The sequence below is a fragment of the Curtobacterium sp. MCBD17_021 genome (genome assembly GCF_003234525.1).
Taxonomy (GTDB): Bacteria; Actinomycetota; Actinomycetes; order Actinomycetales; family Microbacteriaceae; genus Curtobacterium.
Map to the genome: position 1 here is coordinate 1 of NZ_QKTS01000003.1, position 57,240 is coordinate 57,240.

52 protein-coding genes and 1 tRNA gene (1 of these 53 only partly in view) are annotated in these 57,240 nt (G+C 72.0%); 17 read left to right on the plus strand and 36 right to left on the minus strand.

Annotated elements, in window-relative coordinates; translation table 11 throughout:
- Nucleotides 1–444 precede the first annotated feature (444 nt).
- From DEI83_RS03630 to otsA, 13 genes are all read right to left on the minus strand, one after another.
- Nucleotides 445–1,215, minus strand: coding sequence for a fumarylacetoacetate hydrolase family protein (locus DEI83_RS03630; RefSeq protein ID WP_111080446.1), 771 nt, complete (start codon nt 1,213–1,215; stop codon nt 445–447).
- Between the two features lie 9 nt (nt 1,216–1,224).
- Nucleotides 1,225–2,382 carry a branched-chain amino acid aminotransferase gene (locus DEI83_RS03635; protein ID WP_111080447.1) on the minus strand — a complete coding sequence of 386 codons (1,158 nt, stop codon included), beginning with the start codon at nt 2,380–2,382 and terminating at the stop codon, nt 1,225–1,227.
- Nucleotides 2,383–2,396: 14 nt separating this feature from the next.
- A complete protein-coding gene (locus DEI83_RS03640; protein ID WP_111080448.1) occupies nt 2,397–3,464 on the minus strand; it encodes a 3-isopropylmalate dehydrogenase in 1,068 nt (355 codons plus the stop codon).
- Between the two features lie 7 nt (nt 3,465–3,471).
- Nucleotides 3,472–5,061: a phosphoglycerate dehydrogenase gene (gene serA / locus DEI83_RS03645; RefSeq protein WP_111080449.1), complete on the minus strand. Its 1,590-nt coding sequence runs from the start codon at nt 5,059–5,061 to the stop codon at nt 3,472–3,474.
- A 105-nt stretch (nt 5,062–5,166) separates the two neighbouring features.
- A complete protein-coding gene (locus DEI83_RS03650) occupies nt 5,167–5,556 on the minus strand; it encodes a hypothetical protein (RefSeq protein WP_111080450.1) in 390 nt (129 codons plus the stop codon).
- Nucleotides 5,553–5,975 (minus strand): hypothetical protein, encoded by a 423-nt coding sequence (locus tag DEI83_RS03655; protein ID WP_111080451.1) that lies wholly within the window; start codon nt 5,973–5,975, stop codon nt 5,553–5,555. Before DEI83_RS03655 ends, DEI83_RS03650 begins: the two co-directional genes overlap by 4 nt.
- Nucleotides 5,976–6,001: 26 nt before the next feature.
- Entirely contained in the window at nt 6,002–7,192 is a 1,191-nt protein-coding gene (locus DEI83_RS03660; protein WP_111080452.1) for a mannitol-1-phosphate 5-dehydrogenase, read from the minus strand.
- A gap of 204 nt (nt 7,193–7,396) precedes the next feature.
- The gene (gene ilvC / locus DEI83_RS03665; RefSeq protein ID WP_111080453.1) at nt 7,397–8,422 is read right to left on the minus strand and encodes a ketol-acid reductoisomerase; all 1,026 of its coding nucleotides are present in this window, start codon (nt 8,420–8,422) and stop codon (nt 7,397–7,399) included.
- A 44-nt stretch (nt 8,423–8,466) separates the two neighbouring features.
- Entirely contained in the window at nt 8,467–8,967 is a 501-nt protein-coding gene (gene ilvN / locus DEI83_RS03670) for an acetolactate synthase small subunit (protein WP_110824465.1), read from the minus strand.
- Nucleotides 8,964–10,784 carry an acetolactate synthase large subunit gene (locus DEI83_RS03675; RefSeq protein ID WP_111080454.1) on the minus strand — a complete coding sequence of 607 codons (1,821 nt, stop codon included), beginning with the start codon at nt 10,782–10,784 and terminating at the stop codon, nt 8,964–8,966. Before DEI83_RS03675 ends, ilvN begins: the two co-directional genes overlap by 4 nt.
- A gap of 46 nt (nt 10,785–10,830) precedes the next feature.
- Nucleotides 10,831–12,525, minus strand: coding sequence for a dihydroxy-acid dehydratase (ilvD, locus tag DEI83_RS03680; RefSeq protein ID WP_111080455.1), 1,695 nt, complete (start codon nt 12,523–12,525; stop codon nt 10,831–10,833).
- Nucleotides 12,526–12,651: 126 nt separating this feature from the next.
- Nucleotides 12,652–13,449 (minus strand): trehalose-phosphatase, encoded by a 798-nt coding sequence (gene otsB, locus DEI83_RS03685; RefSeq protein ID WP_111080456.1) that lies wholly within the window; start codon nt 13,447–13,449, stop codon nt 12,652–12,654.
- Complete coding sequence (gene otsA, locus DEI83_RS03690) at nt 13,442–15,034, minus strand: alpha,alpha-trehalose-phosphate synthase (UDP-forming) (RefSeq protein WP_111080457.1); 1,593 nt, start codon at nt 15,032–15,034, stop codon at nt 13,442–13,444. The genes otsB and otsA overlap by 8 nt, the downstream gene beginning before the upstream one ends.
- A 159-nt stretch (nt 15,035–15,193) precedes the next feature.
- Between otsA and DEI83_RS03695 the strand changes: the two genes are divergently transcribed.
- A complete protein-coding gene (locus tag DEI83_RS03695; protein ID WP_111080458.1) occupies nt 15,194–16,165 on the plus strand; it encodes a magnesium transporter CorA family protein in 972 nt (323 codons plus the stop codon).
- Nucleotides 16,166–16,177: 12 nt separating this feature from the next.
- Here DEI83_RS03695 and DEI83_RS03700 read toward each other — a convergent pair whose 3' ends face one another.
- The gene (locus tag DEI83_RS03700; RefSeq protein WP_111080459.1) at nt 16,178–17,329 is read right to left on the minus strand and encodes an SLC13 family permease; all 1,152 of its coding nucleotides are present in this window, start codon (nt 17,327–17,329) and stop codon (nt 16,178–16,180) included.
- Nucleotides 17,330–17,431: 102 nt separating this feature from the next.
- Between DEI83_RS03700 and DEI83_RS03705 the strand changes: the two genes are divergently transcribed.
- Entirely contained in the window at nt 17,432–17,632 is a 201-nt protein-coding gene (locus DEI83_RS03705) for a hypothetical protein (RefSeq protein WP_111080460.1), read from the plus strand.
- Between the two features lie 94 nt (nt 17,633–17,726).
- On the opposite strand, the gene DEI83_RS03710 is transcribed toward DEI83_RS03705, so the two are convergent.
- Entirely contained in the window at nt 17,727–18,908 is a 1,182-nt protein-coding gene (locus DEI83_RS03710) for a mechanosensitive ion channel family protein (protein ID WP_111080461.1), read from the minus strand.
- 144 nt (nt 18,909–19,052) lie between these two features.
- On the opposite strand from DEI83_RS03710, the gene DEI83_RS03715 reads away from it, so the two are divergent.
- On the plus strand, nt 19,053–20,606 hold the full coding sequence (locus DEI83_RS03715; RefSeq protein WP_111080462.1) for an amino acid permease: 1,554 nt from the start codon (nt 19,053–19,055) through the stop codon (nt 20,604–20,606).
- A 70-nt stretch (nt 20,607–20,676) separates the two neighbouring features.
- Complete coding sequence (locus tag DEI83_RS03720) at nt 20,677–20,994, plus strand: hypothetical protein (RefSeq protein ID WP_146243228.1); 318 nt, start codon at nt 20,677–20,679, stop codon at nt 20,992–20,994.
- 176 nt (nt 20,995–21,170) lie between these two features.
- Here DEI83_RS03720 and DEI83_RS03725 read toward each other — a convergent pair whose 3' ends face one another.
- The 4 genes from DEI83_RS03725 to DEI83_RS03740 form a co-directional block, all read right to left on the minus strand.
- Entirely contained in the window at nt 21,171–21,383 is a 213-nt protein-coding gene (locus tag DEI83_RS03725) for an SCO4848 family membrane protein (RefSeq protein ID WP_111080464.1), read from the minus strand.
- Nucleotides 21,384–21,496: 113 nt separating this feature from the next.
- On the minus strand, nt 21,497–22,423 hold the full coding sequence (locus DEI83_RS03730) for a hypothetical protein (protein WP_111080465.1): 927 nt from the start codon (nt 22,421–22,423) through the stop codon (nt 21,497–21,499).
- On the minus strand, nt 22,420–22,884 hold the full coding sequence (locus DEI83_RS03735; RefSeq protein ID WP_111080466.1) for an ImmA/IrrE family metallo-endopeptidase: 465 nt from the start codon (nt 22,882–22,884) through the stop codon (nt 22,420–22,422). The genes DEI83_RS03730 and DEI83_RS03735 overlap by 4 nt, the downstream gene beginning before the upstream one ends.
- The gene (locus DEI83_RS03740; RefSeq protein ID WP_111080467.1) at nt 22,881–23,321 is read right to left on the minus strand and encodes a hypothetical protein; all 441 of its coding nucleotides are present in this window, start codon (nt 23,319–23,321) and stop codon (nt 22,881–22,883) included. The genes DEI83_RS03735 and DEI83_RS03740 overlap by 4 nt, the downstream gene beginning before the upstream one ends.
- A gap of 57 nt (nt 23,322–23,378) precedes the next feature.
- Here DEI83_RS03740 and DEI83_RS03745 point away from each other — a divergent pair, with 57 nt between their 5' ends.
- Nucleotides 23,379–24,029: a YigZ family protein gene (locus tag DEI83_RS03745; protein WP_111080468.1), complete on the plus strand. Its 651-nt coding sequence runs from the start codon at nt 23,379–23,381 to the stop codon at nt 24,027–24,029.
- Between the two features lie 276 nt (nt 24,030–24,305).
- Here the strand turns inward: DEI83_RS03745 and DEI83_RS03750 are convergent.
- Nucleotides 24,306–24,381 (minus strand) — tRNA-Lys (locus tag DEI83_RS03750).
- Between the two features lie 112 nt (nt 24,382–24,493).
- Between DEI83_RS03750 and bcp the strand changes: the two genes are divergently transcribed.
- On the plus strand, nt 24,494–24,964 hold the full coding sequence (bcp, locus tag DEI83_RS03755; RefSeq protein ID WP_111080469.1) for a thioredoxin-dependent thiol peroxidase: 471 nt from the start codon (nt 24,494–24,496) through the stop codon (nt 24,962–24,964).
- A 34-nt stretch (nt 24,965–24,998) separates the two neighbouring features.
- Here bcp and DEI83_RS03760 read toward each other — a convergent pair whose 3' ends face one another.
- Complete coding sequence (locus DEI83_RS03760) at nt 24,999–25,418, minus strand: hypothetical protein (protein ID WP_111080470.1); 420 nt, start codon at nt 25,416–25,418, stop codon at nt 24,999–25,001.
- A gap of 266 nt (nt 25,419–25,684) precedes the next feature.
- Here DEI83_RS03760 and DEI83_RS03765 point away from each other — a divergent pair, with 266 nt between their 5' ends.
- Nucleotides 25,685–25,933, plus strand: coding sequence for a WhiB family transcriptional regulator (locus DEI83_RS03765; protein ID WP_022904217.1), 249 nt, complete (start codon nt 25,685–25,687; stop codon nt 25,931–25,933).
- A gap of 153 nt (nt 25,934–26,086) precedes the next feature.
- On the opposite strand, the gene DEI83_RS03770 is transcribed toward DEI83_RS03765, so the two are convergent.
- Nucleotides 26,087–27,592: a sensor histidine kinase gene (locus DEI83_RS03770; RefSeq protein ID WP_111080471.1), complete on the minus strand. Its 1,506-nt coding sequence runs from the start codon at nt 27,590–27,592 to the stop codon at nt 26,087–26,089.
- Between the two features lie 118 nt (nt 27,593–27,710).
- Between DEI83_RS03770 and DEI83_RS03775 the strand changes: the two genes are divergently transcribed.
- Complete coding sequence (locus DEI83_RS03775; RefSeq protein ID WP_111080472.1) at nt 27,711–28,241, plus strand: Rv3235 family protein; 531 nt, start codon at nt 27,711–27,713, stop codon at nt 28,239–28,241.
- 114 nt (nt 28,242–28,355) lie between these two features.
- Here the strand turns inward: DEI83_RS03775 and secA are convergent, their stop codons facing one another.
- From secA to mtrA, 6 genes are all read right to left on the minus strand, one after another.
- Nucleotides 28,356–31,136, minus strand: a complete 2,781-nt coding sequence (gene secA / locus DEI83_RS03780; RefSeq protein WP_111080473.1) for a preprotein translocase subunit SecA — start codon at nt 31,134–31,136, stop codon at nt 28,356–28,358.
- Between the two features lie 147 nt (nt 31,137–31,283).
- Entirely contained in the window at nt 31,284–32,006 is a 723-nt protein-coding gene (gene hpf, locus DEI83_RS03785) for a ribosome hibernation-promoting factor, HPF/YfiA family (protein WP_258371050.1), read from the minus strand.
- A 158-nt stretch (nt 32,007–32,164) separates the two neighbouring features.
- The gene (locus tag DEI83_RS03790) at nt 32,165–32,950 is read right to left on the minus strand and encodes a phosphoribosyltransferase family protein (RefSeq protein ID WP_111080474.1); all 786 of its coding nucleotides are present in this window, start codon (nt 32,948–32,950) and stop codon (nt 32,165–32,167) included.
- 96 nt (nt 32,951–33,046) lie between these two features.
- A complete protein-coding gene (locus tag DEI83_RS03795) occupies nt 33,047–34,756 on the minus strand; it encodes a GerMN domain-containing protein (protein ID WP_111080475.1) in 1,710 nt (569 codons plus the stop codon).
- Nucleotides 34,753–36,417, minus strand: a complete 1,665-nt coding sequence (gene mtrB, locus DEI83_RS03800) for an MtrAB system histidine kinase MtrB (protein ID WP_258371051.1) — start codon at nt 36,415–36,417, stop codon at nt 34,753–34,755. The genes DEI83_RS03795 and mtrB overlap by 4 nt, the downstream gene beginning before the upstream one ends.
- 5 nt (nt 36,418–36,422) lie before the next feature.
- Nucleotides 36,423–37,100 (minus strand): MtrAB system response regulator MtrA, encoded by a 678-nt coding sequence (gene mtrA, locus DEI83_RS03805; RefSeq protein ID WP_111080477.1) that lies wholly within the window; start codon nt 37,098–37,100, stop codon nt 36,423–36,425.
- A 110-nt stretch (nt 37,101–37,210) separates the two neighbouring features.
- On the opposite strand from mtrA, the gene DEI83_RS03810 reads away from it, so the two are divergent.
- The 5 genes from DEI83_RS03810 to DEI83_RS03830 are packed head-to-tail and all read left to right on the plus strand — an operon-like array spanning nt 37,211 to nt 43,161.
- Nucleotides 37,211–38,722: a glycerophosphoryl diester phosphodiesterase membrane domain-containing protein gene (locus DEI83_RS03810; protein ID WP_111080478.1), complete on the plus strand. Its 1,512-nt coding sequence runs from the start codon at nt 37,211–37,213 to the stop codon at nt 38,720–38,722.
- Nucleotides 38,719–39,384: a DUF4129 domain-containing protein gene (locus DEI83_RS03815; RefSeq protein WP_111080479.1), complete on the plus strand. Its 666-nt coding sequence runs from the start codon at nt 38,719–38,721 to the stop codon at nt 39,382–39,384. Before DEI83_RS03810 ends, DEI83_RS03815 begins: the two co-directional genes overlap by 4 nt.
- The gene (locus tag DEI83_RS03820) at nt 39,381–40,760 is read left to right on the plus strand and encodes a DUF4350 domain-containing protein (protein WP_111080480.1); all 1,380 of its coding nucleotides are present in this window, start codon (nt 39,381–39,383) and stop codon (nt 40,758–40,760) included. The genes DEI83_RS03815 and DEI83_RS03820 overlap by 4 nt, the downstream gene beginning before the upstream one ends.
- On the plus strand, nt 40,757–41,752 hold the full coding sequence (locus DEI83_RS03825; protein WP_375334643.1) for an AAA family ATPase: 996 nt from the start codon (nt 40,757–40,759) through the stop codon (nt 41,750–41,752). Before DEI83_RS03820 ends, DEI83_RS03825 begins: the two co-directional genes overlap by 4 nt.
- The gene (locus tag DEI83_RS03830) at nt 41,752–43,161 is read left to right on the plus strand and encodes a DUF58 domain-containing protein (RefSeq protein ID WP_111080481.1); all 1,410 of its coding nucleotides are present in this window, start codon (nt 41,752–41,754) and stop codon (nt 43,159–43,161) included. Before DEI83_RS03825 ends, DEI83_RS03830 begins: the two co-directional genes overlap by 1 nt.
- A gap of 122 nt (nt 43,162–43,283) precedes the next feature.
- On the opposite strand, the gene DEI83_RS03835 is transcribed toward DEI83_RS03830, so the two are convergent.
- A complete protein-coding gene (locus DEI83_RS03835; RefSeq protein WP_111080482.1) occupies nt 43,284–44,279 on the minus strand; it encodes a stage II sporulation protein M in 996 nt (331 codons plus the stop codon).
- A gap of 109 nt (nt 44,280–44,388) precedes the next feature.
- Here DEI83_RS03835 and DEI83_RS03840 point away from each other — a divergent pair, with 109 nt between their 5' ends.
- A complete protein-coding gene (locus tag DEI83_RS03840; protein WP_111080483.1) occupies nt 44,389–45,258 on the plus strand; it encodes an RDD family protein in 870 nt (289 codons plus the stop codon).
- Nucleotides 45,259–45,355: 97 nt separating this feature from the next.
- On the opposite strand, the gene ahcY is transcribed toward DEI83_RS03840, so the two are convergent.
- The gene (ahcY, locus tag DEI83_RS03845; RefSeq protein WP_111080484.1) at nt 45,356–46,834 is read right to left on the minus strand and encodes an adenosylhomocysteinase; all 1,479 of its coding nucleotides are present in this window, start codon (nt 46,832–46,834) and stop codon (nt 45,356–45,358) included.
- Nucleotides 46,835–46,898: 64 nt separating this feature from the next.
- A complete protein-coding gene (locus DEI83_RS03850; RefSeq protein WP_111080485.1) occupies nt 46,899–47,126 on the minus strand; it encodes a DUF3499 family protein in 228 nt (75 codons plus the stop codon).
- A gap of 54 nt (nt 47,127–47,180) precedes the next feature.
- On the opposite strand from DEI83_RS03850, the gene DEI83_RS03855 reads away from it, so the two are divergent.
- The gene (locus DEI83_RS03855) at nt 47,181–47,621 is read left to right on the plus strand and encodes a metallopeptidase family protein (protein ID WP_111080486.1); all 441 of its coding nucleotides are present in this window, start codon (nt 47,181–47,183) and stop codon (nt 47,619–47,621) included.
- A 167-nt stretch (nt 47,622–47,788) separates the two neighbouring features.
- Here DEI83_RS03855 and DEI83_RS03865 read toward each other — a convergent pair whose 3' ends face one another.
- The 5 genes from DEI83_RS03865 to manA all read right to left on the minus strand — a co-directional run bounded on the left by DEI83_RS03865 (nt 47,789) and on the right by manA (nt 54,987).
- Nucleotides 47,789–49,186 carry a DUF5719 family protein gene (locus tag DEI83_RS03865; RefSeq protein WP_111080488.1) on the minus strand — a complete coding sequence of 466 codons (1,398 nt, stop codon included), beginning with the start codon at nt 49,184–49,186 and terminating at the stop codon, nt 47,789–47,791.
- Complete coding sequence (locus DEI83_RS03870) at nt 49,183–52,035, minus strand: glycosyltransferase family 2 protein (RefSeq protein WP_111080489.1); 2,853 nt, start codon at nt 52,033–52,035, stop codon at nt 49,183–49,185. Before DEI83_RS03870 ends, DEI83_RS03865 begins: the two co-directional genes overlap by 4 nt.
- A 138-nt stretch (nt 52,036–52,173) precedes the next feature.
- The gene (locus tag DEI83_RS03875) at nt 52,174–52,506 is read right to left on the minus strand and encodes a WhiB family transcriptional regulator (protein ID WP_375334644.1); all 333 of its coding nucleotides are present in this window, start codon (nt 52,504–52,506) and stop codon (nt 52,174–52,176) included.
- Between the two features lie 217 nt (nt 52,507–52,723).
- Nucleotides 52,724–53,686 (minus strand): UDP-glucose 4-epimerase GalE, encoded by a 963-nt coding sequence (galE, locus tag DEI83_RS03880; protein WP_111080491.1) that lies wholly within the window; start codon nt 53,684–53,686, stop codon nt 52,724–52,726.
- A 77-nt stretch (nt 53,687–53,763) separates the two neighbouring features.
- On the minus strand, nt 53,764–54,987 hold the full coding sequence (gene manA / locus DEI83_RS03885) for a mannose-6-phosphate isomerase, class I (RefSeq protein ID WP_111080689.1): 1,224 nt from the start codon (nt 54,985–54,987) through the stop codon (nt 53,764–53,766).
- A gap of 70 nt (nt 54,988–55,057) precedes the next feature.
- On the opposite strand from manA, the gene DEI83_RS03890 reads away from it, so the two are divergent.
- Together DEI83_RS03890 and DEI83_RS03895 are read left to right on the plus strand one after the other, a co-directional pair.
- Nucleotides 55,058–57,154, plus strand: a complete 2,097-nt coding sequence (locus DEI83_RS03890; RefSeq protein ID WP_181431058.1) for an acyltransferase family protein — start codon at nt 55,058–55,060, stop codon at nt 57,152–57,154.
- Nucleotides 57,155–57,174: 20 nt separating this feature from the next.
- Nucleotides 57,175–57,240: the start of an O-antigen ligase gene (locus tag DEI83_RS03895; protein WP_146243229.1), read on the plus strand. 1,314 nt of this gene lie beyond the right edge of the window; 66 of the gene's 1,380 nt are visible here — the first part of the coding sequence; the start codon lies at nt 57,175–57,177; the stop codon falls past the right edge of the window.

Genomic DNA, 57,240 nt, shown 5'->3' on the forward strand with positions numbered 1-57,240 from the left:
GAATTGCTCCACACCCGATCAGCCGAAACCGACCAGGCACGGGGTCAATAAAATTGGCATTGACAATGTGCACGCTGTTGAGTTCTCAAGGACCAGACGCACTCCCCACTCGACATCATCACGATGTCTCGCCAGAGAGGCTGTCGTTCTCGAACCCACCGCGAGGACGACACGAGGCCGTCGTTTTCGATCGGTGGGTGGTTGCTGGAGGCGGACCCCGTCCGGACTGCGTTGACCGGGTGCTTGACCCGGTGACCGTCTCGGCCGTTCCGTTCCGCCTCAGCGGCAACGAGTGATTACTCTACACACGCTCCCGGAGGCTGCCAACCGAGATCGATCCCGGGCGTGTCGGTCCGGAACCGGGAGGTGCCGGGGTCGGCACGAGACGGACGGAGGCCCGACACCTGCGACGGTGTCGGGCCTCCAGGTCGGGCGTCCGCGAGGTCAGTGACGAGCGATGACCGGGTTGCGGAGCGAGCCGATGCCGGAGATCGTGACCTCCACCACCTCGCCGTCGCGGATCGCGCCGACGCCCGCCGGGGTGCCGGTCAGGATGACGTCGCCCGGGAGCAGGGTCCAGATCGACGAGATGAACTCGATGAGCGTCGGGATGTCGTGCACCATCTCGTTCGTGGACGCGGCCTGACGGAGGTCGCCGTCCACGCGCGTCTCGATGCGGATGTCCGACGGGTCGATCTCGGTCTCGATGACCGGGCCGAGCGGGCAGAACGTGTCGAAGCCCTTGGCGCGGGCCCACTGGCCGTCGCGCGCCTGCAGGTCACGGGCGGTCACGTCGTTCGCGATCGTGTACCCGAGGATGACGCTCGCGAAGTCCTCCTTCGTGACGTTCTTGGCCAGCGAACCGATCACGATGGCGAGCTCGCCCTCGTGGTCGACGCGGCCGATGTCGGCGGGCAGGCGGATCGGGTCCTCGGGACCGATGACCGACGTGTTCGGCTTGAGGAACACCACCGGGTCGTCGGCCGTGCGCTCGTCCATCTCCGAGACGTGCTCGGCGTAGTTGAGCCCGACGCCGATGACCTTCGAGCGTGGGATGACCGGGGCGAGCAGCTTCGCGTCCGACAGGGACACCCGCTCCCCCGTCGTCTCGAAGCCCTGGTACATCGGGTCGCCGGCGAGCACCACCAGTGCGCGCTCGTCGAGGATGCCGTAACGGGGGTCCTCCCCCTCGGTGCTGAACCGTGCGATCTTCACGGGTCGACCCTACTCAGCGCTCGGGGTGGTCGGCTCCGTGAGCTGGACCATCCAGCCGTGCGGGTCGGGACGGCGGCCGTACTGGATGTCCGTCAGTTCCTCGCGCAGGGACATCGTCAGTTCTCCGGCCCCGGTCGTCGGCGAGCCGATGGTGAAGCCGTCGCCGCGCAGTTCCGCGATCGGGGTGACGACCGCGGCGGTGCCACACGCGAATGCCTCGGTGATGGTGCCGTCAGCGACACCGTCGCGCCACTCGCTCAGGGCGACGGGTCGACGTTCCACCCGCAGGCCACGGTCGACCGCCAGCTGCAGGATCGAGTCGCGCGTGATGCCTTCGAGGATGGAGTCGGAGTCGGGGGTGACCAGCGTGCCGTCGGAACGGACGAGGACCACGTTCATGCCGCCGAGCTCCTCGAGGTACTCGCCCTTCTCGGAGTCCAGGAACATCACCTGCTGGCACCCGTGCTCGTACGCCTCCTGCTGGGGCAGCAGCGAGGCCGCGTAGTTGCCGCCGGTCTTCGCCGCACCGGTTCCGCCGCGAGCGGCACGTGCGTACTGGGTCGAGAGCCAGATGGACACCGGCTTCGGCCCCGAGGTGAAGTAGGCGCCCGCCGGGCTCGCGATGCAGTGGTACTGCACGGCGTGTGCGGCGCGGACCCCCAGGAAGGCCTCGGTCGCGATCATGAACGGGCGCAGGTACAGGCTCGTCTCCGGTGCCGACGGCACCCAGGCCTCGTCCGCGCGGACCAGCTGCCGGACCGACTCGACGAAGACCGACTCGGGCAGCTCCGGGAGCGCGAGCCGTCGCGCCGAACGGGCGAACCGGCGCGCGTTCGCGTCCGGGCGGAACGACCACACCGAGCCGTCGGCGTGCCGGTAGGCCTTCATGCCCTCGAAGATCTCCTGCGCGTAGTGCAGGACGCTCGCGCTGGGGTCGAGGGAGAGCGGGCCGTACGCGTGGATCGACGCGTCGTGCCAGCCGTCGTCGATGGTCCACTCGACGGTGGCCATGTGGTCGGTGAAGTGCTTGCCGAAGCCGGGATCGGCGAGGATCTCCTCACGCTCCGCCGCCGCGCGGCGCTCGGCGGACGGGGTGGTCGCGAAGTCGAGGGCGAAGTCGGTGTCGCCGTCGTCGGGGGTGCTGTCGGGGATGCTGTCGCTGCTCATGGGGATGGCTCCTGTCAGGCCGTGGTGGTGCGCGCGGTGACCGCCGCGACGATGGCGTCGCCGATCTCGGCCGTCGACCGCCGTGTGGTGCCCCGGTCGGCGAGGTCGGCCTCGACCGCCTGCGTCACCGCTGCCGCCAGGTCCGCGCGACCGATGTGGTCGAGCAGGAGGGCGACGGACAGGACCGCTGCGGTGGGGTCGGCCAGCTGCTGACCGGCGATGTCCGGGGCTGATCCGTGGACCGGTTCGAACATGCTCGGGAAGGTGCCGTCCGGGTTGATGTTGCCCGATGCCGCCAGACCGATGCCGCCGCTGATCGCCCCGGCGAGGTCGGTGATGATGTCGCCGAAGAGGTTGTCGGTCACGATGACGTCGAACCGCGACGGCTCGCGCACCATGTGGATCATGACGGCGTCGACGTGCTGGTAGTCGACCGTGACCTCCGGGTACTCCTGCCCCACCGCGGACACGGTGCGCTGCCAGAGCGACCCGGCGTACACGAGGACGTTGCTCTTGTGCACCAGGGTCAGGTGCTTCCGCGGGCGGCGCGACGCCAGGTCGAACGCGTACCGCACCACACGCTCCACACCGTGCGCGGTGTTGAGCGAGACCTCGGTGGCGATCTCGTGCGGCGTCCCCACGCGGATCGCGCCGCCGTTGCCGACGTACGGGCCCTCGGTGCCTTCGCGGACGACGACGAAGTCCACGTCCCCGGGTGCGGCGAGCGGTGACGCGACGGCGTCGTGCACCGTCGTCGGCCGGAGGTTGACGTAGTGGTCGAACGCGAACCGCAGCTTCAGCAGCAGCCCTCGCTCGATGATCCCGCCGGCGAGCCGCGGGTCCCGCGGGTCACCGCCGACGGCTCCGAGGAGGATCGCGTCGTGCTCGGCGATCGCCGCCATGTCGTCCTCGGTGAGGATGTCCCCGGTCTCGAGGAAGCGGGTCGCGCCCAACGAGAAGGCGGTCTCCTGCACGTCGAGCTCCGCACCGGCCACGGCGTGCAGGACCTTGAGCGCCTCGTCGACCACCTCGGGACCGATGCCGTCCCCGCGGATGACCGCCAGCTTGAGCGTCTGCGACATGGGTCTCCTAGAGCGTGATGTCGATCTCGCGGAGCGACGCCGCGTCGATCGTCGACCGGACGTGTTCGAGCACCTCGTCCGGTACGGGCGAGTCGACGGTGAGCACGCTGAGTGCTTCGCCGCCGGCCGACTGGCGGGCGATCTGCATGGCGGCGATGTTGATGCCCGCGTCACCGAACTCCTTGCCGTACACCGCGACGATGCCGGGTCGGTCGGTGTAGGCCATGACCACGTGGTGCTTGTCGAGCGCGACCTCGACGTCGTAGCCGTTGATCTCGACGAGCTTCTCGACCTGCTTGGGGCCGGTCAGGGTGCCGGAGACGCTGATCGCCGGGCCGTCGGACTGCGCACCGCGGATCGTGAGGAGGTTGCGGTACTCGGGGCTGTCGCCGTCCGTGATGAGTCGGACCGTGACACCGCGCTGCTCAGCGATGAGCGGCGCGTTCACGTAGGACACCTGGTCGCTGACGACGTCGGTGAACACGCCCTTGAGCGCGGCCAGCTTCAGCACGCTGACGTCGTAGCCGGCGAGCTCGCCGTGCACCTCGACGTCGATGCTCGTGACGGGCGAGGTCGCCATCGCGGTGAACACCTGACCGAGCTTCTCGACCAGCGGGATGCCCGGGCGGACGTACGGGTCGATGACGCCGCCGGCGACGTTGACCGCGTCGGGAACGAGCTCGCCGCCGAGCGCCAGGCGTACCGACTTCGCGACGGCCACACCCGCCTTCTCCTGCGCTTCGTCGGTGGAGGCACCGAGGTGCGGTGTCACGACCACGTTCGGCAGCGACACGAGCGGCGAGTCCTTCGGCGGCTCGGAGACGAAGACGTCGAGCCCGGCACCGGCGATGGTGTCCGACGTCAGTGCGCGGTACAGCGCGTCCTCGTCGATGAGCCCACCACGGGCGACGTTGACGACGAACGCGGTCGGCTTCATGAGCGCGAACTGCTCGTCGGAGATCATGCCGACCGTCTCCGGCGTCTTCGGCATGTGGATGGTGGTGAAGTCCGCGCGGCGGAGCAGGTCCTCGAGCGAGACGAGCTCGACCCCGAGCTGCTGCGCGCGGGCCGTCGTGACGTACGGGTCGTAGGCGATGACCGAGACGCCGAAGGCCTGCAGGCGCTGCGTGATGAGCGCGCCGATGCGGCCGAGGCCGATGATGCCGACGGTCTTCTCGTACAGCTCGACGCCCGTGTAGGACGACCGCTTCCAGGCACCGGCCGCGAGCGACGCGTGCGCCGCCGGGATGTGCCGCGCGAGCGACAGGATGTGACCGACGGTCAGCTCCGCCGCCGAGATGATGTTCGACGTCGGCGCGTTGACGACCATGACGCCGGCGGTGGTCGCCGCCTTGATGTCGACGTTGTCGAGCCCGACGCCGGCACGGGCGATGACCTGCAGTTGCGGCGCCGCGGCGATCGCCTCGGCGTCGACCTTCGTCGCGGAGCGGACGAGGATCGCGTGCGCGTCGGACAGCGCGGAGAGCAGGGCGGGACGGTCGGTACCGTCCACGTTCCTGATCTCGAAGTCGGGCCCGAGGGCGTCGACGGTGGCGGGCGAGAGTTCTTCGGCGATCAGGACGACCGGCTTCGACACGACTGCTGTTCCTCACACGAGACGGGTGGTGTACCACCACCCTACCGACGCGACCGGGTCGTTACGACGCGGCCGTCGTCGCCGAGAGACCGGTGGGGTTCCGGGTCAGAAGTCGAGCAGGCGCGGCACGAAGAGCTGCAGGTCGAGCCAGAGTGCCCCGGCGGCCGCGAACGCGAGCAGCAACACCACCGCCGTCATGGCCAGCGTCGCCCGGCGGGTCACCCACCACGCGACCGCGAACGCCACCGGCGCGATCGCGATGTCGAGGACGAGCCAGACCCACGGCACGGCGCGTCGGAGCGACTCGCCGCCGGAGGAGGTCTCGATGAAGACGTTGAACTCGTGCACCGAGCGCGACACCGTCACGAGGTTGCCGACACTCTGCACGGTCATGTAGGCGAACAGCACCGCGAAGACCACCCAGACCGCGATCCGGCCGACGAGTTCGGACCGGGAGCGTGCCCCCCGGTCGGACCGGCCACCGATCGCGGTCATCCGAAGCTCCGGGTCATGAGGAACGGCCAGGGGAAGAGCAGGACCGCGCCGAGCAGCATCCAGAGCAGACGCGTGCGGGTACTGCGACCGCGCGCGGCCCAGAGCACGACCGCGAACCAGAGTGCGGGGGCGACGATCGACAGGAAGCGCAGGACCTCGACGTACCCACTCAGCACGGCGTCGACGCCGGAGACGTACGTGGTCGACGCGGTGAGCAGCCACGCCACGGTGTAGAGCAGGTACAGCCCGCCGAAGACCCCGAACCCGACGAGTGCACCGGACGTCTCCGGGGCGTCCGGGTCGCGGTCGTCGCGCTCCTTGACGGCGATGGGGTTGTGCGCGGCGTCCACGTGCGTCGCGTCGTCCGCGCCACCCCACGACAGCGCGTCGTCGTCGTCGGGTTCCCGTGCCTCCGTCATGCCGTCGAGTCTACGAGGGTCACCGGTCATGCCTGGGCGGGCTGTGTCTCGAGGACCTCGGCCACGACGTCCCGGACGGCCGGGAACAGCGGGTGCCCTTCCATGAGACCGGTGAGGATCTCGGTGAGCGCGTGCGCGGTGGCACCGGAGCGGAGCAGCGCATGCAGCTCGATCGACTCGGGGTCGTCCTGGTCGTCGAACTCGAGCGCGACCCGGACCGCGCCGATCAGGTGCTCGACGGGCAGCCCGCGTTCGGCGAGCTGCGCGGCGGGACCGACGAACCGCTCGCGGCGACCGAGCTTGCGGAGCGGGTTCCGACCGACGCGCAGCGTCGTGTCCGGCAGGAGCGGGTTCGCGATGCGGGTGAGGTTCGCGGCGACGTAGCGGGCGTGCTCCGCCGGGTCGAAGCCGTGCTTCGCGACGAGGAGCGCGGTGGTCTCCGCCAGGACCCCGTCGACCTCCGCCCGCACGTCCGGGTCCTGGAGGGCCTCCCGGATGAGGCGGATGCCACGGACCCACCCGTGGTAGGCGGCCGCGCCGTGCGCGGTGTTGACCGTGTAGAGCTTGCGCTCCACGAACGGCTGCAGGTCGTCCACCCAGGTGACGCCGTCGATGACGGGAGGCTCGGTGTCGGTCCCGACGAACGGCGTGCGTTCGATGACCCACTCGTAGAACGGCTCGAGGACGACGTCGAGGCCGCCGGACTGACCGAGGACACCGGACTGGTCCGGGACGATCCGGTCGATGGCGCAGTTCGCGAAGACCGCCGCGATGTCGCGGTCCTCGAGGATCGGGGCACGCCGGATGCTCGCGTGCAGCGAGTCGGTGGCGTTGAAGGCGTTCTCGCACGCGACGATCGTCACCTCGCCCCGGTCGAGCGGTCGGGCAGCGAGGCCCTCGGCGATGAGCGGCGCGACGAGCGGCAGGGTGCGCGCCCCGACCGCGGTGGTCACGACGTCGGCCTCCGCGATCGCGTGGACGACGCGGTCCCGGTCCGTCTTGCTGTTGAGCGCCCGGAACCCGTGCACCAGGTGCTCCACGGGCAGCTCGCCGACCTCGTGCACGACGAAGCGACCGGCCTCGTTGAGGGCTGAGACCACGCGTTCGTCGACGTCGACGAAGGTGAGGTCGTAGCCGCTCGCCACGAGGAACTGACCCACGAACCCGCGCCCGATCTTGCCGGCGCCGATGTGGACCGCTCGTCTCGTCACCGCCATCCGACGATCATCCCATGCTCGGCGGACCGCCCACGCCACCGTGCGGGCAGGGCGGCGGGGACGACGGCGTGCGTCATCGCGCTGCGTCGACGTCGTCGGGAGACGTCGGGGTACTGGAGGAGCTGCTGCATCGTGTCCGGGTCACATCGAGAGGCGGCGGTGCGATGCACCGCCGCCTCGCGGGTCGAGCTTGTCTCAAGCAGACTACCGCGCGGCCGAGCCGTCGACGTAGTCGGAGTCCGCCTGCTTCCATGCGAAGAGCTTGCGGAGCTCGCGGCCGGTCGCCTCGACGGGGTGGCCCTCGCCCTTCTCGCGGAGGGCCTGGAACTCCGGGGCACCGGCGTCCTGGTCCTCGATGAAGCGCTTCGCGAAGGTGCCGTCCTGGATGTCGGCGAGCACGGCCTTCATGTTCTCCTTCACCTCGGGCGAGATGACGCGCGGGCCGGAGACGTAGTCACCGAACTCGGCGGTGTCGGAGATCGACCAGCGCTGCTTGGTGAGGCCGCCCTCCCAGATGAGGTCGACGATGAGCTTGAGCTCGTGCAGGACCTCGAAGTAGGCGATCTGCGGCTGGTAGCCCGCCTCGACCAGGGTCTCGAAGCCGTACTGGATGAGCTGCGACGTGCCACCGCAGAGGACGGCCTGCTCACCGAACAGGTCGGTCTCGGTCTCCTCGGTGAAGGTCGTCTTGATGCCGCCGGAGCGCAGGCCGCCGATGGCCTTCGAGTAGGACCACGCCAGGTCCCACGCGCTGCCGGAGGCGTCCACCTCGACGGCGACGATCACCGGGACGCCGCGGCCGGCCTCGTACTCACGACGGACGGTGTGCCCGGGGCCCTTCGGGGCGACGAGGGACACGTCGACACCCTCGGGCGCCTCGATGTAGCCGTAGCGGATGTTGAAGCCGTGCCCGAAGACGAGCGTCGCGCCCTGCTTGAGGTTCGGGGCGATGTCGTCGGCGTAGACGATCCGCTGGACCTGGTCCGGCGTGAGGATGACGACGACGTCGGCCCACGCGGTGGCGTCGGCCGGGGTGAGGACCTCGAAGCCGGCCTCTTCGGCCTTCTGGCGGCTCTTCGAGCCCTCCTTGAGGCCGATCTTGACCTCGACGCCGGAGTCGCGGAGGTTGAGTGCGTGGGCGTGGCCCTGCGACCCGTAGCCGATGACGGCGACCTTCTTGCCCTGGATGAGGCTGAGGTCGGCGTCGGCGTCGTACACGATGTCAGTCACGGTGCGTGATCTCCTTGGTTCGGTGGTCTCTGGCTGACCGGTGCTCAGCGCACCCGGTCGGTGATGCTCTTCGGTCCGCGGCCCATGCCGAGGAGCCCGGCGCGCGCCAGCTCCTTGATGCCGTAGGGCTCGAGGACGCGCAGGATCGCCTGGATCTTGCCGGGGTCACCGGTCACCTCGACGACGAGCGAGTCGGTGGCGACGTCGACGACCTGCGCCCGGAAGAGCGTCACGGCGTCGAGCACCGCGGACCGGGTCTGGTTGTCGACACGCACCTTGACGAGCATGTGTTCGCGCTGCACCGACTGGGGGAAGTCGAGCTCCACGATCTTGATGACGTTGACGAGCTTGTTGAGCTGCTTCGTCACCTGCTCGAGCGGCAGGTCCTCGACGTCGACCACCACGGTGATGCGGCTCAGGCCGTCCACCTCGGTGCTGCCGACGGCGAGGGACTCGATGTTGAACCCGCGGCGGGCGAACAGGCCGGCGACACGGGTCAGCAGACCCGGCTTGTCCTCCACCAGGAGGGACAGGACGTGGCTCATGCGGGCTCCCCCGTCATGTCGGCGTCCTCGTCGTCCCAGGTGGGCGCGAGGTCGCGGGCGTACTGGATGGAGGAGTTGCCGATGCCCTGCGGGACCATCGGCCAGACCATCGAGTCGCGGCTGACCACGAAGTCGATGACCACCGGGCGGTCGTTGGTGTCGAGCGCGAGCTGGATGGCCGCGTCGACCTCCTCCGGCTTCTCGACCCGGATCCCGAGCGCACCGTACGCGTCGGCGAGCTTCACGAAGTCCGGGACCCGACGGGTGCCGTGGCCGGTCTGCAGGTCGGTGAACGAGTGGCGGCCGTCGTAGAACAGCGTCTGCCACTGGCGCACCATGCCGAGCGACGAGTTGTTGATGACCGCGACCTTGATCGGGATGTCGTTGATGACACAGGTTGCGAGTTCCTGGTTCGTCATCTGGAAGCAGCCGTCGCCGTCGATGGCCCACACGACGCGGTCGGGCTGCGCGACCTTGGCACCCATCGCGGCCGGGACCGAGTAGCCCATCGTGCCGGCGCCGCCGGAGTTGAGCCAGGCGTTCGGGCGCTCGTACTGGATGAACTGCGCCGACCACATCTGGTGCTGGCCGACGCCCGAGGCGAAGACGCCCTCGGGTCCGGTCATCTCGCCGATGCGCTTGATGATCGCCTGCGGGGCGAGCAGCCCGTCGGTCGGCTCGGTGTACCCGAGCGGGAAGTCCTCGAGCAGCTGGTTGAGGTGCGCCCACCAGTCGGCCGTGGAGGCCCGCTGGTCGACCGGCACGTCGGCCCACGCCGCCACGAGGTCGACGAGCACGTCCTTCGCGTCGCCGACGATCGGGACGTCGGCGTACCGGATCTTCGAGATCTCGGCCGGGTCGATGTCGACGTGCACGACCTTGGCGTCCGGGGCGAAGTCGTCGACCTTGCCCGTCACACGGTCGTCGAAGCGGGCACCGAGCGCGATGATGAGGTCGCTCTCCTGCAGCCCGAGCACCGCGGGCACCGTGCCGTGCATGCCGGGCATGCCGAGGTGCTGCGCGTGTGAGTCCGGGAAGGCGCCGCGGGCCATGAGCGTCGTGACGACCGGGGCGCCGGTGGCCTCGGCGAACGCCAGGAGTTCGGCGGAGGCGCCGGAGCGGATGACACCGCCGCCGACGTAGAGCACCGGGCGGGACGACTCGGCGAGGAGCTGCGCCGCCGCGGTGATCTGCTTGCCGTGCGCCTTCGTGACCGGGCGGTAGCCGGGCAGGTCGATCTTCGGCGGCCAGATGTACGGCGCCGACTTCTGCTGCGCGTCCTTGGTGATGTCCACGAGCACCGGCCCCGGGCGGCCCGTCGTCGCGATCTGGTGCGCGGCGGCGAGCGTGGCCGGGATGTCCTCCGGCTTGGTGACGAGGAACGAGTGCTTCGTGATCGGCATCGTGATGCCGACGATGTCGGCTTCCTGGAACGCGTCGGTGCCCATCAGCGTCGAGAACACCTGTCCGGTGATCGCGATGAACGGCACCGAGTCCATGTAGGCGTCGGCGATCGCGGTGACGAGGTTCGTCGCGCCGGGACCCGAGGTGGCGATGGCGACGCCGACCTTGCCCGACGAGGACGCGTAGCCCTCGGCGGCGTGGCCGGCTCCCTGCTCGTGCCGGACGAGGACGTGGCGGATCGTCGTCGAGGCCATGAGCTCGTCGTAGAAGGGGATGATGGCGCCGCCGGGGAGTCCGAAGACGTCGGTGATCCCGAGGTGCTCGAGCGTGCGGAGGACGGCGCCCGAGCCGGTCAGGACCTCGGGTGACCGGCGCGCTCCGGCAGCGGACAGCGGTGTTGCTTCCGTGGGCATGAAGGGTTCCTTGCCTGGAGGGATGGCGATGTGTCGGGTGTCGACGTCAGCCCGTGACCGCGCCCTGGGCGGCGGACTGCACGAGCTTGGCGTACTTCGCGAGGACTCCGCGGGTGTAGCGCGGGGGCAGCGGGGCCCAGCCGTCACGGCGGGCTTCCAGCTCGGCGGCGTCGACGAGTAGGTCGAGCGTGCGAGCCGCGATGTCGACACGGATGCGGTCGCCATCGCGCACGAATGCCACTGGACCTGCGTCCACGGCTTCCGGTGCGATGTGGCCGATGCAGAGGCCGGTTGTGCCGCCTGAGAATCGACCGTCCGTCAAGAGTAGTACATCCTTGCCGAGGCCTGCGCCCTTGATGGCCGCGGTGATGGCCAGCATCTCGCGCATGCCCGGACCGCCCTTGGGGCCCTCGTAGCGGATGACGACGACGTCGCCCTTCTGGATACGGCCCTCGGTGAGGGCGTCCATCGCGGCACGCTCGCGGTCGAACACCCGGGCGGGCCCCTCGAACACCGAGGCGTCGAAGCCGGCGGTCTTCACTACGGCGCCCTCGGGCGCGAAGGAGCCCTGCAGGATCGTCAGGCCACCGGTCGCGTGGATCGGGTCGTCGATCTTGCGGAAGACCTCACCGTCGAGCTCCGGCGGGTCGATCTCGGCCAGGTTCTCGGCGACCGTCTTGCCCGTGACGGTCATGCAGTCGCCGTGCAGCAGGCCGGCCTCGAGCAGGGCCTTCATGATCACCGGGATGCCGCCGTTGCGGTCGACGTCGACCATGACGTACTTGCCGAAGGGCTTCATGTCGGCCAGGTGCGGGACCTTCGAGCCGATGCGGTTGAAGTCGTCGAGGGTGAGCTCGACCTCGGCTTCGTGCGCGATCGCCAGCAGGTGCAGCACGGCGTTCGTCGAGCCGCCGAGGGCCATGAGCACGGTGATGGCGTTCTCGAACGCCTCGCGGGTCAGGATGTCGCGGGCGGTCAGTCCCAGGCGGAGCATGTTCACGACTGCTTCGCCGGACCGGTGCGCGTAGTAGTCGCGGCGACGGTCGGCACTCGGCGGCGCGGCGGACCCGGGGAGCGACATGCCCAGCGCCTCGGCCAGGCTGGCCATGGTGTTGGCCGTGTACATCCCGCCACACGCGCCTTCGCCGGGGACGATCGCGCACTCGATCTTCTTGAGCTCCGCTTCGCTCATCGTGCCGGCCTTGCACGCGCCGACACCCTCGAAGGAGTCGATGATCGTGACTTCCTTCATGGTGCCGTCGGCCTGCTTGACGTAGCCCGGCATCACCGAGCCCGCGTAGAGGAACACGCTCGCCAGGTCGAGGCGCGCGGCGGCCATCAGCATGCCGGGGAGGGACTTGTCACAGCCGGCCAGCAGCACGGTGCCGTCGAGGCGCTCGGCGTTGACGACGGTCTCGACGCTGTCCGCGATGACCTCGCGCGAGACGAGTGAGAAGTGCATGCCCTCGTGGCCCATGGAGATGCCGTCGGACACCGAGATGGTGCCGAACTGCAGCGGGTACCCGCCGCCGCCGTGGACGCCTTCCTTGGCGCCCTGGGCAAGGCGGTCGAGGGACAGGTTGCAGGGGGTGATCTCGTTCCACGACGAGGCGATGCCGATCTGCGGCTTGTCCCAGTCCTCGTCGCCCATCCCGACGGCCCGCAGCATGCCACGCGAAGTGGTTGCTTCGATCCCGTCGGTGACGACCCGGCTGCGCGGCTTCACGTCGATGTCAGGCATGCCCAGAGTCTAGGACCGTTTGGGATACCAGTGGCGCAACACCATGCGTCTGCATCGTGTTGCGTCGATCAACCCGAGCCGGGCCCCCCGCCGCGGGACGGACGGGAGGGTCGGACCGGGCCCGGCTCAGCGGGTCGCCCGGGCGCGCGCCAGCTGCTTCAGGACGTCGGTGAGGGCCGATGGGTCGGACACCCGGTGGGTGGCCAGGGTGTCGCCCTCCCCCACCTTCACGCCGACGTCACCGGCGCGGAGCACCCGGAAGGCGTCCTCGTCCGTGACGTCGTCACCGGCGAAGAAGACGGCGTCCGCTCCGCGGAGCGCACGGAGCCGGTCGATGGCGTCCCCCTTGGTGACGTGCCGAACCGCGAACTCGAGGATGTCCTTGCCGCCGCGCTCGAGGACGTCGGCGTCGGCCTCGTGCGCCGCCCGACTCGCCTCGGCGTTCGCCACCGCGGCTTCCTCGGCGCTGACGCGTCGGGTGTGCACGCCGTGCCCGGCGGGCTTGTGCTCGATCACGACGCCGGGGTGCCGGGCCCCGACCGCGTCGAGGGCGGCTCCGATGCGCGCCACCCGAGCCGTCTCGTCCGCGGTGAGCGCCGCCTCGTCGTGGCCGTCGACGCGCCACTCCACGCCGTGGGAGCCGACCAGTGCCATGCCGTCGGGAGCGTGCGACACGGCCGCGAGGCTGCCGAGCGGCCGTCCGGAGACGAGCACGACCTCGGTGTCCCGTGCCCGCTGCAGCGTGAGGACGGCAGCCCAGCTGCCGGGGAGCGCCCCGACCTGGGACGGGTCGTCGGCGAACGGCGCGAGCGTGCCGTCGAAGTCGAGGGCGACGAGCAGTCGCGGCGCGGCCACGAGCGCCTCGAGGGCCGGAGCGAGACCGCCGTCCGTCGTCTGCTCGGTGCGCGCCTCCTGCTCAGGCATCACGGTCCTCCCGGGTGTCCTCGGCGGCGCGCGCCCGCTGCGCGTCCTGGTCGAAGATCGACGTGCCGTCGGTCTGGGCCTCCCGGTGCGGCTCGCCCTGCTCGACCGACTCCGGGTCGATCTGCGCGCCCTTGGGCGCGTGCCGGTCGAGCGCCTCGAGGAACGAGCGCGACCAGCGTGCCACGTCGTTGTCCTTCACGCGCTTGCGGAGCGCGCGCATCCGCGTCGAGCGCTCGCGGCGGGGCATCTCGATGGCGCGCTGGATCGAGTCCTTGAGGGCCCCGATGTCGTGCGGGTTGACGATGACGGCCTGCTTGAGCTCGTCGGCGGCACCGGCGAACTCGGACAGGATCAGCACGCCGTCGTTGTCGTGGCGCGAGGCGACGTACTCCTTCGCGACGAGGTTCATGCCGTCGCGGAGGGCCGTCACGAGCATGATGTCGGCGGCCAGGTAGAGCGCCACCATCTCCTCGCGCGGGTACCCGTGGTGCAGGTACGAGATCGGCTGGTGCCCGATGACCCCGAGGTCGCCGTTGATCCGGCCGACGCTCAGCTCGATCTCGTCGCGCAGCATCCGGTAGGTGTCGACCCGCTCACGGCTCGGGCTCGCGACCTGGATGAGCGCGGCGTCCTCCACCGCGAGTCGGCCGTCCTCGACGAGTTCGCCGAACGCCTTGATGCGGTGCCGGATCCCCTTGGTGTAGTCGAGCCGGTCCACGCCGAGCAGCACCGTCTTCGGGTTGCCGAGTCCGTCGCGGATCTCCTTCGCACGCTGCTGCACCTCGGGACGGCGGGCGATCTCCTCGAAGCTCTCGGCGTCGATCGAGATCGGGAAGTGGCGCGCCTCGACGTGTCGGACGGTGATCCCCTTGCGGCTCCGCGGCGCCTGCGGGTCGTCGACGGGGACGTCCACCGTCGACCCCTTCGTCGTGTAGCCCTTGATGTGCCGGACGGCGCGGAGGAAGTCGCTCGCGTCGTCCTGGCGCTGGAACCCGATCACGTCCGCGCCGAGCAGTCCGTCCAGGATCTGCGCTCGCCAGGGCAGCTGCGCGTAGATGCCGACCGGCGGGAACGGGATGTGGTTAAAGAAGCCGATCGTCAGGTCCGGTCGCAGGGTGCGCAGGAGCGCCGGCACCAGCTGCAGCTGGTAGTCCTGCACCCAGACGATGCCGTCCTGCTCGGCGATCTCGGCGATCTGCTCGGCGAACCGCTGGTTCACGCGCTTGTAGGCGTTCCACCAGTCACGGTGGTAGCTCGGGTGCTCGATGACGTCGTGGTAGAGCGGCCACAGCGTGTCGTTGCTGAACCCCTCGTAGTACTCCTGCACGTCCTCGGCGCTGAGCGGTACCGGGACGATGTGGATGCCCTCGTTGTCGAACGGCTCGACGGTGACATCGGGCTGGCCGACCCAGCCGACCCAGGCCCCGTCGTTCGCGCGCATCACCGGTTCGAGGGCCGTGACGAGGCCACCGGGCGAGTGCCGCCAGCCCTCCGTGCCGTCCTCCTCGACCACCCGGTCGACCGGGAGTCGGTTCGAGGCGACGATGAATGCGTACCGGGTGCTGTCGGTTCGGTCTGCGGGCATGGGTGGCGGGTGCTCCGTTCCTGCCCGGCGGCCTGCCGGGGCGTCGCGACCGAAACTACCAGCGACCGGGTGGCCGGGCTGAGGAGACGTTCACCACCGGGGCGTGGGTCGGGCCGCCGGAGCAGGGGTGTGCACCGTCCGCTCACTAAGCTCGGCCGCATGGTGAGCACGCGCTGCTGGCAGGACGGGTCGTCGGCGGAGCGGGACTTCCCCGTCGAGCAGGTCTCCGACCTCGTCGCCCGGGACGGGTCGTTCGTCTGGGTGGACTTCACGGACCCCGAGCCCGCCGACCTCGAGCACGTCGAGGAGGAGCTCGGCATCCACGCCCTCGCGGTCGAGGACGCCGTCGAGCGCGGGCAACGGCCGAAGCTCGACCGGTACCGGGACAGCATCTTCCTCGTCGTCTACGACACCCACGGGCCGGGCGAGGACGGCGAACTCGTCACGCACGAGGTGAAGGCCTTCGTCACCCGACACGCCCTGGTCACCATCCACGGCGCCGACTTCGACACCGCGGCGGTGCAGCGCCGCTGGGACGCGAACAGCGACCTCGCCGACCACGGGGTGCCGTGGCTGCTCTGGGGACTGCTCGACACCGTCGTCGACCACGCCACCAGCGTGCTCGAGACGATCGAGCGGGACATCGACGCGCTCGAGGACGACCTGTTCGAGAACGGCGACCCCCGCGAGCAGCAGATCCAACGTCGCTCCTTCCGACTCCGCAAGGCACTCGGGGTGCTCCGCCGACTCGTCGTCCCGACCCGGGACAGCGTCGGGTCGTTGCTGCACGGCGACGCGGAGACCATCGTCGACGGCGTCCGCCCGTACTTCCGCGACGTCGAGGACCACCTCGTGTCGATCGCGGACACCGTCGAACAGCAGCGCGACGCCGTGTCGAGCGTGCTCGAGACGAACCTCAACCTCGCCTCGAACCGGCAGAACACCGTCATGAAGAAGGTGACGAGCTGGGCGGCCATCATCGCGATCCCGACCGGCATCACGAGCTTCTTCGGGCAGAACGTGCACTTCCCGGGCGAGGGCGAGTGGAGCGGTCTCTGGGCGTCGATCTCGCTCACGGTGGCGTCGTCGCTGCTGCTCTACCGTTCGTTCAAGCGTCGCGACTGGCTCTGACGACGACGTCGGTCAGAGCCGCAGCGCGAGCACGCCCGCGACGACGGTGAGCGGCGCGACGACGCATCCGAGGGCGACGTAGCGCCCCCACGACAGGTGGATGCCCTCCGCCGTGAGCCGCGCGTGCCAGAGCAGCGTCGCGAGGGAAGCCCACGGCGTGACGAGGCACCCGGCGTTCACCCCGACGAGCAGCGCCGCGTACCGCAGGGCCTCGTGGCCCGCCGCCGGCTCGAGCACCAGGTAGGCGGGCAGGTTGTCGATCGCGTTCGCCGCCACCGCGCCGGCCCCGCCGAGCACCAGCAGGGACCCCGTGCCGGTCCCCCCGCCGACGGCCTGCACGACCGGGTCGGTGACGCCCGTGGCGTGCAGGGTCTCGACCACGACGAAGAGCCCGGCGGCGAAGACGAGCGTCGACCACGGCACCCGGGACGGGCGGAGATCCGACGGCGCCCGCCACGCAGCGATGCCGACCAGGACCAGGGCGGCGACGACCGCCGCGACCCAGACCTCGACACCGGCGGTCAGCGCCGCGACGAGGGCGACCAGCACCGCCGACGCCGCCCAGAAGAACAGCGGGTCGGACGCCTTCCGCAGCCCGGCCGGCGTGTACCGCCCGAACAGCGAGCGACGGAAGACCACGAGCAGCACCGCGCACGGCACCACGACCCCGGCGAGCGCCGCCCACGCCATGAGACCCGCGAACGGGAGCGGCCCGTCCAGGCCGATGCCGTCGACGGCGAGCAGGTTCGTCAGGTTCGACACCGGCAGCAGCAGCGAGGCGGTGTTCGCGAGCCACACCGTGGTCAACGCGAAGGGCATCGGCGGCAGACCGACCCGACGAGCGAGCGTGATGACGATCGGCGTGAGCAGGACCGCGGTGGTGTCGATGGACAGGAAGACCGTGCACACCACCGCGAGCACGACGACGGCAACCCAGAGCCCGATCGTCCGCCCGCCACCGACCCGCGCGGCGACGTCGGCGAGCCGGTCGAACACCCCGGCGTCAGCGGCGAGCTCGGAGACGATCGTCAGCCCGAGGACGAACCCGAGCACCGGCAGCACCCGCTCGGCGAGCGCACCGAGCTCCGGGAGCGGCAGGAGCCCGAGGGCGACGCACACCGCCCCGACGGCGAGCAGGACGGCCCCGATGACTGCTTGGCGCACGATGCGACTCCTTGCTGGGATGGCCGGAGGTCCCCCTGTGCGCCCGGCGGCGCTCCAATGTAGCGCCCGGTAACGTGGCCAGGACGACGACAGGAGGAACCCGTGCGGAAGTTCATGTTCAGCGGTGCGGTGTGGGGCTCGCTCATCAGCGGCTACAGCGTGCTGCAGACGACGAGGCGTGGACCGCGCGACTGGAGGCTCGCCCTGACCTGGGTGGCCTGGCTCGCGACGACGATCGTGGCGGTCGGGACGGTCGTCGAGGACGACCGCGCGGTGAAGGCGAAGCAGCGCTCGGCTCGCTGACCGCCCCGGACGAGACGACGGGAGGCCCGGTACCAGCTGGTACCGGGCCTCCCGTCCGGCCCGCGACCGGTCGGGTCGCGTCTGCGTGCGGTGGTCAGCGGCCGTCCGGCGGGACCTCGTCGGCACGGATGCCGGAGGTCTGGATCGGCCCGGTGAAGAGAGCGGACCGTTCGTCGCCCTCGCCGAACAGCTGCGAGTCGTTCTCGCTCCGGGGCCCGCGTCGTGTCGGCGTGGTCGGGGTCGGGTCGGTGAGCTGCACGCGCTGCAGCGGGAGCGCTTCCGGGTGCTGGCGCTGCATCCACTCGACCATCTCCTCACGCACGTAGCACCGGAGGTCGAACAGGCCACCGGCGTCCGGGGCGGTGACGAGGATCCGGACGCGGACCAGTCCCCCGACGGCGTCCGTGACCTGGAGGACCTTCGTGCGGCCGTCCCAGATGGTGCTCGTCGCCAGGATCCGGTCGAGTTCCTCGCGCATCTCCGACGGGCTGACCCGCCAGTCGAGGTCGAACTCGACGGCGCCGAGGAGCTCACTGCTCGTCCGGGTCCAGTTCTCGAAGGGCGTGCTCGTGAAGTACGTCGACGGCAGCACGAACCGACGGTCGTCCCAGAGGTGCACGACGACGTACGTCAGGGTGATCTCCTCGATGCGCCCCCACTGCCCCTCGACCACGACGACGTCGTCGACCCGGATCGACCCGGAGAAGGCGAGCTGCATCCCCGCGAACACGTTGCCGAGCATCGACTGTGCGGCGAGACCCGCGATCACCGAGAGCAGGCCGGCACTCGCCAGGACGCTCGCACCGGCGGCCTCCACCCCGGGGAAAGTGAGCAGGATCGCGCCGACGGCGATGATGACGAGGACGGCGACGGTGAGCCGTCGGATGATGAGCACCTGGGTCCGGATCCGCCGCGCCACCCGGTTGTCCGGCACGTCGACGCGGTACTTGTGCAGCCCGAGGCTCTCGAGGAAGATCGCGAGCTCGCAGGCCAGCCAGCAGCCGACGCCGATCATCGCGATGAGGAAGGCGTGCGAGACCTCGTCCCGCCAGGGGAACCGGTCGGCGTCGCGCGGGATGCTCGTGCTGAACGCCGTCCAGAGCAGCGCGAGGAGCAGGGTGGCGCGGGTCGGGTGCTTCGTCCGTCGCGAGAGTGCGACCGCCCAGCGTTCCCGCCGACCGAGTGCCCGGAACACCAGGTGCAGGACGAGTGACGCGACGGCCGTGACGAGCAGGGCGATCCCGATCGCGACGAGGAGTCGGAGGAAGATGTCCATCCGACCATCGTGACGGGTGCCCGACCGGTGTCGTCCAGCCGGCGGCCAGGGAGCGCCGGGTCCGGCAGGCCGTCGGGCGCGGTCCTGGGGTCTGCCGCGGCCGTCGGTCCGCCGGGGGTGACGACCGGCGGTAGCGTGTCGGCCATGACAGCGAAGAACGACACGGGCGTCGACCGCGCTCCGGCGAACGACTTCTCGCACGAGCAGGAGGGCTACCAGCACGGGCTGAAGCCCCGGCAGCTGCAGATGATCGCGATCGGTGGTGCGATCGGGACGGGCCTCTTCCTCGGTGCTGGTGGCCGACTCCACACCGCAGGACCCGCCCTCGCGGTGACGTACCTGATCGCGGGCGTCTTCGCCTTCTTCATCCTCAGGGCCCTCGGTGAGCTCGTGCTGCACCGGCCGTCCTCGGGGTCGTTCATCTCCTACGCGCGCGAGTTCTACGGCGAGAAGTTCGCCTACGCCGCCGGCTGGATGTACTTCCTCAACTGGGCCATGACCTCGATCGTCGACACCACGGCCGTCGCGGTCTACCTGAAGTACTGGTCGGCCTTCACCGCGGCACCGCAGTGGTTGCTCGCGCTCGTGGCCCTGCTCGTCGTGCTCGCCGCCAACATGGTGGCCGTCAAGGTGTTCGGCGAGCTCGAGTTCTGGTTCGCCCTCATCAAGGTCGCGGCCCTCGTCGCCTTCCTGGTCGTCGCCATCGTGTGGCTCGTCTTCGCCTTCCCGGTGGAGACCGGCGGCGAAGCGGTCCGCACCGGCTTCTCGATCTGGGGCGACAACGGCGGTATCCTGCCGAACGGCGTCCTGCCGGCGGTCCTCGTCATCCAGGGCGTCGTGTTCGCCTACGCCGCGATCGAGCTCGTCGGCACCGCGTCCGGTGAGACCCAGGACACCGAGAAGGTCATCCCGCGCGCCATCAACTCGGTCGTCTTCCGCATCGCGGTCTTCTACGTCGGCTCGATCGTGCTGCTGTCGATCCTGCTGCCCTACACGGCGTACAAGGAGGGCGAGAGCCCCTTCGTCACGTTCTTCTCGTCGATCGGCAACCCCCAGGTCGGTGTGGTCGTCGGGTCGATCATGAACTTCGTCGTGCTCACCGCCGCGCTGTCGTCCCTCAACGCCGGGCTCTACTCGACCGGGCGCGCCCTGCACTCGATGGGCATGAACGGCTCCGCTCCGAAGTGGACCACGAAGATGTCGAAGGGCGGGGTGCCCTACGCCGGCATCCTGCTCACCGCGGCCTTCACCGTCGCCGGCGTCGTCCTCAACTACTTCGTCCCGGGCCAGGCGTTCGAGATCGCCCTGAACATCGCGAGCCTCGGGATCATCACGGCCTGGGGGACGATCATCCTGTGCCAGATGAAGCTCCGGCAGTGGGCGAAGCAGGGCCTGGCGAAGGAGCCGACGTTCCGGCTCCCCGGCGCTCCGGTCACGAGTTGGCTGACCCTGGCGTTCCTCGCCTCGGTCATCGTCCTCATGGCCATCGACTACCCGGTCGGCACGTACACGATCGCGTCGCTCGTCATCGTCATCCCGCTGCTGGTCGTCGGGTGGTTCCTGCAGCGCGACCGCATCCTGCGCATCGCGTCGCTGCGGCAGGGCGTCACCGGTCCGTACCCGATCACCGGGCGCGACCCGGCCGCGCAGGTCCGCCGCCGCGGTGACGGCACGGACGAGGTCGACGACCGGTCCTGATCCGACACCGCACCGATCCGGACGCCCTGCGGGGCGAGACGAGTCCGGCACCCGCCGGTACGATCAGCGGGTGCCGGACTCTCCTGTTCTCCCGACGCTGGACCTGCAGCACACGTGGCGAGGTGCCCTGTGCCGGGTCCGCGTGTTCCGTGACCGTGTGGCCGCCGAGACGAGCTACGAGCGCGAGACGCTCCTGCCGGTCCCGATGGAGGCCATCCAGGGCTGGCGCATCGAGGAGTGCGACGTCGACGCGGTCTGCGTCGAGTTCGTCACGCCGGAGGACGTCTGGCGGGTGCTGCTCTCCCCCGCGGACGAAGCGGTCGCCGACCTCGCGTTGCGATCGGCGCTCGGCGTGCCGCTCCCACCGGCCTCGTCGGAGCGCGGCTGACGTCGCCCAGACGCGCCCCGGTGACGAGGCGCGGGATCCGTGACGGGGCCCGTCGTTCGGTGTCGTCCGCTGACGGGAGGCGCGGTGCGGGTGCGCCACGGGCCTCCCGGCCGCGCTGCACAGCCGGACTGCGCGACCGTGCAGCCGGGTCGCACGCCGCCGGGGCGCGACGCTCGTCAGACCAGGAGCAGCACCGCGGCGAGGACCGAGGCGGCGGCGATCGCCAGCCCGATGAGCATCAGCACGAAGTGGACCCGCCAGAAGGTCGTCGGGCGGCCGGCGGCGTCACGGGCGCGGGAGTCCTTCGCGACGCGCTGGAAGAAGCGCGGCCAGGCGATCACGTTGAAGACGGCACCGACGATCAGGACGACTGCAGCGAAGACGAGCACCCGACGATCCTACGCCCGGGCCTCGGCCGCCCCCCACGACCGGCCGAGACCCGCGTCCACACCAGGTGTAGCACGTGCTACAGAGACTACACGCCCGGCTGGTCGTCCCGACGTCAGGTGGTCTCGAGGACCGCTTCCGCCTCGGCGAGGGTGGCGCGGTCCCCTGGGCTGAGCGGCGCGCGCTGACGACGGACGCCGTCGTTCACCTCGACGATGAGCCGACTGAGGCGGGTCGCGGGGTCGTCGGAGTCCGGGTAGTCGTTGTCGGTGCCGAGCCGGGCGTGGAGCGGCGCGAGACGACGGAGGGCTTGCTCCAACGCGCGCGTCCGGCGCGCCTGCCAGAGCCGGTGACCGACGACGAGCAGCAGCATGCCGGACGCGACGAGCAGCACCGCACCCGGCGTGGTGACGTCGTACGGCAGTGCCAGGGCGTGCGTGACGTCGACCCGGCCGGCGACGTGCGCGAGGTCCATCACCGCGACGACCACCATCCGGACGACGCCGAACACCCCGCCGGCGACGAGGACCCACAGGCCGATGCGGTCGGGTGCCGTCCGGGCCTCAGCCACCCGGAGGACGCAGATGAGACCCGTCGCACCGAGCGCGACACCGAGGTAGGTGGTCTGGACGATCGAGTACACCGCAGCGGTGGGCTGGTCACCGACGGCCAGCATGAAGGTGGTGGTCGTCGGCACGGGGTCGAGCAGCACGAACGCCGTGACGACGGCGACGACCACGACCGAGCACGAGGCGATCACCGCGTTGCGCATCCACGGACGCGCCGCACCGACGGCCTTGGCGACACCCCAGAGGAGCGTGCTCGTCCCGGCGGCCATGAGGACGTCGCACACGAGTGTCAGGACGTTCCGGCCGCCGAGCAGCGGGTCGACCAGTCGGGCCAGGGGCTCGACGCCGGCGACGATCGTGGCCGAGAACAACCAGAAGGTGACCGCGAGCGTGCGGTCCTGGCCGCGCTGCAGGACGGAGAGCACGACTGCCCCGACGACGAGCAGCAGCGCCTGGACGACGGCGAGGATCACCCGAAGACCCCGCGGAACGCACTGGGACGTTCGCGGTGCCCGCGGATCAACTGCGCGAGCCGGTCGGCGAAGAGCTCGGCCTCGCGTTCGTACTCGTTCTCGAAGAGACCGCGGGCGAGCGCACGCTCGACCTTGTACTCCGGCAGGTCCGGGATGAGGCTCCGGATCGCCGCCGCCTGCGGAGCGGTCTCGTGGTGGCCGTGCAGGACGTGGCCGAGCTCGTGGCCGATGACGAACGCGCGGAACGTCGGGGACGGCGTCGGGGAGATCATCACGAGGTGCCGGTGCTCGAGCGTCGCGACGAAGCCGCACACCGGCTCGTCGGCCAGGAAGGACTCCTCACGCACCGTGATCGGCTTGCCGACGAGCTGCTCCGCTGCCGCGACGGCGTCGTCGATGCCGGTCCAGCCCGCATCGACACCCACCTGCCAGAAGCGCTCGACCAGCGTCGGCGCCGTCACACCGCACCACCGCTGCGCGACTCCTGCTCGATGACCTCGGCGATGCGGCGGAGGGCGTCCGGGGAGAGCTCACCGGGGAAGGTCCGCGCCGCGAACCCGCTCACCCGTGCCGAGCGGATGGACCGCACCAGCGCGAGCTGCGCCCCGATGCGCTCCGGGAGCTCACTGTCCTCGAGCAGGAACCGCTCGTCCACCTCGAAGAAGCCCGCGAGCAGGCGCAGGAGCAGCGTGTCGCTGTTCCGCCGGCCGTCGCCGGACACCATGTACGTCCACTTCGCCCGCGAGAGCGATCCGCCGCGTTCGCCGACGTACTGCTCGATCTCCGCGAAGGGCACCGGAGCGCCGCGCTGCGACTCCTCGAAGTCGAGCAGCAGGTTGAGCCGTCGCGCGAGTTCCCCCGCGTCGAGCACGCCGCCCTTCGGCATCGATCCCGTCATCGTCGCCCCCTTCGATCCCGTGCCCGTCAACCCTACTGCGCCGCTACCCTCGGACGGGTGTCCCGCCGGTACCCCTCTTCCGTCGCCGGTCCGGTCGAGCACGAGTTCGTCGTCTCCCGCTCCCGCTTCGTCACGCTCGCCCACCCGGCCGCCGACCCGGCCGAGGCGGAGGCCGTGATCGCCGACGTGCGCCGTCGCAGGTGGGACGCCCGCCACCACTGCACCGCGATGGTGACCGGTGTGCTCGGTGACCAGGCCAGGTCATCCGACGACGGCGAGCCCTCGGGCACAGCGGGCGTCCCGATGCTCGAGGTCCTCAGGCGGCGCGAGCTGACCGACGTCGTCGTGGTCGTCAGCCGGTGGTTCGGCGGTGTCAAGCTCGGTGCCGGTGGGCTGGTCCGCGCCTACTCGACCTCGGTGTCCGAGACGCTCGACCGGGCCGACCTCGTCCGGCGGGCAGCACGCACGCGAGTGACCGTCGCGGTCCCCCACGCGGACGCCGGACGGGTCGACAACGCCCTCCGCGCGTGGGTGCAGCGCCACGACGCGGCCTCCGGCGCGACGGCCTACGGCACCGAGGCCACCTTCGAGGTGTGGGTGCCGTCGGACGGGATCGCCGCGCTGCGGGCGGAACTCGCCGCGGTGTCCGCCGGGGAGCTGGAAGCGGTCCTCGGGGAGGAACGGGTGGTGGACCTCCCAGCCGGATGAGGACAGGGGGCCGGACGGGCACGTCCTGCAGATCGGGTCCGAGTGACCGACGCCGACGGACTGCCGAGATCCGTCGCCCCGGCGCAGTCGGGCGTGTCGGGCCGACGAGCAGTTCGCGCGCTCAGCATCGTGCGCGACGGTCCGAGCAGGGGCGACCCGCCCTCTCGGCAGCGGACCGGCCCGGGGGAACGGCATCGGGACCGGCGGGGCGTCCGGGAACGAGGGAGACGGCGAGAACGACGAAGACCCCGACCGGATCGGTCGGGGTCTTCGGTGTGGTGCACCCCCTCGGACTTGAACCGAGAACCCACTGATTAAGAGTCAGTTGCTCTGCCAATTGAGCTAGAGGTGCGTGTCGTGCGTTGTCCTGCCGCTTCGGCGTGCGCCCCGCGACGGGAATCAACAATAGCATGACTTCTGCGTGCCGTTGACCACTCGCGGCACCGGACGAACAGGAGCCCCACTTGAGCGACCGTCTCGCCGCCGGCGACACCGCCCCCGACTTCACCCTCCCCGACCAGGACGGCACGGAGCACACGCTCGCGGACCTCCGCGGGCGGAAGGTGATCGTGTACTTCTACCCCGCCGCCTCCACCCCGGGCTGCACCACCGAGGCCTGCGACTTCCGCGACAACATGTCGTCGCTGCAGGCGGCCGGGTACGAGGTGCTCGGGGTCTCCAAGGACGAGCTGCCCGCACTCCAGCGCTTCCACCACGAGCAGGCCCTGAGCTTCCCGTTGCTGAGCGACCCCGACCTCTCCGTGCACGAGGCGTACGGCGCCTGGGGCGAGAAGAACAACTACGGCAAGATCGTCACCGGCACGATCCGCTCGACGATCGTCGTCGACGAGGACGGCACGGTGCAGCTGCCGCTCTACAACGTCAAGGCCACCGGCCACGTGGCGAGCCTGCGGAAGAAGCTCGGCCTGGTCTGACCAGTTCCGAGCCGACCTCCCGGCGCTGCTCCGGTCAGTCCCGACGTGCGAGCACCGCGGTCACGGACCGTGACAGCACGAGCGTGATGCCGAGCAGCGCCGGGATGAGCAGCGCCCAGCCGACGGACGCCACACGGGACTCCCCCTGGAACGCGCCGATCGCGAGGGCTCCCTGCAGGACCTGCCACACGACGATCCCGCTGCGCACCCAGGCGCGTCCACGACGCAGGCCCACGACCATGGCACCGAGCCAGAGCGTCGCGAGGACGGCGAGCACGAGGAGCGCCACCGCCGACGCCACGCTCGCGGCCGGCGTCATGAGGAGCTCGACGAGCAGGAACACGGTCACGGCCGCCATCGCGAGGAACTCGAGTCCGACGACGACGATGAGCACGAGGAGCGCAGCAGGCCGCCTCCGGGGGACGAGTTCGTCGTCCGGGATGGTGTCAGGCACAGCGATCCTCCAGCAGTGAAACCCTTGATTTGGCCATACCAGTATGGAACGATGTTCGAGGTCGTTTGGACGGCACGATGTGGTGTGCGTCTCCCGTGGTTCGACGCTCCTCCCCCGAGCGTTCTGCGGGCGTCGAACTCTCCCCGCGCGGGCTCCTCCCCCACAGGAAGCCTCCCGTACGTCACATGAGCATGTGCAGAGTCCCGATCCCCCGAGTCACGGCCGCGGCCTGCCGTTCGAGCATCTATCGCAAGGAGCACCACCACATGGATTGGCGTGACCAGGCAGCCTGCCTCACCGCAGACCCCGAGCTCTTCTTCCCCGTCGGGAACACCGGCCCGGCCGTCGACCAGATCGAGAAGGCCAAGTCGGTCTGCGCTCGCTGCACCGTGACCGAGATGTGCCTGCAGTACGCACTCGAGAACAACCAGGACTCCGGTGTCTGGGGAGGCCTCAGCGAGGACGAGCGTCGCGCGCTCAAGCGCCGCGCCGCCCGCGCCCGCCGCGCCTCCTGACACAGCAGGACCGACAGACCGCTCGACGCCCGCCGCGCCCCTCGGGGCCGGCGGGCGTCGTCGTGCCCGGGACCGCGCCCTCGGGCCGCGGGGCGTCGTCAGCGGGACCGCGGCATCGTGCAGTTCGGGACGGACGCGGCGGTTCCGCAGACCCTAGGCGGCGGTACCGGCCGTGAGCCAGCGGAACGGGATCGAGATGGTGACCTCGGTGCCGCTGCCGGTCAGGGTGTGCCAGTCGATCGTGCCGCCGAGTTCGCCCTGGATGAGCGTGCGGACGATCTGCGTGCCGAGTCCCGATCCGACCTTGCCCTCGGGCAGACCCACTCCGTTGTCGCGCACCTGGATCTCGATGTGGTCATCGTGCCGGTTGGCGACGATCTCGACCTCACCGTCCCGCCCGTCCAGGCCGTGTTCGACGGCGTTGGTGACGAGTTCGGTGAGGCCGAGTGCCAGCGGCGTGGCCGCCTCCGACGGCAGCACCCCGAACTCCCCCGTCTTCTTCGGGTGCACGGTCGTGTTGTGCGACGCGGCGACCTCGGTCACGAGCTTGAGGACCGAGTCGAACACCTCGTCGAAGTCCACGGTCTGACTGAGGCCCGTCGACAGGGTGTCGTGCACGACGGCGATCGCGGCCACGCGTCGCATCGCGTTCTGCAGCGAGGTCCGCGCCTCGTCGGAGTGGGTGCGGCGCGCCTGGATCCGCAGCAGTGAGGCGACCGTCTGCAGGTTGTTCTTGACCCGGTGGTGGATCTCGCGGATCGTGGCGTCCTTGGTGATGAGCTCGCGCTCCTGGTGGCGCATCTCGGTGACGTCGCGGCAGAGCACGACGGCGCCGATCCGCTCACCGTGGTCGCGGAGCGGGATCGACCGGAGCGTCACGGTGACGCCCTTCGCCTCGATGTCCGCGCGCCACGGAGCCCGCCCCGTGACCACGAGCGGCAGGGACTCGTCGACGTCGAGCTGGGCGCCGAGGAGTTCCGTCGTGACCTCGGCCAGGGACTTGCGCTCGAGTTCGCCGTCGAAGCCCATCCGGTTGAAGGCGCTCAGGCCGTTCGGGCTCGCGAAGGTGACGACGCCGTTCGTGTCGAGGCGGAGCAGGCCGTCGCTGGCACGGGGCGCGCCGCGACGAGGACCCGCGGGGGCACCGAGGTCCGGGAAGTCGCCGGTCGCGATCATACCGAACAGGTCGTTCGCGCTCGCGGTGAAGTTGAGTTCCTGCCGGCTCGGCGTGCGTGACTCGTCCTGGTTGGAGTGCCGGGTGACGACGGCGATCGGTCGCTCGGTGGTCTCGGCGCTCTTCGCGGTGAGGCGCCGGAGCACCGGGATCGCGCGGACCCGGGTCGGGGTGTCCTCGTACCAGTCCGGCTCGGCGGAGTCGACGACGCGACTGCCGGTGAAGCTCTGGGTGACCTGGTCGCGCCATTCCTCGCGGATCTCCTGCCCGACGATGTCGCGGTAGAACAGGGTCGCGGCCGAGGACGGACGGGCGTGAGCGACGGCGACGAACGACGAGCCGTCGGCTGTCGGCACCCAGAGCACCATGTCGGCGAAGGACAGGTCGGCGAGCAGCTGCCAGTCCCCGACGAGCAGGTGGAGCCACTCCACGTCGGCTTCGGAGGAACGGCCTTGTGCGAGGACGAGGTCACTGAGGGTCGACACCCGACAAGTCTAGGTGCGCCCCCGTGTGGACGACGGCGCGCTCTCCACAGCCGGATACCGGCTGCGAAATGTAATGTTGCGCGGCCCATACGCTCGGCCCTGACGAAAGGGGGCCGGGGTGACGGACATCGCAGAGCGCATCGACGACGAGCCGATCGGGAGGCACGGGCACGTCAGGAGACCGGAGCACGATCACAACCACAGCCACAGCCACAGCCACGACACCAGCCACGACCAGGTCGGCGACCGACGGACCGCGGACGGCACGGCAGACGCCACCGGTGCGCCGCCCGCCGATGCTGCAGCCGATCTGCCAGACGCGGGTGAGACCGCACGCTCCCTGGCCCTCTGCGTCGTCGAGATCCTCACCGGCGCCCGCGAGGTCGACACCATCTCGCGCTGGATCAGTGACGAGGTGCACCGACACCTGCAGCACCGGGCGGCGATCGCGGCCCGGGCCCGTTCGGTCTCCCGGCACAGCCACCACCGCGCCGTCATCCGGGTCGGCGGCGTCGTCCTGGACGGGCCGCGGGACGGCGTCGCGGAGGCGGCCGTCGTCGTCCACACCCGGAGCCGCGCTCGAGCGGTCGCGATCCGGCTCGAGGTCCGCAACGGACGCTGGCGGGCAACGGCCATCGGGGTGCTCTGAACGGGGCGCGCTGAGCGGGGCGCGCCCCGGCACCGCCTCTGGTGCCGTCCGGGACGACGGACGGGAGGCCCGGTACCAGCTGGTACCGGGCCTCCCGTCGTGTGCCGTGGTGCGTCAGCCCTTCTTGGCCGCCGCCCGGCGCTCGGCGCGGTTGCTCGCGTCGGCCTGGCCCGAAGCGGTCGCTGCGGACCCGAAGGCCGAACCCTGCTCGGGGCCGGCGGCCTCCTGCTCGGCCTGGGCGCGCTGCGCGCGAGCCGTGGCGGCCTGCTCGAGCCGACCGGCTTCGTCGCGGACCTCGACTTCGCCGTCGATCGACGGAGCGGAGTACTCGAGGCCGGCGTTCTCACCCTCCTCGCCGAGGCCCTTCGCCTCGATGACGGCGTTCTCGCCGTCCGACTGGACCTGCACCTCGAGGTTGAAGAGGAAGCCGACCGACTCCTCACGGATCTGGCCCATCATCGTCTGGAACAGGGCGTAGCCCTCACGCTGGTACTCGACGAGCGGGTCACGCTGCGCCATCGCACGCAGCCCGATGCCGTCCTTGAGGTAGTCCATCTCGTAGAGGTGGTCGCGCCAACGGCGGTCGATCACCGAGAGGACGACGCGACGCTCCAGCTCACGCATCGCCTCTTCACCGAGGGCTTCTTCACGCTTCTGGTACGCGAGCTGGGCGTCGGAGAGGATCTCGCGGGCGAGGAACTCACGCGTCGCCTTGCCCTTCGAGCCGGCCTCGGTGATGACCTCGTCAATGGTGATCGAGATCGGGAAGAGGGTGCCGAGCTCGGTCCACATGGCGTCGAGGTCCCAGTCGTCCGGGGAACCCTCGCCGGTGTGGGTGTCGATGACGTCGTCGACGACGCTCTTGAGGAACGACTGCGCGCGCTCGTGCAGGTCGTCGCCCTCCAGGATGTGTCGGCGGTCGCTGTAGATCGCCTCGCGCTGGCGGTTCAGGACGTCGTCGTACTTGAGGACGTTCTTGCGGATCTCGGCGTTGCGGCCCTCGACCTGCGCCTGCGCGGAGCGGATCGCACGGCCGACGAGCTTGTTCTCGATGGCCAGGTCGTCCGGGACGTTCCCGCGGCCCATCAGGCTCTCGGCGGCACCGGAGTTGAACAGGCGCATGAGGTCGTCGGTGAGCGACAGGTAGAAACGGCTCTCGCCGGGGTCGCCCTGACGACCGGAACGACCGCGCAGCTGGTTGTCGATGCGACGGGACTCGTGGCGCTCGGTTCCGAGGACGTAGAGGCCGCCCGCGTCGCGGACCTTCTCGCTCTCCTCTTCCACGGTGGCCTTCATCGCCGAGAAGACCTTGTCCCACTCGGCTTCGTACTCCTCCGGGGTCTCGGTCGGCGACAGCCCCTTCGCGTGCATCTCCTGCACGGCGAGGAACTCCGCGTTGCCGCCGAGCATGATGTCGGTTCCACGACCGGCCATGTTCGTCGCGACCGTGACGGCCCCGGCGCGTCCGGCCTGGGCGACGATGGCGGCTTCGCGAGCGTGGTTCTTCGCGTTGAGGACCTCGTGCTTCACGCCCTTCTTGGCGAGCAGCTTCGACAGGTACTCGGACTTCTCGACGCTCGTGGTGCCGACCAGGACCGGCTGGCCCTTCTGGTGGCGCTCTTCGATGTCGTTCGCCACCTGCTCGAACTTGGCCTGCTCGTTCTTGTAGACCAGGTCCGTCTGGTCGATGCGCTGCATCGGCCGGTTCGTCGGGATCGGGACCACGCCGAGCTTGTAGGTCGACATGAACTCCGCCGCCTCGGTCTCGGCGGTACCGGTCATGCCGGAGAGCTTCTGGTACAGGCGGAAGTAGTTCTGCAGCGTGATCGTGGCGAGGGTCTGGTTCTCGGCCTTGACCTCGACGCCCTCCTTGGCCTCGATCGCCTGGTGGATGCCCTCGTTGTAGCGACGTCCCATCAGGATGCGGCCGGTGTGCTCGTCGACGATGAGCACCTCGCCGTTCATGACCACGTAGTCCTTGTCGCGCTTGAACAGGGCGACGGCCTTGATCGAGTTGTTGAGGAACGAGATGAGCGGGGTGTTCGCCGACTCGTAGAGGTTGTCGATGCCGAGGTAGTCCTCGACCTTCTCGATGCCGGGCTCGAGCACGCCGACGGTGCGCTTCTTCTCGTCGACCTCGTAGTCCTCGCCCGGGGTCAGCCGCGTGGCGATGGACGCGAACTCCGTGAACCAGCGGTTCGCCTCGCCCGAGGACGGGCCGGAGATGATGAGCGGCGTGCGGGCCTCGTCGATGAGGATCGAGTCGACTTCGTCGACCACGGCGAAGAAGTGGCCGCGCTGGACCATGTCGGACGCCTGCCACGCCATGTTGTCGCGCAGGTAGTCGAAGCCGAACTCGTTGTTCGTGCCGTACGTGATGTCGGCTGCGTACTGCTCACGGCGCTCGGCCGGCGACTGACCTGCGACGATGCAGCCCGTGGTCATGCCGAGGGCGCGGAACACGCGGCCCATGAGCTCCGACTGGTACGACGCGAGGAAGTCGTTGACCGTGATGACGTGCACGCCACGGGACGGGATCGCGTTGAGGTAGGCGGCGGTCGTCGCGACGAGGGTCTTGCCCTCACCGGTCTTCATCTCGGCGATGTTGCCGAGGTGGAGGGCGGCACCACCCATGAGCTGCACGTCGAAGTGCCGCATGCCGAGCGTCCGCTTCGACGCTTCCCGCACGGCCGCGAAGGCCTCCGGCAGGAGGTCGTCGAGGGTCTCACCGTTGGCGTACCGCTCGCGGAGTTCGGTCGTCTCCTCGAGGAGCTCCTCGTCCGTCAGACTCGCGAAGTCGTCCTCGAGGTCGTTGATGGCCGAGGCGTACGCCTTCAGCCGACGGAGGGTCCGCCCTTCACCGATGCGGAGGACCTTCTCCAGCACGTTTGCCACGTGAGCTCCTTACGAAGTCGTCGTGCGCGGTCCGCGCGCCCGATCAGCCAGTCATGCTAGCAACCCCCCGCGGCCCGGCGCTGGGAGCAGCACGAGTGCGCACGGCCCGGGTGGACCGTGCGCACTCGAGGGTCGTGCTGCCGGGGACTACGCGCTCGCGGGCGAGGTCTCCTCGACGAGGACGTGCTCACTCCCCCGGGCGTCGGCGCCCGGGTTCTCGTCGATGCCGATGACGCCGTAGTCCCAGCCCTTCCGTCGGTAGACCACGCTCGGGCGGTGGGTCTCCGAGTCGACGAAGAGGTAGAAGTCGTGCCCGACGAGCTCCATGTGGTACAGCGCGTCGTCGACGGTCATCGGGGCGGCCTCGAACACCTTCTGGCGGATCACGACCGGCGAGTAGGCCGCGTCCTCGTCCTCGTGGTCCGTGCCCTGGTCGGCGTCGACCACGGGCACGGCGCCGGTGGCGACCTCCTCGATGAGCTTGCCGTCGGCGGGCTCCACGCCCATGCCCTCGAAGCCGGCGCCCGCGGCCTCGGCGACGGACGTCGGGCGGTGCCGTCCACGGTGCACCTTCTTGCGGTCGCGAGCACGACGCAGGCGCTCGGCGATGCGGGCGAACGCGAGGTCGAACGCCGCGTACTTGTCCGACGCCGCGGACTCGGCCCGGACGAGCGGCCCGGGTCCGATGAGGGTCAGTTCGACGCGGTCCTCGCCCTGCGCCCCGCTGCTCTTCTCGTGGTGCCGGCTCACTCGCACCTCGAACGCGAGGGCCCGGTCGGCGAGCGCGTCGATCTTCTCGGACTTCTGCTCCACGTAGGTCCGGAATCGGTCGGTGACCCCGACGTTCCGGCCCGTGATCGTCACGTCCATGGCGGCTCCCATCCACATTCGGCGGTTCGCCTCCGTCCGGCGAACACCAACGCCTTGCCGCGAGGCTAGACCCTGCCGCCCGAGCGGGTACGCGAGCTGCGCGGGAGGCAGCACACGCCCACCCGATGCCCAGGAGACGTCCGGCTCGTGCACCACGCTCACGCCTCCACACTGGCGATCGCGACGCACCGGACCACGCGGCCGCCGGCCACCCGCACCGCGCGGACGGCTTCGGCCATCGTGACGCCGGTGGTCACGACATCGTCCACGACGACGACGTCACGACCGCCGACCTGCCCGACGAGTCCCGCGGCGCTGAGCGTCCCCACGGTGGCGGCGACCCGCTCCAGGGCGGTGCGCTCCTTCTGCCCGGTCGGGATCCGCGGTCCGGACGCCAGGGTGCCGGGACCGGTCTGGGCCGCCGCCACGTCGTCCACACCGGACCGGGCCCGCGGAGCGGTGAGCCGCCGGAGTGCGGGAGCACGCCGGACCCCGGCGCGGCGCAGCACCGTGACGACCGGGTCGAAGCCGCGCCGCCGGTGACCGCGGGCCGACGGTGGGACCCGGAGGACGACCGCACCCGGTGCCGCGGCGAGCGCCGCCCGGACGAGGTCCGCCGTACGGCGGGTCAGCGGACCGACGACGTCGACGCGTCCGCGGAGCTTCCACTCGAGGACGAGCGTGCGGACGAGTCCCTCGTACTCGTACGCCGCGTCGAGTCGGACGCCCGCCACCAGGCGCGTGCGCCCGGGCAGGGCGGCGAGGGCAGACCGGCACACCGGGCAGAGGGCGTGGTCGGGGTGACCGCACCCGGCGCACACGACCGGCAGGAGCAGGGCGAGGACCGCGACGAGGGCGTCTCGCCAGGGCCGGGACACCTCGCCCCGCGGTGCGGGAACGGCGGCGGCCGGTGCGCCGCCGGGCGGTGGCTGGTGGTTCGACACGACACGATGCTCGTGGAACGGAGCGCCGGACGCCGAGGCCGCCCGGACAGCTGTGGACGGGCTCGGCGTCCGGGACGTCCGTGGAGGGCAGGTGCCTCAGCGCTGGACGCCGAGGACCGACGCCGCGACGCCCGTGGTGTCCCACCCACCACCCGTCGACTGCAGCACGGAGCCGTCCGACATCCGGAGCAGCAGCGCGCTGCCGCTCCCCCCGGCGATGGCGGTCGCGGTGCCGTCGGGCTTCGCGAGCGTCTCCGACTGCCCGCCGACCGTCGTCCGGACGACGCTGGACCCGGTGTCCGTGCGGCCGACGGACGCGACGTCGAGCTCGTCCACCCAGGTCGCACCGACGGGGTCCCCGGCGGCGGCCTGGACGCGCACGGGCGGACCGAGCGAGGTCGGCGCCCGGTCGGAGCCGCGCGTGATCGCCAGCACGTAGAGGGCGGCCCCGTCGTCGGTGTCCAGGAGCGCGAGCGCGCGGGTGGAGTCCCGCGACACCTCGAAGGACACGAGCCGACCCTCGGGCAGGGTCGAGCTGACCTGGTGCGGGTCGCCTCCGAGGCCGTACGCGGCGATGGAGCGGGGGTCGGAGCGCTCCGCGACCCACACGAACCCCTGGTCGTCGATCGAGGGCGGCACGAGGCCGCCACGGGTGTCGACGCGGAGCGGGTCCTTGCCGCTGCGGACGACGAAGACGCCGTCGCGGTTGCCGACGGCCGCGACCGTGCCCGCGGCGGAGAGTCCGAGCGACGCCGGCTCGAGGTCGGCGATCCGACCGCTCATCCCACCGCCGAGGCCGGTGACCTCTCCCGTGCTCGGCGTCGCGAACCCGGCGACGCCGTCCTGCACCACGAGGGGCCTGGCGTCGACGTCCGGGTTCCGCTGCGCGCTCGTGCCGCTCGAGTCCGGCAGGGGCACCGAGACGCCCTCGACGGTGAGGTCGACGGAGGAGACCGTGGCGATGGAGGACAGCGAGTCCGTGAGCTGCTCACGCATCCGGACCTTCTCGACGGTGCTCGCCCGGAGCGCCTCGCTGGAGAGGTCGACCTGTGCGCTGCCGCTCTCGATCGTGACCGCGTTGAGGGAGAGCTGCGTGCCCTCGGGGAACGACGAGACGACGGCGCCCTCGAGCCACTCGGCCGGCCCGGCGAGCAGGGCGCTGACGATGCGGGTGCTCGTCGACGAGCGGGCGAGGAACCACCGCTCGTCGGGCACGAGGTAGCGGTACGTCGGGTCGTAGAAGTAGAGCGCGTGCGGTTGGAAGACCGAGACGAAGTTGACCGGTGACAGGATGATGCCGTCGGGGGCGTAGGCGATCCGCCACTCGCCGTCCTCACGGGTGAACTGGAAGGTGAGCGTCGACGAGGTCGGGCGGACCGCCTGGGTGTACTCGCCGTCGGCGTCGACCGATGCGCTGGCGGTGAGCGTGTAGGTCAGCTCGCGGGTCCCGACGCGCTCGACCTCGCCGTCGCCCTGGCGGACCGTGACGCCCTGGCGCGGGTTCCACTTCTGGGAGAACCCGGCGCTGAGGAACTCCCGGGCGACCGCGTAGTCGTTCTGGGCGCCGGTGGCTGCGTCGATGAACTGGGTGAGCAGTTCGGTCTGGTCGGACCCGGCCTCGGGTCCGGAGGGTCGGTAGTCGACGCCGCCCGAGGGCGACTCGTCGGTGATGGACTTCCCGGCCCGCACCGGTCCGGACTCGGGGATCGCCGCGCACGCCGTGACGCCCAGGAGCGTGAGGGCGGCGAGCGCCGTCGCGAGGGCCCGCGGCACGCGGCGGTGTCCGTTGCCGGTGGTCCTGCTCATGGTCGGTCCTCCGATGCGGTCGGTCCGTCGTACGACTCGTCGAGCGCGGGCAGCGGGATCGCCGACGTCGGGGGCGCTTCGCTGCTGCGGCGCGGCAGGACCAGCACGAACGCCGAACCCTCGCCCGGTCGCGACCAGACGTCGATGCGCCCGCCGTGCAGTTGGGCGTCGCCCAGGCTGATGGCGAGCCCGAGCCCGGTGCCGCCGATGGTGCGCTTGCGGCTGGGATCCGCGCGCCAGAACCGGTCGAACACCCGGGCGGTGTCCTCGGGGGGCATCCCGACGCCGCGGTCGCGCACCGCGATCGCGACCGATCGCGAGTCGCTGTCGACCACGACGTCGACCGGGCGACCGTCGCCGTGCTCGATGGCGTTGCCGACCAGGTTCCGGAGCACCCGCCGGATGCGACGACCGTCGAGCTGCATGGTGGTGTGGCCACCCGGGGTGGCGAGGCGGAGCTCGATGCCGGCCCGGTCGGCGAGCGGACGGAACTCGTCGACGATGTCCGCCGTCAGCGCCGCCGGCACGACCGACTCGGTCTCGAGTTCGACGGCCTGGGCGTCGTAGCGCGAGATCTCGAGCAGGTCGGCGAGCAGCAGCTCGAACCGGTCGACCTGGGCGTGCAGCAGTTCGGCCGAGCGCGCGGCAGATGGTTCGAAGTCGTGCCGGGCGTCGTAGAGCAGGTCGCCGGCGAGCCGGATCGTGGTGAGCGGGGTGCGGAGCTCGTGGGACACGTCCGACACGAAGCGCTGCTGCACGCGGGAGAGCTCGGCGAGCTGGGTGATCTGCCGACTGACCGCGTCGGCCATGTCGTTGAAGCTCCGGGCCAGGGTCGCGATGTCGTCCTCACCCCGGACCGGGATGCGCTCGTCGAGGCGCCCGGCGGCGATCTTGCGGCTCGTCTCGGCGGCGCCACGGATCGGCAGGACCACGAGCCGCACCACGAGGGACGTGACGAGGGCGATGAGGACGATGAGGGCGACTCCGCCGATGGAGAGCGTCTGCGACACGAAGTCGAGGGTCTGCTGCGCGTCGGACAGGTCGTAGACGAGGTACAGCTCGTACTGCCCGGCGCTCGGGATGTCGAGCGTCGACCCGACGGCGAGCCCGGGACCACGGCCGTCGGGTCCGTCGAGGCGCACCGGCTGCAGACTGAGTTCCCCGGTGTCGGCCGCTACCCGCTTCCGGAGCTCGTCGGTGATGACCGCGTCCGGGAAGCCGGTGCTCGCGACGTTCTGCAGGATCTGCGGGGTCCGCTCGCCCGGCGTCCGCTCGATGGCGATGCTCGTGCCGCCCGGGCTGGTCGTGTTCGAGAGGATCGCGTTCTGCGCCTCGCTCTGCAACGACTCGAGTTCGGTCTGGTTGTTGTCCTCGGCCGCCGTCGCGGCGTCGAAGATCCCCTGCGCGACGATGGTGGCCCGTGCCGACTCCGCCTGGATCTGGTCGCGGCGCTGCGCGTACACGTTGTTCGAGATGCTCACCATCACAGCGGTCCCGATGACCGCCACCGCCAGCCCGGTGGTCGCGACGGTGATCGCGACCGAGCGCACCATCAGCGAGCGGCGCCACAGGTAGGCGATCCCCCGCCAGATCCGACGGAGCCAGTACCGGGCCCGCCGGCGCGTCCGGCGGAACGGCACCGGGACCGACGTCGACGGCACGGGCGTCAGCTCTGCGCGCCGGCCCGGTACCCGACGCCGCGGACGGTGGTGACGATGCGCGGGTTGTCCGGGTCGTGCTCGATCTTCGCGCGGAGCCGCTGCACGTGGACGTTCACCAGGCGGGTGTCCGCCTTGTAGTGGTAGCCCCAGACCTGCTCGAGGAGCATCTCGCGCGTGAAGACCTGGCTCGGCTTCTCGGCCAGGGCGCGGAGCAGGTCGAACTCGAGCGGGGTGAGGGCGATCGGCTTGTCGCCGCGGCGCACCTCGTGGCCCGGTACGTCGACGACGAGGTCCCCGACGTGCAGGACGGTCGCGTCCGAGGCGGTCGGGCGCAGTCTGGTCCGGATCCGGGCGACGAGCTCCTTCGGGTTGAACGGCTTGACCACGTAGTCGTCGGCGCCGTTCTCGAGGCCCGCGACGACGTCGGCGGTGTCACCCTTCGCGGTGAGCATGATGATCGGCGTGCCGCTCTCGGCACGGATCCGCCGGCAGACCTCGATCCCGTCGATGCCCGGGAGCATGACGTCGAGCAACACGAGGTCGGGCTTCGTGGCGTGGAACGCGTCGACGGCGTCGTTGCCGTCGGCGCTGAAGTCGGGCTCGTAGCCCTCCGAGCGGAGGACGATGCCGATCATCTCGGCGAGGGCCTGGTCGTCGTCGACGACGAGGATGCGCGGTGTCATGGGATCCGGACTCCGAGGGGCAGGTCGGGGGTGCCCAGGGACGGGCACGCTCCGCTCACGATAGCCGAGCCCTCGTCGGCGCAGGTTTTCCGACAGGATGGGACCCGGTCGTGCGTTCCGGCAACGACCGAGGCGAGGGGGCGGTCACGATGGTCGACGGCGGATGGCACGTTCCGGGCGCGGGGACGCCACCGGAGCACGGTGCAGGGCACGGTGCTGCCGGGCAGCACGACCGGGTCGGGGACCGTGCATCCGGCGTCCCGTCCGGTCCGGCGGGCTCCTCGGGCACGACGTCCGGCCAGACCGGCCCGGGGTACGGACCGACGCAGCCCCCGTCCGGGGTCGGGCCGGGTCCGCAGCCGCACCGCCCCGTCATCCCGCTCCGCCCGCTCGGCCTCGGCGACGTGTTGGCCGGCGCCTTCACGGTCTTCCGCCGCAACGCCCGCGTGCTGCTCCTCTGGGCCGTGCTGCTCTCCGGCGTCCTCGGGCTCGTGTCCACGCTCGCCTCGGCGTTCGGGCAGCGCACCCTGCAGACCCGCATGCTGTCGGCGGTGGACGGCACGGGTGACACCGACACGATCATCGCCGGGACGGTGACGCTCTACGCGGTGCTCAGCATCGGCCTGCCGTTCCTGGCGTACCTGGCACGCGGCTTCCTCGTCGCGCCGATCGCGGTCGACACCGGGCAGCGGGTGCTCGGTCGCCGCGGGACGTTCCGCGGCCTGTGGTCACTCCTCGCCGGGCGCCGGGGTGCGGTCGTCGGCTGGATCCTGCTCCAGCTCGCCGCCGGTGCCGTCATCGGCACCGTCTTCGTGCTGGTCGTGCTCGCCTTCGTGGCCGCGCTCGCCGCGGGCGAGCGCGCCGTCGGCTGGTTCGTGCTGACCGTCGTCGTGATGGTGCTCGGGTTCGCCGTCCTCGTCGCGTTCCTCGTCACACGCTTCGCGTTCACCGTCCCGACCATCGCGCTCGAGGGTCGCGGCGTGTTCTCGGCGGCTGGCCAGTCGTGGCGGCTCACCCGCGGGGCCTTCTGGCGCACCTTCGGGATCCTGCTGCTCGTCCAGGTGGTGTTCGGCGTCGCCGCGAGCATCGCCAGCGTGCCGCTGACCGTCGCGCTGACACTGTTCTCCGGTGTGTTCGACCCGCTGGGCCAGACCGACACGACCGGAGGCGCGCCCTCCGCGGGCGGGATCGTCGCGCTCGTGGTCGGCAGCCTGCTCGTGATCGCGGTGCAGTGCGTGACGGACGTCCTCGGCGCCTCCGTCACGACCTTCCTGGCGATCGACCGGCGGATCCGGACCGAGGCGCTCGACCAGCGCATCGCCGCGCACCTGGAGACCGGGCAACCGGCCGACCCGTTCGCTCCGGCCGCCCCGGTGGCCCGACCTCCGTGGTCCCCGCAGCAGGGCTGGCCGCAGCAGCAGGGCTGGCCACAGGGACAGGGCTGGCCACAGGGACAGGGCTGGCCACAGGGACAGGGCTGGCCCCAGCAACCGGGCTGGCCGCAGCAACCGGGCTGGCCGCAGCAACCGGGCCCGCCACAGGGACAGCAGCAGCCCTGGCCGCCGGAACAGCCCGGGCCGCCGCACCGACGCCAGCAGGACCCGCCGAGCGGCCGACCGTGAGCGCCGTCGACCCGGACGAGGCACGTCGGCTGCTCGAGCAGGAGCTCGGCCGGTCGGAGTACCGCGGGGCCCAGGAGACCTGGTGGGACCGGGCCTCCCGCGCGTTCCTCGACTGGCTCGGCTCGCTGCAGCCCGACGGTGCCGGTTCCGTCACCCTCGGCCGGGTCCTCCTCGTCGTGGCGATCGTCGTGCTCGTGGCCGTGGTGGTGCTCGTCGTGGTGAACCGCGGACTCCCCCGCCGACGTGCCCGCGTCCGGGCCGACGACCTGGGCGGGGTGTTCGACGACGACGACCTCCGCACGGCGGACGCCGTCGCGGTGGCCGCCCGCGCGGCTCTGGCCGCCGGCGACTGGTCCACCGCGGTGCTCGAGGGCTACCGGGCCCTGGCGCGCGGCCTGGGTGAGCGGGACCTGGTCGCCGTGGTGCCCGGCGCGACCGCGCGCGCCATCGCGGACCGGGCGACCCGGCCGTTCCCCGCACTCGGTCCGGTCCTGCGGGACGCCTCCGACGCCTTCGACGCGGTCCGGTACCTCGGGGTCGACGCGGACGAGGCCACCGCCCGGCGGGTGCTCGACGCCGAGCGGGCCGTCCGCGAGTCCCGACCGGTCGACCGCCCGGGCGACCCCCGTCGCCCGGTCGACCACCAGGGGGTCCGGGCATGAGCGCCACCGCGACCCACACCGCGGCACCGGACCAGACCACCACTTCGACGGCGACGGCAGGGCCGGACCCCCGTGACCGCGCCGTGCGCATCGGAGCCTGGTGTGCGGTGGTGGTCGTCGGGCTGCTCCTGGCGACCCTGACGGCCGTCGTGGGCACGGGCGACCGTTCCTCGGACACCCCGCTCGACCCGTCCTCGACGACGGGCAGCGGCTCCCGGGCGATCGTCCGGGTGCTCGGGCAGCAGGGCGTCGACGTCGAGGTCGTCTCCGACGCCGACCGGGTCACGACGGACGACGCGGCGGCCGACAGCACCGTCCTCGTGGACGACTCGGCGGGGGTGCTCGCCCCGTCCGTCGCCCGCCGCATCGCGCGGACCGCGCCCGACGTCGTCCTCGTCACCACCGACCCCGGCGTCCTCGAGGCCTTCCGCGTCGACGCGCGACCAGCCGGCGGGAGTTCGGAGACCACGGTGGCGTCGACGACCTCGTGCGGGATCCCGGCCGCCCGGGCCGCCGGGTCCGTGACCACCGGTGGAGTCACCTACGCCACCGACGACCCGGACCTGCTCCGCTGTGTCCCGACCGGGTCCGGTGAAGACCGTCGATGGGGCCTCCTCCGGGCGGACACGGCCGCCGGACGGGTCACGGTCGTCGGCACCACGGCCGCGTTCCGGAACGACACCGTCACCCGCGCGGGCAACGCGGCCCTGGCGCTCGGGCTGCTCGGCAGCCACGACGACCTGCTGTGGTACGTCCCGACGGCCGGGAGCGCCGACGCCGCGCCGACGCTCGGCGACCTCGCCCCGCCGTGGGTCCCGAGCGCCATCGGGCTGCTCGGGGTCGTGGCGGTCGCCGCCGCGTGCTGGCGCGGTCGGCGACTCGGTCCCCTCGTCGTCGAGCGTCTGCCCGTCGTGGTCCGCGCCGCCGAGACCACCGAGGGTCGCGCGCGCCTCGCCGCCCGGGTCCGCGACCGCACCCACACGCTCGACACCCTCCGCGTCGCCGCTGTCCTCCGCATCGGGAAGGCACTCGGCCTGCCCCGTTCGGCGCACGTCGACGCGGTCGTGCGCCGGGCCGCAGCCGTCACCCGCCGTCCGGTCGGGGAGGTCGGCGCGGTCCTCGTCGGCGCGCCGACCGGCGACGACCGTGCGCTCGTCGCCGGCGCCGCCGCGCTCGACGAACTGGAGGACGCCGTCGGCCGGGCGGTCTCCGGCGACGTGCGCCGCGCCTCCCGGACGGACGTGCCGACGGACCGCACCGACCGGGGTGGCACCAGCCGCACCCCGCAGACCAGCGGACCGCCGGCGCCACGGGCCGAGGCGCCACCGACACCACCGACACCGACCACCGACCCGCGACCAGGAGGACGATCGTGACCGACCTGCCCACCACCACCAGCTCCGGACGCGGGACGGACGGTGACCCCCTCCGGGACGTCATCGGCCGTGTCCGCGCGGAGGTCGGCAAGGCCGTCGTCGGACAGGAGGGCGCGGTCTCCGGCATGATCGTCGGTCTGCTCGCGCAGGGACACGTCCTGCTCGAGGGCGTCCCCGGCGTCGCGAAGACCCTGCTCGTGCGGAGCCTCGCGGCGGCGATGTCGCTCGACACCAAGCGCATCCAGTTCACCCCCGACCTCATGCCCGGCGACGTCACGGGGTCACTCGTGTACGACGCCTCCACCGGGACGTTCCCGTTCCGCGAGGGACCGGTGTTCACGAACGTGCTGCTCGCCGACGAGGTGAACCGGACGCCCCCGAAGACCCAGTCCGCGTTGCTCGAGGCGATGGAGGAACGACAGGTCAGCGTCGACGGCTCCGCCCGTGGGCTGCCCGACCCGTTCTTCGTCGCCGCGACGATGAACCCGATCGAGTTCGAGGGCACCTACACGCTGCCGGAAGCGCAGCTCGACCGGTTCCTCATGAAGCTCACGCTCGACCTGCCCCCGCGCGAGGTCGAGTGGCAGGTGCTCCGCCGCCACGCGGACGGGTTCGTGGCACGCAACGTCCGGTCGGCCGGCATCGTGCCCGTCGTCGGCGTCGACGAGGTCCGGGCCGCCCAGCGCGCCGTCCGGGACGTCGGCGCTCGTGACGACGTCCTCGCGTACGTCGTCGACCTCGCCCGTGCCACCCGGCAGACGCCGTCGGTCCGCGTCGGGGTGAGCCCGCGCGGTTCGACCGCCCTGCTCGCCGCCGCGAAGGCCTGGGCGTGGCTGACCGGCTACGACGCCGTCACGCCCGACCACGTGCAGGCGATGCTCCTGCCGGTGTGGCGGCACCGGCTGCGGATCGCTCCCGACGCCGAGCTCGAGGGCGTCGACGCGGACGGGGTGCTGCAGCAGGTGCTCGAGCAGGTGCGGGTACCGATCTAGTGGCGGTCACCGGCCGGTTCGTCGCGCTCCTCGCCGTCGCGATCGTCCCCACCGTGCTGCTCGGCAGCGGGTGGGGCGGTGTCGCGTGGATCGGCGTCGTGGTGCTCGCCGCCGGCGTCGACCTCGTGTTCGCGGCGGACCTCCGGCGGGTGCGGGTGGAACGCCGGATGCCCCGCCTCGCCCGTCGGGACACGACGGCCGACGGCACCCTGGTGCTCGCCAACGACGGCAGCCGGGTGCTGCGCGCCGTGGTCCGGGACATGTGGGAGCCATCCGCCGGGCACGAGCCGCGCCGGGTCCCGATGACGGTGCCCGCCGGCGAACGACGGACCGCCAGGATGCGGTTCAGCCCCTTCCGTCGCGGCCGGCGCACCACCGCCGGGGTCGCGCTCCGCGCAGCAGGACCACTCGGACTCGCGGCACGGCAGCGCGTCGTCGCGGCGCCGGACGAACTCGTCGTCACCCCACCGTTCCGGTCACGCCGGCACCTGCCCTCGCGCCTGGCCCGCCTGCGGGAACTCGACGGTGAGACGACCCTGCAGCTGCGCGGCCACGGCACCGAGTTCGACTCCCTCCGCGACTACGTCCGTGGGGACGACGTCCGGTCGATCGACTGGCGCGCCACCGCCAGACGGCAGGACCTCGTCGTGCGGACGTGGCGTCCCGAGCGCGACCGACGGGTCGTGGTCGTCGTCGACGCCGGACGCGCCGGAGCGGGGCGCGTGGACGACGAACCCCGCCTGGACACCGCCATCGAGACCGCGCTGCTGGTCGGGGCCCTCGCGGCGGCTGCCGGCGACCGGGTGGACCTCGTCGTGCTCGACGACGTCGTCCGGGGCCGTGTGCACGGTGCGACGCGCTCGGACGTCGTCCAACGGTTCGGCACGGTTCTCGCGACCACCGAGCCGGGGCTCCGGGCCACCGACTGGGCCGCCGTCCCCGGCATCGTCGACGCCGTGACCACACAGCGCGCGCTCGTGGTGCTCGCGACGAGCCTCGACTCGGTCGGTGCCTCCGGGGACCTGCTCGCGGTGCTGCCCGTGCTCGGGCGTCGGCACGCGGTGGTCGTCACGTCGGTCGAGGACCCGGCGGTGCTGCGGATGGCCGCAGCGGGTGGGCGGACCGACGGGGCCGGGTCGGGCCTCCAGGTCGCTCGGCGACGACGTGACCGCGCCGGACGGCGGGGTGTCGGCGGCGAGGACCCGACTGCCCTCCGGACCGGGTGGCGACGACGCGCGGGTGACGACGTGTACCGCCGTGCCGCGGCCGAGCGGACCCTGCTCGACGCCGACGGGGTCGCCGACGTCGCCCGCCGCGCGGGCGCCGAGGTGGTGCGGGGGGCGCCCGAGGACGTCCCGCCGCGGACCGCGGACGCGTACATCCGGGCGAAGGCGTCCGGGAGGCTCTGACCGGTGCCGGCAGGCGACCGCCGGTCCGCCTCGCCCTCCACGCGCCGGGCGGGTCGCCCGAGGGCGGGTCACCCGATGCCGCCCGGTCAGCCCGGTCAGCCCGGTCAGCCCGGTCAGCCCGGTCAGCCCGCGACGATCGCCGCGGCTCCCCGGTCGAACTCGTCCAGGTCGCCCCGCTCCCCCGCCCGGTACGCCCGGCCGCCGAGCACCCACTGGTACGCCAGGACCAGCGCGAGCGCCACCGTGCCGATGCCGATCTTCACCGGCCACGGCCACTCCTGCCGGGTGACGGTCCCCTCGACGACACCGGACAGCAGCAGGGTCAGCACCAGCCCGATCGCGACGGTGATGAGCGCGCGACCGTCCTCGGCGAGCGCCTGCCCCCGCGTGCGGTGACCGGGCGCGATCCACGACCAGGCGATCATCAGGCCGGCCCCACCGGCCAGGAAGACCGAGTACAACTCGAGCTGCCCGTGCGGCGCGATGTACAGGAAGAAGTCGCCCAACCGCCCCTGGGAGTGCATGACCGACGCCGAGACGCCGAGACCCACGGCGTTCTGCATGATCGAGTAGGGCACGAAGAGCCCGGTGATGCCGAACGCCACCATGCTCGCCGCGATGTAGGCGTTGTTGGTCCAGACCTGCGCGGTGAAGGCACCGAGGCCGTGGTCGGAGTAGTAGTCGACGAAGTCCTGCGTGGCGTACTGCCGGAGGGCGGCGTCGGTCCCGAAGGTGGCGACGGCGCCGGGTGTCGCGGTGATCCAGACCGCCGTGACGACCGCGATGAGGACGGTCGCGACCGCGACCCAGATCGTCACCCAGCGGATCCGGTAGAGCGCCGCCGGCAGCTGCAGTGCGAAGAACCGCGTCAGCACCGTCAGCGGATCGACCGGTGCACCCGTGAACCGCAGCCGGGCGCGGTGCAGCGTCAGGGACAGGCGGTCCCCGGTCGTGGACCGGGGAGCGGCTGCACGGATCCGCGCGAGGTCGGTCGCGGCCGCCTGGTATCCGGCGACGAGGCGGTCGACGTCGGCGCCGGAGGTCGGCCGGCGCCGGGCGAGCCGGTCGAGCTCCGTCCACCGCTCGCGGTGCACGTCCGCGTACGCGTCCAGGTCCATCCGGTCTCCCCCTCGTCATCGTCCGCGTGGTCGTCCGCTCGCGGCACTCGACCGGACCGGCTCCGCGTCCGTCCTGCCGCTCGTGGCACGCTTCCGCCAGAATGATCCCATGCCGAAGCGCAGCACGCCCCGGGACCTGGCGGACCGACGGTTCGTCCGCGCGCTCGACGAGACCGACGACGCGCTCGTGGTGGGCGAGGCGGTCGCGCTCGACGTCGTCCCCGCCGGCACCGTGCTCCGTCTCGCCGCAGCGCTCCTCGACGCGCTGTGCCTGGTCGCGCTCCTCGTGATGCTGCTCATCGGACTGGCTCGCGTCTGGCCGGTCGGCATCGACGACGCCTGGGGCGCCGCCGCGCAGATCGCCGTCATCGTGACCGTCTTCGTCCTGGTCCCCGCTGCGGTCGAGACGGCGACCCGTGGCAAGAGCGTCGGGCGGTACGCCCTCGGCACGCGGGTGGTCCGGCTCGACGGTGGAGCGGTGTCCTTCCGGCACGCGTTCACCCGGTCGCTGGTCGGGCTGCTCGAACTCTGGACGACCTTCGGTTCGCTCGCGCTCGTGGTCGCCCTGTTCGGCTCACGGCCGCGCCGACTGGGCGACCTGCTCGCCGGGACCGTCGTGCAGCACGAGCGGTTGCCACGGCCCGCCGCACCGTCGGTGCTGCTGCCGCCGTCGCTGACCGCGTGGGCCCGGGTGGCCGACGTCCATGCGCTCCCGCAGCGGCTCGAGAACCGTCTGGGGGCCTTCTTCCGTGGGGCCGCGACGGTGCAGCCGGCCCTCCGCGAGGCCAGCGCCCGCGCGCTGGCGGCCGAGGTCGCCGGGTACGCGCACCCGGTGCCGCCCGTGGCCCCGGAGGAGTTCCTGGCGGGCGTCGTCGCGCTCCGTCGGCAGCGGGACCTGCTGGCCTTCGGCGGCCGGGTACGGTCCCTCGACGCCGCAGCGGCGGTGGCCGGTGCCCGCCCGCCCGGCTTCCCCCGCTAGGTCACCGGACGGGCTGGGGCCGATGACCTCAGCTGCGGCCACCGAACAGGCGACGGGTCCGGCCGGGCCTCCCGCCCCCGCCCGGACCCGCGGCGCGTCAGTACCGGTAGTGCTCGGGCTTGTACGGGCCCTCGACCGCGACGCCGATGTACGACGCCTGCTCCGGCCGGAGCTCGGTCAGCCGCACCCCCAGCGCGTCGAGGTGCAGGCGCGCCACCTTCTCGTCGAGGTGCTTCGGCAGCACGTACACGCCGGTGGGGTAGGAGTCGAGCCGCGTGTGCAGCTCGATCTGCGCGAGCACCTGGTTGGTGAACGAGTTGCTCATCACGAACGACGGGTGCCCGGTCGCGTTGCCGAGGTTCATGAGGCGGCCCTCGCTCAGCACGAGGATCGACCGGCCGTTCGGCAGACGCCACTCGTGCACCTGCGGCTTGATCTCGACCTTCTCGACACCCGGGAGCGTCTCGAGCCCGACCATGTCGATCTCGTTGTCGAAGTGTCCGACGTTCGCCACGATCGCCAGGTGCTTCAACGCGAGCATGTCGTCGACCCCGACGACGCCGAGGTTGCCGGTGCAGGTGACGACGATGTCGACCTCCCCCGCGACGTCCTGCAACCGCGCGACCTGGTAGCCGTCCATCGCGGCCTGCAGGGCGCAGATCGGGTCGACCTCGCTGACGATGACGCGCGCGCCCTGTCCGCGGAGTGCCTCCGCCGCGCCCTTGCCGACGTCGCCGTAGCCGACGACGAACGCGACCTTGCCGCCGATGAGGACGTCGGTGGCACGGTTCAGGCCGTCGGGCAGCGAGTGGCGGATGCCGTACTTGTTGTCGAACTTCGACTTCGTCACCGAGTCGTTGACGTTGATCGCCGGGAACTTCAGCTCACCGTTGCGCGAGAGCTCGTACAGGCGGTGCACGCCGGTCGTGGTCTCCTCGGTGACGCCCTGGATCTCGGCCGCGATGCGGGTCCAGCGGTCCGGGGACGTCTCGAGCGAGGCTGCCACCGTGGCGAGCACGATCTTCCACTCGGCGCTGGCGTCCGCACCGGCATCGGGCACCCGCCCGGCGGCTTCGGCATCGGCACCGGTGTGCACCAGCATGGTGGCGTCACCGCCGTCGTCGAGGATCAGGTTCGGCCCCGTCCAGTCCGCTCCCGCCGCGGCCGCCTCGGCGCTCCAGTCGAAGACCTGCGTGGTGCACCACCAGTACTCCTCGAGCGTCTCGCCCTTCCACGCGAAGACCGGGACGCCGGCGGGGGCGTCAGGGGTGCCGGTCGGGCCGACGGCGATCGCAGCGGCGGCCTCGTCCTGGGTGGAGAAGATGTTGCAGCTGGCCCAGCGCACCTGCGCGCCCAGCGCGACGAGGGTCTCGATGAGGACGGCCGTCTGCACCGTCATGTGCAGCGACCCGGCGATGCGTGCTCCGGCGAGGGGCTGCGTGGCGCCGAACTCCTCGCGCAGGGCCATCAGGCCGGGCATCTCGTTCTCGGCGAGGCGGATCTGGTGGCGTCCGGCCTCGGCGAGCGTGAGGTCGGCGACGCGGAACGGCACGGCGGCACGGGTTTCGATCGGCATGGGCACCAGTCTCCCACGGGCACCGCCCCGGCCCGGTCCGGCCGTGCGCCTCCGGACGCTGCGGTCAGGACGCCGTGCGGTCCGGGGTCCTCGGCGGCGGGTCCCGGCGGACGACCCGCCATCCCTGGGGCACACGGAGGGTCGCGGCGTGCCGGGCACAGAGGTCGTAGCCGTGCGGCTCGACGCGGGTCGAGAGGGGTCCGACGACCACCATCGAGTCGGCGTAGTCGTACGTCAGGGTCGCCGAGGCGCCCGCGCCACAGGCGACCTTGCTGCAGATCCGTACGTCCATACCGCCCCGACCCTACCGGCAGCCGCTCGGGGGCCCGCCGCGTACGATGGGCGGATGCGCCGCAAGCCCCCTCCCGTCCCGCAGGTCGACCGTGCTCGCGGGCGTTCCCGGCACGGCCGTGGGTACCGTTCGAGCATCACCGGGCCGGAGCTCGCACCCGTGATCACCCGTGCCGAGGCCTTCGACCGCATCGTGGGCGACACCGCGCACTACCTGGTCGGGCTGTGGCCGGAGGAGCTCGCGGGCGTCGTGTTCCAGGTCGCGGACATGCCGACCGACACGGCCCGGCCCGACGCACTGCCCCGGTGGCGCGTGGACCGTGACGGCCGACGGGTGACGGTGTTCCGCATCCCCGTCGAGCGGGTCACGCACAGCCCCGAGAAGGACGACGTCGACCGACGCATCGTCGTCGAGACCGCGGTGTTCCGCGCCGTCGCCGAACTGCTCGACAAGGACCCGTGGGACCTGGCGCCGGACCGCTACCGGCACTGGTGACCCGGGCCTCCCGGCACCGGTGACCCGTGCTCCCGACCGACGCCGCCGACCCCGCCGACCCCGCGGGACCACCAGCGGCCGACCTGCCGGACCCGGCCGCCGGCCCGTCAGGGCCGGCCCCCCCGGTCACCGGCCCGCCGGTCGCCGACCCGCCGGTCGCCGACCCGCTAGGGGTAGACCCGCAGCGGGCTGGAGACCTCAGTGGCCGGGCGGACCGGGAACCCGGCGATGCCGTCGTCGCCCTGGTAGGTGACCCCGGCGACCAACCCCTCGGCACCGGTGAGCCGGAGTTGCTGCGCGCTCGGCACGCTGACGGTCGCGGTCGAGCCGGAGGCGACCTCGACCTCGCGGGAGTCGTCGCCGGAGGCGATGGTCACCGTGGCGTCCTCGCGGGTGGGGTTGACGAGGTTGAGACGCGCTCCCGACCCGGCCGCGACGGCGGTGATGGTCGACTCGCCGAGCGGCTCGGCGGACGCGAACCACCCGAGGTCGGTCCGGCCGTCGTCGGTCGGCGTGGTGGTGCGCGCCCCGGCGACGATCGGCACGGTCGAGGTGATCGTGAACGAGTAGCGGCCGTCCGGGAAGTCGTCGAGCGGCACGTCCGTGACGACCCCCGGCTCGGCGGTGGCGTCCACCGTGGTGCCGCCGCCGTCCGCGGTCGTGATGCCGAGCGTGACGCGCGCGCTCCGGTCCCCCGGCACGTAGAGCCGGAGGGCGGGTGCCGCGTCTGCGGTGTCCTCGCCGCGCTGTGCCCCCTCGGCGTCGTCGAGCACGACGCCCGGGATGACCTGCGTGCGGGCAGGTGCGGCCCCGCCGGAGACGATGTCGAACCCGCCCGGGGTGAGGGTCCGGACGACGGTCTCCTGCATGTGGGCGACGATCTGGCCGCCGGTGGAGGTGACGTGCACGACCGTCGACCCCTGGTCGGTGACGAAGCCGGAGAGCGGGACGACCTTCTGCGAGTTCGGCGCGACGACGATGCCGGTGGTGCCGGGCGCGCTGACGGTGCCGTTCGCGTCGGCGATCGCCAGGTCCACCGTGGCGTTGACGTCGGTCGGGTTCGCGAGGGTGACGAGGCTGGTCCGGCCGGTCTCCGTCGAACCGCCGACGAGCCAGGTCGACTGCGACGGGTCGTCGCAGGAGGCCGCTCCGACGCCGACCAGGTCGCCGGAGGAGACGCTCTGCACGCTGCTGCCGGCGACCTGCGGTGCGGTGTCCTCGGCCGGCGCGGTGAGCAGCGTCGGCGCGCTGCTGCCGGTGGTCGAGCCCTCGAGCTCGGTGCGGTCGACGCCCTCGCCCGTGGTGGCGCTCGCGATCTCCGGCGACCCGATGGCGCTGGCGCGCGTGGCGTCGTTGCCGGACTCGTCCGAGAGCCGCAGGGCGCTGCCCGCGCAGACGCGCTCCGCTGCGGCCGGCACCGGGGTGACGGTCCGCCCGGCCGGGTGGCCCGGGGTCTCGGTGGTGCCGATCGTGTGCGCGGCGGCGATCGTGCCGGCCGCGACGACGACGGCGACGGCGGTCGCGGTGCCGCGGAGCGCCCAGCGGCGCGCGGTGCTCGTGCTCATTCGTCGCGCTCCTCGTCGAAGGTGGTGGCGGGCTCGTCGGCCTCGATGACGTTCGAGGTGGCACGGCGTCGGCGCGGTGCGGTCGGCACGGCGAGCAGGGCCGCGGCCCCGAACACGATGCCGATCACGACGAGGTGCAGCACGTGCGTCGCCGCGGCCGCCGCGGACCCGGTGCTCGTCCGGTCGACGTCCCCCTCGTAGTGGAAGAGCGCACCGTTCGTCGTCTCGCCGATGCTCGTGAAGAGCGCGTTCTGTCCGATCGCGCCGGCGGCCCGGTCGTGCACGGCCCGCGCTTCGGGGTCGTCCGGGGCGTCGTCGAGGAGGACGAAGCTCACGCCGAGCTCCCGCAGGGCGGGCTCGGGGTCGTAGCCGCTGCGGCTCGCGAGGTTCCCGGCGAGCGTGGCCAGCCGTGATCCGGACCGGCTGAGCGACAGCGCGGTGGCGTCGAGCGTGGACTGGTCGTCGAGCGTCGAGCCCTGCCCCCGCTCGAGGGCGACCGCGAGCGACCCGTCCGTCTGTGGTTGCACGACGAGTGTGCCGACGTCCGGGTTCGCCTGGGCCTCGGCGTTGACGTAGGCGCTCAGGACCCGACCCGACGTGGGCTGGATCGCGGCCCGGTCGACGTAGAACGCGGCGAAGGCGGGAGCCACGGCGACGGCGGCGAACACGCTCGCGACGAGCCCGACGACTGGCGCGGCACGCGGCACGGTGTCGATGCCGATGCACGCGGCCACGACGAGCGCGAGCGCCGTGACGGACAGGGCGCTGCCCGGCCACACGATCGTCGTCGTCGAACCGACACCGGTGACCGCCAGGTGGGTCGCACCGAACGCCGACGCGTAGCCGAGGAGGGCGGCGGCGAGCGCGGTGCCCGCGAGCGACCACCGGTGGCCGAGGACGGCACCGATCGCGCTCGCGGCGAGCGGGAGGGCCAGGACGGCCATCACGACGGGCAGCACCGCGTCGACCAGCCCCAGCGGGGCGGTGGCGGACAGCCAACCGTTCCAGTCCGGCAGCGGCTGTCCGATGGCCAGCTGGAGCGCGCTCGGTGCCGGCGTGGCCGTCGGGACGCCGGGGTCGGCGAACACCGCGAGCGGGTTGCCCCTGCTGACCTGTGCGAGGACGAGGGGGACGAACAGCACCGCGGCGGGGACGGGGACGAAGACCCGGCGGTGCGCGTGCCGGAAACCGACGACGAGCGCGACGAGCCAGCCGATGAGCAGGACGGGCAGGAGCGACGGTGCCGACGCGGTGACGACGGCGAAGAGCAGCGCGGCGCCGGACGCCGAAGCCCAGGAGCGGTGGGCCTCGACCAGGGTGAGGAACAGCCACGGCAGCAACACGTGGGCGATCACGGCGCCGAGGTGCCCGGAGGTGACGGCCCCGACCAGCGCGGGGGCGAGCGTGTAGAGCACGGCGCCGATGACCGGCACCCAGGTCCGCGTCGTCACCTTGCGCACCGCGGCCCACGCGCCGAGTGTGGCGAGCGGGAAGGACAGGAGCATGACGAGGACGACCGAGGTGGACGGCGACCAGAACGTGATCGAGCCGAGCACCGCGAGCACCGCCGCGAAGGGGTCGGACGGGCCGGTGAACCCCGTACCGAGGGAGTGCCAGCCGTACCCGACGTTCCGCCAGAGTTCGCCGACGTCGGTGCTCAGCGGCAGGAGTCCCCCGCCGGTCAACGCCGGCGACCCGAGCAGCGGGAACAGCGTCACGATGCTCAGCACGACCGCGGCCAGCACCACCCAGACGCCGCCGTCGCCGAGGAACGACGCGCGGGCGACCGGAGCGTCCTCGGCGCGGGCGAGTTCGACGTCCCGGGAGGTCGTGCGGTGCTCGTGCACCCGTCGCCAGCTCACCCGGAGCGGCTCGATCGCCGCCCAGCCGGTCTTCCGGTTGGCCGCGAGGGTGCGCCGCGCACGACGGACGCCGCCGCCGGCCGCCACGGCGAGCGCGGCCGCGAGCTCACCGCCGACCGCGGCCGGGTGCTTCGCGACGAGGTGCCCGATCGCGCGCCCCACGGCGAACGGCAGGAGCGTGAGCCAGTGCAACCAGAGGACGCCGGCGGGTGCGTAGGTGAGACGGCGGTGCAGCTGGGCCTGGCGGTGCATGCGCACCCGGCGACGCTCGGAGACCTTCGCGCGGCCGAACTCCTCGATCGGGCCGGCGCTGGTGGCACGGGCCTCGGGGACCACGGCGACGCGGTGTCCGGCGAGTCGTGCCCGGACCGAGAAGTCGAGGGCGGCGTCGACGTCGGGCAGCGCCGGGTCGAACCCGCCGAGGCTGTTCCACACGGACCGGCGGACGAGCATGCCGCCGGCCGAGACGCCGAGCACGTCGGTGTGCCGGTCGTGCTGGCCCTGGTCGAGCTCGTCCTGCACGAGGGTGACGGAGCGGCCGAAGCGGGTCATGCTCTCGCCGAAGGCCTTGATCCGTGCCGGGTCGTCGACGCCGACGAGCTTCGGCCCGGCGATCGCGACGGACGGGGCGATCTCGACCGCGGCGAGGAGCGCGGCGAGGGTGCCGGGGGTCGGGCTGTTGTCGTGCCCGACGAGCCAGAGCCACTCGTCGACGCCCTCGTCGGGCTCCGCACGCGGGGCCACCCGCTCACCGTGTCGGACGGCTTCACCGAACGGGCGACCCGCCGGGATCCGGGAGAGCTGGGCGCTGCCACCGAAGGACAGTTCCGAGGTCGAGCCGTCGGTCGACCCGACGTCGACGACGACGAGCGCCTCGGGCGGACGGGTCTGCGCAGCGAGGGCGTTCAGGGTGCGGTCGAGGTGGTCCGCCGCGTTGGCGGCGACGAGGATCGCTGTGACGCGGCGTGAGGAGGCACTGGGCTGCATGACGGCGCCACTCTACGGGCCGCACGGCGCGGTGCCGGCCGGGTGCGGCGGCGCGTTGCGCAGACGGTCGCCTCCGGACGCGTCCACTGCGGGACTGCTCGAGCGCGGCCGCGCACGGTCCTCGTGGACCGGGACCGCTCAGGCGCGCTTGCGGAGCTTGCGGCGCTCGCGCTCCGAGAGACCGCCCCAGATGCCGAATCGCTCGTCGTTCTCGAGCGCGTACTCGAGGCACTGGGTGCGGACCTCGCACGAGGTGCAGATCTTCTTCGCCTCGCGGGTGGAGCCGCCCTTCTCGGGGAAGAACGCCTCGGGGTCGGTCTGCGCACAGAGCGAGTCGACCTGCCACGCGAGCGGGTTCTCGTCGTCGGTCTCGATCGACCGGCGGACACCCGGCACGCCGAGTGCGACGGGGTCGACGTGCCAGTCGTCCGGCACTCCGGCTTCGAAGTCGGATGCGCTCACCCTGATCACCCCTTGACGTCTCGTTTGCGGCCCTGACGACGATGCCGTCGGTGTAATTACAGCGGTGTGATTCCCCGGAGTCAAGTCGCGGATCATAGAAGCCCCTCCCGGTTCCGCCGTGGCATGTCCCCCGTTCGGGCGTGTCGCACGGGGTCTGCGGGTCGTTCGGGGGACACGAGGAGCCCCGCAGCCGGGGTGGTGGCGGGGCTCGACGGGCGCGGGCCGGTCAGGCGGCGCGGCGCCGGGCCTCCCAGGCACTCGTCACCATGTCGTCCAGGCTGTGCCGCATCGCCCAGTCCAGGTCACGCGCCGCGGCCTCGCCGGTCGCGACGATCCGTGCCGGGTCGCCGGCGCGGCGCGGCGCGACCTCGGGCTGGAAGTCGATGCCGGTCCCCCTGGCCATCGCGTCCATGATCTGCCGGACGCTCACGCCGTCACCGCTGCCGAGGTTGTAGGCGCGCTGCAGCGGTTCCCCGGACTCGAGCTTGCGCGCCGCCACCGCGTGCGAGTGCGCGAGGTCGGCGACGTGCACGTAGTCACGGACGCAGGTGCCGTCCGGGGTCGCGTAGTCGTCGCCGTTGATGCGCGGCGTGCGACCGGCGAGCAGGGCGTCGAAGACGAGCGGGAACAGGTTGTGCGGGCTGGCGTCGTACAGGTCGGGCTCCCCCGAGCCGACCACGTTGAAGTAGCGCAGCGACGTCGTGGTGAAGCCGCGGGCGACCTCGAGGTCCCGCAGCAGCCACTCGCCGATGAGCTTGGACTCGCCGTACGGCGACTCCGGCGCCTTCGGGGTCTCCTCGACGACGACGTCAACGTCGGGCGTGCCGTAGACCGCGGCGCTGGACGAGAAGACGACCTTGTCGACCCCGGCGTCGGCCATCGCGCCCAGGAGCGTCGCCATCCCGGTGACGTTCTGCTCGTACGTGTGCAGCGGCCGCTCGACCGAGACACCGGCGTACTTGAAGCCGGCGACGTGCACGACACCGGTCACGGCGTGCTCGCGCATGGTCCGCTCGAGGAGTGCGCCGTCGAGGATCGTGCCCTCGACGAACGGGACACCCTCGGGCACGAACGCCCGGAAACCGCTCGAGAGGTCGTCGAGCGCGACCGTGTCGATGCCCGCCGCGCCGAGCGCTCGGACGACGTGGGACCCGATGTACCCGGCACCGCCGGTGACCAACCAACTCATGCCGCCACGCTAGCGGAACGGGCGGCGCGGGCCCGGCGGTGGTCGGGCCGACCGCCGCCGTGCCGGTGGCGGTCGGCCTACGCGCCCGTCGCGATGAACACGGTCCCGGTGGTCCCGCTGCCGGCGTCGGCCTCCACCGTCACATCGCCCTCGTCCGGCGTGATGTAGCAGGACTCCCCGCGACGCAGGAGCGTCGCGGTGCGGGCGCCGACCAGGGTGACGACACCCTCGGTGCAGATCGCGATGGACGGTCCGTGGAGCGGCGCGGTCCCGCCGGCGCCGGGACCGGCCGGCCGCCCGTCACCCGTCACGCGGAGCAGCGCGAAGCCGACCCCCGCCGGCGCGAAGCGGTCCACCGCGGGGGCGAGGTGCTCCGGCTCGAGCAGGGGCACCGGGTGCGCCGTGAAGTCGAGGACCCGGAGGAGCTCCGGCACGTCGACGTGCTTCGGGGTCAGCCCACCCCGCAGGACGTTGTCCGACGGTGCCATCAGTTCGATGCCGAGGCCGTCGAGGTAGGCGTGGATGTTCCCGGCGGGCAGGTACATGGCCTCGCCCCTGGTGAGCGTCACGCGGTGCATGAGGAGGGACACCACGACGCCCGGGTCCTCCGGGTAGGCGCGGGCGAGGTCGGCCGCGGTCGCGGTGTTGGGCGTGACCGTGCCGTCCGGACCGGCGGCGGCGACGGCTCCGGTCGCCAGGTGCCCGACCGCGCCGATCACCGCCCGTGCCGAGTCGTCGGCCTCCTCGAGCCAGCGCACCGTGTCCTCGAGGCCGTGCTGCAGGTGCACGACGAGCGGCCCGAGACGACCGGAGCCGCCGTCGAGCGCCTCGACCTCGGCGAGCGCCTCGGGTACCGGGCGGAAGCCGCTCAGCGCCTCGAAGCGGTCGCTCAACGCGACGACGAGCTCGGGCTTCGGGAACGGGTCCTTGTAGTTGCGGCCCGGGTCGTCGAGCGGGACCCCTGCGGCTTCCTCGCGTTCGAAGCCCTCGCGGGCCTGTTCCGGCGTCGGGTGGGCCTGGAGCGACAGTGGGGCCGCGGCGGCGAGGACCTTGAGCAGGAACGGCAGGCCGGCGCGGTCCGGACCGAGCGCCGTCTCCGGTTCGGCCGTGATCCAGTCGAGGACGGTGTCGGCACCGCCCACCATGGCCGGGTTCACCACCACGCTGGGGCTGCCGGCGTGGGCGCCGAGCCAGAGTTCGGCCTGCGGGACGCCGGTGACGGTCCGTCCGAGCAGTTCGGGGATCGCGGAGACCGACCCCCAGGCGTAGTCGCGAGGGGTGTTCGTGATGCCGAGGAACATGTCACGAGCGTATCCGGCACGACCGTCCCGGAGGGTACGTGCACGATCCGCGATACATAGACTCTCCGGGATGGCCGAACCGACCCGCCCCGTCCCCGACCGCGCCGACCGGACCCGGTGGGACGTGCAGGGGCTGCGGGCGTTCGCGGTCCTCGCCGTGGTCGTCTACCACCTCTGGCCGAACCGGGTGCCCGGCGGCTTCGTCGGCGTGGACGTGTTCTTCGTGATCTCCGGGTACCTGATCACGCGACACCTGCTCCGCGAACAGGTGGCCACCGGACGCATCGCCCTCGGCGCGTTCTGGGCGCGGCGTGCGAAGCGGCTGCTGCCCGGCGCGGCGCTGACGCTGCTGGCCACCGGCACCGCCGTGCTCGTCCTCGTGCCGAGCACGCTCTGGGGGCAGTACGGCCGCGAGCTGATCGCGTCGACGGTGTACCTGCAGAACTGGCAGCTCGCCTCCGACTCGGTGGACTACCTGGCCTCCGACAACGACCCGTCCCCGTTCCAGCACTTCTGGTCGCTGTCCGTCGAGGAGCAGTTCTACATCGCCCTGCCGGTGCTCCTCGTCGTACTGACGGCCGCGCTCCGTCGCACGCGGGGGCACTCCCCGGTCCGCACCGCGCGCCTGCTGCTCGGCGCGGTGGTCGTGCTCTCCCTCGTCTGGTGTGTCGTCGAGACCCGAACCGCTCCCGGGATCGCGTACTTCTCGACCGCGACGCGCGCGTGGGAGTTCGCGCTCGGCGGGCTGGCCGCCTCCGTGCTGACGGGGCCGCCGCGCTCGCGGACGACCGCCGCCGTGCGGACGGGAGGCGCGTGGCTGGGTGCGGCCCTGCTCGTCGCCTCGCTGTGGACGATCACGCCGGCGACCCCCTACCCGGGGACCGCGGCGCTGCTCCCCGTGGTCGGTGCGACGCTCGTGGTGCTGCTCGGTGGTCGGTCGGGCCTGGCGGTGCTCGGGCGGTGGGCGCCGGTGGCGGGGCTCGGGCGCATCTCCTACGCGGTGTACCTCTGGCACTGGCCCGCGGTCGTGCTGCTGCCGATCGTCACGGGACACTCCCTCGGCACGAGGGACAAGGTCGCGATCCTGGTCGGCAGCGTCGTCGTCGCGGCGTTGTCCACGCGGTTCGTCGAGGAACCGCTCCGGTTCTCGGCCCGGGTGTCCGCGCTCCGGCCGCGCCGGGTGGCCGTGTGGGGTGTCCTGAGCACCCTGGTCGTCGTCGCGCTCGGCGCAGCCACGCTCGGCGCCCTGCAGGTCCAGCAGGCGCAGGCGGCCGCCTACCAGCGGTCGCTCGAGGACGGCGACGTCCCCTGCTTCGGCGCCGCCGCGGGCGTGGGGACGGCGGACCCGTGCACCGACCCCCGCCTCGCCGACGTGCGCGTCCCCGTCCCGTCGGCGGCCGGCAGCGACGACGTCAACCGGTACGCGTGCTGGTCGAACACCACGCCCGACTTCAACGTCTGCCGCCTCGGCCCGTCGACGGGGTACACCCGGCACGTCGCGGCGATCGGCGACTCCCACAACAACGCCCTGCTCAGCGCCTACGCGGCCATCGCCGAGGAACGGAACTGGCGCATCGACGTCGCCGGGCACGTCGGCTGCTACCTGACGACGGCCGAGCAGCAGGCACCGTCCGACGCCTACACGGCGAGCTGCGACGGGTGGAAGCAGGCGGCGTTCGCCTGGGTGCGGGACCACCCGGACCTCGACGCCCTCGTCGTGACGCACGCGGCGACGAAGAGCCCCGTCATCGTGCCCGAGGGGTCCACGAACGAGGCCACGGTGGTCGACGGTCTGGTCGGCGCCTGGCGGAACGCCACCGACGTCGGCGTGCCCGTCCTCGCGATCCGCGACAACCCGGTCGCGCGGAACGACGTCCTGACCTGCCTCGGACGGATGACCGGCCCGACGACCGACGCCTGCGACTCGCCCCGGACGGCGGCGCTGTCCGCCTTCGACGGCTCCGCGGAGGCCGTGGCACGTCTCGGCGACCGTGCCGCGTTCGTCGACCTCACCGACCGGTACTGCTCCGCCAGCACCTGCCCGGCCGTGATCGGCGGCGTGGTCGTGCACCGGGACCCCACGCACGTCACGGCGACCTTCGCGACGACGCTGGCACCGTACCTGGGCGACGCGCTCGCGGACGCGCTCGGGGAGGTCCGCGGGTGACCGGCACTAGCCTGTCCTCCGTGACGAACACCTGGCCATTGGCGCGCGGCTCCGTGCCCGAACGCGAGGCGTTCGCCCTCGCCGCC

What these genes read in the sequence shown, in the direction of transcription:
- DEI83_RS03635 (WP_111080447.1), bottom strand. Translation starts at nt 2,382, where the DNA reads ATGAGCAGCGACAGCATCCCCGACAGCACCCCCGACGACGGCGACACC.
- DEI83_RS03640 (WP_111080448.1), bottom strand. Translation starts at nt 3,464, where the DNA reads ATGTCGCAGACGCTCAAGCTGGCGGTCATCCGCGGGGACGGCATCGGT.
- DEI83_RS03650 (WP_111080450.1), bottom strand. Translation starts at nt 5,556, where the DNA reads ATGACCGCGATCGGTGGCCGGTCCGACCGGGGGGCACGCTCCCGGTCC.
- DEI83_RS03655 (WP_111080451.1), bottom strand. Translation starts at nt 5,975, where the DNA reads ATGACGGAGGCACGGGAACCCGACGACGACGACGCGCTGTCGTGGGGT.
- DEI83_RS03660 (WP_111080452.1), bottom strand. Translation starts at nt 7,192, where the DNA reads ATGGCGGTGACGAGACGAGCGGTCCACATCGGCGCCGGCAAGATCGGG.
- ilvN (WP_110824465.1), bottom strand. Translation starts at nt 8,967, where the DNA reads ATGAGCCACGTCCTGTCCCTCCTGGTGGAGGACAAGCCGGGTCTGCTG.
- DEI83_RS03675 (WP_111080454.1), bottom strand. Translation starts at nt 10,784, where the DNA reads ATGCCCACGGAAGCAACACCGCTGTCCGCTGCCGGAGCGCGCCGGTCA.
- ilvD (WP_111080455.1), bottom strand. Translation starts at nt 12,525, where the DNA reads ATGCCTGACATCGACGTGAAGCCGCGCAGCCGGGTCGTCACCGACGGG.
- otsB (WP_111080456.1), bottom strand. Translation starts at nt 13,449, where the DNA reads ATGCCTGAGCAGGAGGCGCGCACCGAGCAGACGACGGACGGCGGTCTC.
- otsA (WP_111080457.1), bottom strand. Translation starts at nt 15,034, where the DNA reads ATGCCCGCAGACCGAACCGACAGCACCCGGTACGCATTCATCGTCGCC.
- DEI83_RS03695 (WP_111080458.1), top strand. Translation starts at nt 15,194, where the DNA reads ATGGTGAGCACGCGCTGCTGGCAGGACGGGTCGTCGGCGGAGCGGGAC.
- DEI83_RS03710 (WP_111080461.1), bottom strand. Translation starts at nt 18,908, where the DNA reads ATGGACATCTTCCTCCGACTCCTCGTCGCGATCGGGATCGCCCTGCTC.
- DEI83_RS03715 (WP_111080462.1), top strand. Translation starts at nt 19,053, where the DNA reads ATGACAGCGAAGAACGACACGGGCGTCGACCGCGCTCCGGCGAACGAC.
- DEI83_RS03740 (WP_111080467.1), bottom strand. Translation starts at nt 23,321, where the DNA reads ATGACGGGATCGATGCCGAAGGGCGGCGTGCTCGACGCGGGGGAACTC.
- DEI83_RS03765 (WP_022904217.1), top strand. Translation starts at nt 25,685, where the DNA reads ATGGATTGGCGTGACCAGGCAGCCTGCCTCACCGCAGACCCCGAGCTC.
- hpf (WP_258371050.1), bottom strand. Translation starts at nt 32,006, where the DNA reads ATGGACGTGACGATCACGGGCCGGAACGTCGGGGTCACCGACCGATTC.
- DEI83_RS03795 (WP_111080475.1), bottom strand. Translation starts at nt 34,756, where the DNA reads ATGAGCAGGACCACCGGCAACGGACACCGCCGCGTGCCGCGGGCCCTC.
- mtrA (WP_111080477.1), bottom strand. Translation starts at nt 37,100, where the DNA reads ATGACACCGCGCATCCTCGTCGTCGACGACGACCAGGCCCTCGCCGAG.
- DEI83_RS03820 (WP_111080480.1), top strand. Translation starts at nt 39,381, where the DNA reads ATGAGCGCCACCGCGACCCACACCGCGGCACCGGACCAGACCACCACT.
- DEI83_RS03835 (WP_111080482.1), bottom strand. Translation starts at nt 44,279, where the DNA reads ATGGACCTGGACGCGTACGCGGACGTGCACCGCGAGCGGTGGACGGAG.
- DEI83_RS03840 (WP_111080483.1), top strand. Translation starts at nt 44,389, where the DNA reads ATGCCGAAGCGCAGCACGCCCCGGGACCTGGCGGACCGACGGTTCGTC.
- ahcY (WP_111080484.1), bottom strand. Translation starts at nt 46,834, where the DNA reads ATGCCGATCGAAACCCGTGCCGCCGTGCCGTTCCGCGTCGCCGACCTC.
- DEI83_RS03850 (WP_111080485.1), bottom strand. Translation starts at nt 47,126, where the DNA reads ATGGACGTACGGATCTGCAGCAAGGTCGCCTGTGGCGCGGGCGCCTCG.
- DEI83_RS03855 (WP_111080486.1), top strand. Translation starts at nt 47,181, where the DNA reads ATGCGCCGCAAGCCCCCTCCCGTCCCGCAGGTCGACCGTGCTCGCGGG.
- DEI83_RS03865 (WP_111080488.1), bottom strand. Translation starts at nt 49,186, where the DNA reads ATGAGCACGAGCACCGCGCGCCGCTGGGCGCTCCGCGGCACCGCGACC.
- DEI83_RS03870 (WP_111080489.1), bottom strand. Translation starts at nt 52,035, where the DNA reads ATGCAGCCCAGTGCCTCCTCACGCCGCGTCACAGCGATCCTCGTCGCC.
- galE (WP_111080491.1), bottom strand. Translation starts at nt 53,686, where the DNA reads ATGAGTTGGTTGGTCACCGGCGGTGCCGGGTACATCGGGTCCCACGTC.
- manA (WP_111080689.1), bottom strand. Translation starts at nt 54,987, where the DNA reads ATGTTCCTCGGCATCACGAACACCCCTCGCGACTACGCCTGGGGGTCG.
- DEI83_RS03890 (WP_181431058.1), top strand. Translation starts at nt 55,058, where the DNA reads ATGGCCGAACCGACCCGCCCCGTCCCCGACCGCGCCGACCGGACCCGG.